55 protein-coding genes, 1 tRNA gene and 1 pseudogene (2 of these 57 only partly in view) are annotated in these 56618 nt (G+C 58.8%); 40 read left to right on the forward strand and 17 right to left on the reverse strand.

Annotated elements, in window-relative coordinates:
- The 4 genes from AB8B29_RS06460 to AB8B29_RS06475 all read left to right on the forward strand — a co-directional run.
- Positions 1 to 83, forward strand: partial view of a ParA family protein gene (locus tag AB8B29_RS06460; RefSeq protein ID WP_439006317.1) — the 3' end only. Its footprint begins 946 nt before the window's first position; 83 of the gene's 1029 nt are visible here — the last part of the coding sequence; the start codon falls outside the window, past its left edge; it ends in the stop codon at positions 81 to 83.
- Positions 76 to 678, forward strand: a complete 603-nt coding sequence (locus AB8B29_RS06465) for a HEPN domain-containing protein (protein ID WP_439006676.1) — start codon at positions 76 to 78, stop codon at positions 676 to 678. Before AB8B29_RS06460 ends, AB8B29_RS06465 begins: the two co-directional genes overlap by 8 nt.
- A 346-nt stretch (positions 679 to 1024) precedes the next feature.
- Positions 1025 to 1330 (forward strand): ETC complex I subunit, encoded by a 306-nt coding sequence (locus AB8B29_RS06470; RefSeq protein ID WP_092573687.1) that lies wholly within the window; start codon positions 1025 to 1027, stop codon positions 1328 to 1330.
- A 91-nt stretch (positions 1331 to 1421) separates the two neighbouring features.
- Positions 1422 to 1498, forward strand: a tRNA-Arg gene (locus AB8B29_RS06475).
- Positions 1499 to 2129: 631 nt separating this feature from the next.
- Here AB8B29_RS06475 and AB8B29_RS06480 read toward each other — a convergent pair.
- The 3 genes from AB8B29_RS06480 to AB8B29_RS06490 all read right to left on the reverse strand — a co-directional run bounded on the left by AB8B29_RS06480 (position 2130) and on the right by AB8B29_RS06490 (position 4242).
- Complete coding sequence (locus AB8B29_RS06480) at positions 2130 to 3083, reverse strand: hypothetical protein (RefSeq protein ID WP_439006318.1); 954 nt, start codon at positions 3081 to 3083, stop codon at positions 2130 to 2132.
- A gap of 298 nt (positions 3084 to 3381) precedes the next feature.
- Entirely contained in the window at positions 3382 to 3543 is a 162-nt protein-coding gene (locus AB8B29_RS06485; RefSeq protein WP_439006319.1) for a hypothetical protein, read from the reverse strand.
- A 90-nt stretch (positions 3544 to 3633) separates the two neighbouring features.
- Positions 3634 to 4242, reverse strand: coding sequence for a LysE family translocator (locus AB8B29_RS06490; protein WP_113118274.1), 609 nt, complete (start codon positions 4240 to 4242; stop codon positions 3634 to 3636).
- A gap of 110 nt (positions 4243 to 4352) precedes the next feature.
- Between AB8B29_RS06490 and AB8B29_RS06495 the strand changes: the two genes are divergently transcribed.
- Positions 4353 to 4814 carry an Lrp/AsnC family transcriptional regulator gene (locus tag AB8B29_RS06495; RefSeq protein WP_092573689.1) on the forward strand — a complete coding sequence of 154 codons (462 nt, stop codon included), beginning with the start codon at positions 4353 to 4355 and terminating at the stop codon, positions 4812 to 4814.
- Positions 4815 to 4909: 95 nt separating this feature from the next.
- On the opposite strand, the gene AB8B29_RS06500 is transcribed toward AB8B29_RS06495, so the two are convergent.
- The 4 genes from AB8B29_RS06500 to AB8B29_RS06515 all read right to left on the reverse strand — a co-directional run bounded on the left by AB8B29_RS06500 (position 4910) and on the right by AB8B29_RS06515 (position 9194).
- A complete protein-coding gene (locus AB8B29_RS06500; RefSeq protein ID WP_037201864.1) occupies positions 4910 to 5683 on the reverse strand; it encodes an amino acid ABC transporter ATP-binding protein in 774 nt (257 codons plus the stop codon).
- Positions 5684 to 5701: 18 nt separating this feature from the next.
- Positions 5702 to 6856 carry an amino acid ABC transporter permease gene (locus AB8B29_RS06505; protein ID WP_037201866.1) on the reverse strand — a complete coding sequence of 385 codons (1155 nt, stop codon included), beginning with the start codon at positions 6854 to 6856 and terminating at the stop codon, positions 5702 to 5704.
- Position 6857: 1 nt separating this feature from the next.
- Positions 6858 to 8072: an amino acid ABC transporter permease gene (locus tag AB8B29_RS06510; RefSeq protein WP_047557754.1), complete on the reverse strand. Its 1215-nt coding sequence runs from the start codon at positions 8070 to 8072 to the stop codon at positions 6858 to 6860.
- A gap of 96 nt (positions 8073 to 8168) precedes the next feature.
- Entirely contained in the window at positions 8169 to 9194 is a 1026-nt protein-coding gene (locus AB8B29_RS06515; RefSeq protein ID WP_037201870.1) for an amino acid ABC transporter substrate-binding protein, read from the reverse strand.
- Between the two features lie 372 nt (positions 9195 to 9566).
- Between AB8B29_RS06515 and AB8B29_RS06520 the strand changes: the two genes are divergently transcribed.
- Positions 9567 to 10757, forward strand: coding sequence for a cystathionine beta-lyase (locus AB8B29_RS06520; RefSeq protein WP_037201872.1), 1191 nt, complete (start codon positions 9567 to 9569; stop codon positions 10755 to 10757).
- Here AB8B29_RS06520 and AB8B29_RS06525 read toward each other — a convergent pair whose 3' ends face one another.
- Positions 10758 to 11921: an FAD-dependent monooxygenase gene (locus AB8B29_RS06525; RefSeq protein WP_037201876.1), complete on the reverse strand. Its 1164-nt coding sequence runs from the start codon at positions 11919 to 11921 to the stop codon at positions 10758 to 10760. It abuts the gene before it with no gap.
- 30 nt (positions 11922 to 11951) lie between these two features.
- On the reverse strand, positions 11952 to 12197 hold the full coding sequence (locus tag AB8B29_RS06530; protein ID WP_037201878.1) for a zinc-finger domain-containing protein: 246 nt from the start codon (positions 12195 to 12197) through the stop codon (positions 11952 to 11954).
- Between the two features lie 200 nt (positions 12198 to 12397).
- Between AB8B29_RS06530 and AB8B29_RS06535 the strand changes: the two genes are divergently transcribed.
- The gene (locus tag AB8B29_RS06535) at positions 12398 to 13180 is read left to right on the forward strand and encodes an alpha/beta fold hydrolase (RefSeq protein ID WP_037201881.1); all 783 of its coding nucleotides are present in this window, start codon (positions 12398 to 12400) and stop codon (positions 13178 to 13180) included.
- An 18-nt stretch (positions 13181 to 13198) separates the two neighbouring features.
- On the opposite strand, the gene AB8B29_RS06540 is transcribed toward AB8B29_RS06535, so the two are convergent.
- Positions 13199 to 13999, reverse strand: a complete 801-nt coding sequence (locus AB8B29_RS06540; RefSeq protein WP_047638310.1) for an enoyl-CoA hydratase-related protein — start codon at positions 13997 to 13999, stop codon at positions 13199 to 13201.
- Between the two features lie 76 nt (positions 14000 to 14075).
- On the opposite strand from AB8B29_RS06540, the gene cysE reads away from it, so the two are divergent.
- From cysE to clpA, 5 genes are all read left to right on the forward strand, one after another.
- On the forward strand, positions 14076 to 14939 hold the full coding sequence (cysE, locus tag AB8B29_RS06545; RefSeq protein ID WP_037201883.1) for a serine O-acetyltransferase: 864 nt from the start codon (positions 14076 to 14078) through the stop codon (positions 14937 to 14939).
- 127 nt (positions 14940 to 15066) lie between these two features.
- A complete protein-coding gene (locus AB8B29_RS06550) occupies positions 15067 to 15270 on the forward strand; it encodes a DUF3126 family protein (RefSeq protein WP_034505173.1) in 204 nt (67 codons plus the stop codon).
- 376 nt (positions 15271 to 15646) lie between these two features.
- Positions 15647 to 16012, forward strand: a complete 366-nt coding sequence (locus tag AB8B29_RS06555) for a phasin family protein (RefSeq protein WP_037201886.1) — start codon at positions 15647 to 15649, stop codon at positions 16010 to 16012.
- 285 nt (positions 16013 to 16297) lie between these two features.
- A complete protein-coding gene (gene clpS, locus AB8B29_RS06560; RefSeq protein WP_034505170.1) occupies positions 16298 to 16651 on the forward strand; it encodes an ATP-dependent Clp protease adapter ClpS in 354 nt (117 codons plus the stop codon).
- Positions 16652 to 16661: 10 nt separating this feature from the next.
- Positions 16662 to 19193: an ATP-dependent Clp protease ATP-binding subunit ClpA gene (gene clpA, locus AB8B29_RS06565; protein WP_037201887.1), complete on the forward strand. Its 2532-nt coding sequence runs from the start codon at positions 16662 to 16664 to the stop codon at positions 19191 to 19193.
- Positions 19194 to 19283: 90 nt separating this feature from the next.
- Here the strand turns inward: clpA and AB8B29_RS06570 are convergent.
- The 5 genes and pseudogenes from AB8B29_RS06570 to AB8B29_RS06590 form a co-directional block, all read right to left on the reverse strand.
- Positions 19284 to 19566 (reverse strand): annotated as a pseudogene (locus tag AB8B29_RS06570) (Dabb family protein).
- Between the two features lie 11 nt (positions 19567 to 19577).
- On the reverse strand, positions 19578 to 20006 hold the full coding sequence (locus tag AB8B29_RS06575) for an HIT family protein (protein ID WP_037201889.1): 429 nt from the start codon (positions 20004 to 20006) through the stop codon (positions 19578 to 19580).
- 41 nt (positions 20007 to 20047) lie between these two features.
- Positions 20048 to 21235 (reverse strand): GNAT family N-acetyltransferase, encoded by a 1188-nt coding sequence (locus tag AB8B29_RS06580; protein ID WP_113118273.1) that lies wholly within the window; start codon positions 21233 to 21235, stop codon positions 20048 to 20050.
- A gap of 130 nt (positions 21236 to 21365) precedes the next feature.
- Positions 21366 to 22085, reverse strand: a complete 720-nt coding sequence (locus AB8B29_RS06585) for a glycerophosphodiester phosphodiesterase (protein WP_037201894.1) — start codon at positions 22083 to 22085, stop codon at positions 21366 to 21368.
- Positions 22085 to 22552: a RidA family protein gene (locus AB8B29_RS06590; RefSeq protein ID WP_037201896.1), complete on the reverse strand. Its 468-nt coding sequence runs from the start codon at positions 22550 to 22552 to the stop codon at positions 22085 to 22087. Before AB8B29_RS06590 ends, AB8B29_RS06585 begins: the two co-directional genes overlap by 1 nt.
- A 135-nt stretch (positions 22553 to 22687) precedes the next feature.
- On the opposite strand from AB8B29_RS06590, the gene AB8B29_RS06595 reads away from it, so the two are divergent.
- From AB8B29_RS06595 to lpxB, 18 genes are all read left to right on the forward strand, one after another.
- On the forward strand, positions 22688 to 23515 hold the full coding sequence (locus AB8B29_RS06595; protein ID WP_092573695.1) for a cell envelope integrity EipB family protein: 828 nt from the start codon (positions 22688 to 22690) through the stop codon (positions 23513 to 23515).
- A gap of 218 nt (positions 23516 to 23733) precedes the next feature.
- On the forward strand, positions 23734 to 24813 hold the full coding sequence (locus AB8B29_RS06600; RefSeq protein WP_113118272.1) for a toxic anion resistance protein: 1080 nt from the start codon (positions 23734 to 23736) through the stop codon (positions 24811 to 24813).
- Between the two features lie 5 nt (positions 24814 to 24818).
- A complete protein-coding gene (locus AB8B29_RS06605; protein WP_439006320.1) occupies positions 24819 to 26393 on the forward strand; it encodes a substrate-binding domain-containing protein in 1575 nt (524 codons plus the stop codon).
- A 7-nt stretch (positions 26394 to 26400) separates the two neighbouring features.
- Positions 26401 to 27018 (forward strand): 5-bromo-4-chloroindolyl phosphate hydrolysis family protein, encoded by a 618-nt coding sequence (locus AB8B29_RS06610; protein WP_113118270.1) that lies wholly within the window; start codon positions 26401 to 26403, stop codon positions 27016 to 27018.
- Entirely contained in the window at positions 27018 to 28124 is a 1107-nt protein-coding gene (locus AB8B29_RS06615; RefSeq protein ID WP_113118269.1) for a substrate-binding domain-containing protein, read from the forward strand. Before AB8B29_RS06610 ends, AB8B29_RS06615 begins: the two co-directional genes overlap by 1 nt.
- A 188-nt stretch (positions 28125 to 28312) precedes the next feature.
- Complete coding sequence (gene rpsB, locus AB8B29_RS06620; protein ID WP_037201912.1) at positions 28313 to 29080, forward strand: 30S ribosomal protein S2; 768 nt, start codon at positions 28313 to 28315, stop codon at positions 29078 to 29080.
- A 274-nt stretch (positions 29081 to 29354) separates the two neighbouring features.
- Positions 29355 to 30281 carry a translation elongation factor Ts gene (tsf, locus tag AB8B29_RS06625; RefSeq protein WP_439006321.1) on the forward strand — a complete coding sequence of 309 codons (927 nt, stop codon included), beginning with the start codon at positions 29355 to 29357 and terminating at the stop codon, positions 30279 to 30281.
- Positions 30282 to 30415: 134 nt separating this feature from the next.
- Complete coding sequence (pyrH, locus tag AB8B29_RS06630) at positions 30416 to 31135, forward strand: UMP kinase (protein WP_034505151.1); 720 nt, start codon at positions 30416 to 30418, stop codon at positions 31133 to 31135.
- Between the two features lie 55 nt (positions 31136 to 31190).
- Positions 31191 to 31751 carry a ribosome recycling factor gene (frr, locus tag AB8B29_RS06635; RefSeq protein ID WP_034505150.1) on the forward strand — a complete coding sequence of 187 codons (561 nt, stop codon included), beginning with the start codon at positions 31191 to 31193 and terminating at the stop codon, positions 31749 to 31751.
- Positions 31752 to 31858: 107 nt separating this feature from the next.
- Positions 31859 to 32605, forward strand: coding sequence for an isoprenyl transferase (locus tag AB8B29_RS06640; RefSeq protein WP_037201917.1), 747 nt, complete (start codon positions 31859 to 31861; stop codon positions 32603 to 32605).
- Positions 32605 to 33438, forward strand: coding sequence for a phosphatidate cytidylyltransferase (locus tag AB8B29_RS06645; protein ID WP_047557726.1), 834 nt, complete (start codon positions 32605 to 32607; stop codon positions 33436 to 33438). Before AB8B29_RS06640 ends, AB8B29_RS06645 begins: the two co-directional genes overlap by 1 nt.
- A gap of 24 nt (positions 33439 to 33462) precedes the next feature.
- The gene (gene rseP, locus AB8B29_RS06650; protein ID WP_113118268.1) at positions 33463 to 35136 is read left to right on the forward strand and encodes an RIP metalloprotease RseP; all 1674 of its coding nucleotides are present in this window, start codon (positions 33463 to 33465) and stop codon (positions 35134 to 35136) included.
- Between the two features lie 200 nt (positions 35137 to 35336).
- Positions 35337 to 37670 carry an outer membrane protein assembly factor BamA gene (gene bamA / locus AB8B29_RS06655; RefSeq protein ID WP_037201925.1) on the forward strand — a complete coding sequence of 778 codons (2334 nt, stop codon included), beginning with the start codon at positions 35337 to 35339 and terminating at the stop codon, positions 37668 to 37670.
- 51 nt (positions 37671 to 37721) lie between these two features.
- Positions 37722 to 38789 (forward strand): UDP-3-O-(3-hydroxymyristoyl)glucosamine N-acyltransferase, encoded by a 1068-nt coding sequence (lpxD, locus tag AB8B29_RS06660; RefSeq protein ID WP_092573699.1) that lies wholly within the window; start codon positions 37722 to 37724, stop codon positions 38787 to 38789.
- Positions 38782 to 39255: a 3-hydroxyacyl-ACP dehydratase FabZ gene (gene fabZ, locus AB8B29_RS06665; RefSeq protein WP_034505141.1), complete on the forward strand. Its 474-nt coding sequence runs from the start codon at positions 38782 to 38784 to the stop codon at positions 39253 to 39255. Before lpxD ends, fabZ begins: the two co-directional genes overlap by 8 nt.
- On the forward strand, positions 39252 to 40067 hold the full coding sequence (gene lpxA, locus AB8B29_RS06670) for an acyl-ACP--UDP-N-acetylglucosamine O-acyltransferase (RefSeq protein WP_037201930.1): 816 nt from the start codon (positions 39252 to 39254) through the stop codon (positions 40065 to 40067). Before fabZ ends, lpxA begins: the two co-directional genes overlap by 4 nt.
- Positions 40068 to 40069: 2 nt before the next feature.
- Positions 40070 to 40951, forward strand: a complete 882-nt coding sequence (locus AB8B29_RS06675) for an LpxI family protein (protein ID WP_037201933.1) — start codon at positions 40070 to 40072, stop codon at positions 40949 to 40951.
- Complete coding sequence (gene lpxB / locus AB8B29_RS06680) at positions 40948 to 42129, forward strand: lipid-A-disaccharide synthase (protein ID WP_113118267.1); 1182 nt, start codon at positions 40948 to 40950, stop codon at positions 42127 to 42129. The genes AB8B29_RS06675 and lpxB overlap by 4 nt, the downstream gene beginning before the upstream one ends.
- Before the next feature lie 26 nt (positions 42130 to 42155).
- Here lpxB and gltA read toward each other — a convergent pair whose 3' ends face one another.
- On the reverse strand, positions 42156 to 43445 hold the full coding sequence (gene gltA / locus AB8B29_RS06685) for a citrate synthase (RefSeq protein WP_034505135.1): 1290 nt from the start codon (positions 43443 to 43445) through the stop codon (positions 42156 to 42158).
- Between the two features lie 280 nt (positions 43446 to 43725).
- On the opposite strand from gltA, the gene AB8B29_RS06690 reads away from it, so the two are divergent.
- Positions 43726 to 46185, forward strand: a complete 2460-nt coding sequence (locus tag AB8B29_RS06690) for a ComEC/Rec2 family competence protein (protein ID WP_037201937.1) — start codon at positions 43726 to 43728, stop codon at positions 46183 to 46185.
- Here AB8B29_RS06690 and lexA read toward each other — a convergent pair.
- Positions 46166 to 46888: a transcriptional repressor LexA gene (gene lexA, locus AB8B29_RS06695; protein WP_037201940.1), complete on the reverse strand. Its 723-nt coding sequence runs from the start codon at positions 46886 to 46888 to the stop codon at positions 46166 to 46168. The two genes, AB8B29_RS06690 and lexA, sit on opposite strands and share 20 nt — an antisense overlap.
- A gap of 423 nt (positions 46889 to 47311) precedes the next feature.
- Here lexA and AB8B29_RS06700 point away from each other — a divergent pair, with 423 nt between their 5' ends.
- The 9 genes from AB8B29_RS06700 to lpdA form a co-directional block, all read left to right on the forward strand.
- Complete coding sequence (locus AB8B29_RS06700) at positions 47312 to 48199, forward strand: VOC family protein (RefSeq protein ID WP_037201942.1); 888 nt, start codon at positions 47312 to 47314, stop codon at positions 48197 to 48199.
- A complete protein-coding gene (kdsA, locus tag AB8B29_RS06705; RefSeq protein WP_037201944.1) occupies positions 48196 to 49035 on the forward strand; it encodes a 3-deoxy-8-phosphooctulonate synthase in 840 nt (279 codons plus the stop codon). The genes AB8B29_RS06700 and kdsA overlap by 4 nt, the downstream gene beginning before the upstream one ends.
- 149 nt (positions 49036 to 49184) lie before the next feature.
- On the forward strand, positions 49185 to 50459 hold the full coding sequence (gene eno, locus AB8B29_RS06710) for a phosphopyruvate hydratase (protein ID WP_037201947.1): 1275 nt from the start codon (positions 49185 to 49187) through the stop codon (positions 50457 to 50459).
- Between the two features lie 230 nt (positions 50460 to 50689).
- A complete protein-coding gene (locus tag AB8B29_RS06715; protein WP_037201949.1) occupies positions 50690 to 51001 on the forward strand; it encodes an FtsB family cell division protein in 312 nt (103 codons plus the stop codon).
- A gap of 157 nt (positions 51002 to 51158) precedes the next feature.
- The gene (gene pdhA / locus AB8B29_RS06720; protein WP_034505126.1) at positions 51159 to 52202 is read left to right on the forward strand and encodes a pyruvate dehydrogenase (acetyl-transferring) E1 component subunit alpha; all 1044 of its coding nucleotides are present in this window, start codon (positions 51159 to 51161) and stop codon (positions 52200 to 52202) included.
- Positions 52203 to 52219: 17 nt separating this feature from the next.
- Positions 52220 to 53596 (forward strand): pyruvate dehydrogenase complex E1 component subunit beta, encoded by a 1377-nt coding sequence (locus AB8B29_RS06725; protein WP_037201952.1) that lies wholly within the window; start codon positions 52220 to 52222, stop codon positions 53594 to 53596.
- 15 nt (positions 53597 to 53611) lie between these two features.
- Positions 53612 to 54970, forward strand: a complete 1359-nt coding sequence (locus AB8B29_RS06730; RefSeq protein WP_037201955.1) for a pyruvate dehydrogenase complex dihydrolipoamide acetyltransferase — start codon at positions 53612 to 53614, stop codon at positions 54968 to 54970.
- Positions 54971 to 55108: 138 nt separating this feature from the next.
- On the forward strand, positions 55109 to 55750 hold the full coding sequence (locus tag AB8B29_RS06735; RefSeq protein ID WP_037201958.1) for an SGNH/GDSL hydrolase family protein: 642 nt from the start codon (positions 55109 to 55111) through the stop codon (positions 55748 to 55750).
- Between the two features lie 54 nt (positions 55751 to 55804).
- On the forward strand, positions 55805 to 56618 hold the 5' portion of the coding sequence (gene lpdA / locus AB8B29_RS06740; RefSeq protein WP_037201960.1) for a dihydrolipoyl dehydrogenase. The gene runs 632 nt beyond the window's last position; the window shows 814 of its 1446 coding nt (coding positions 1-814); the start codon lies at positions 55805 to 55807; its stop codon lies beyond the right edge, outside the window.

Here is a 56618-nt window from a genome sequence, read left to right on the forward strand (position 1 = left end):
GCTTTAAGGAACGACGCGCATTTTTCAGAGACCAGTTTCAAGGCCTTTCAGCGAGGATAGCGGACCTGCTTGACCATGCTTAACGCGGTTGCCGTTTTCGACAACAGCCTACAAGAGTCTAGGAACCAGAACGTCCTCTTTCATCACATTAAAAACCAGGGCATTCCCTTTAACGCTGACGACCTTCTGAGGGGCCAAATCGTCACATCGATGGCCGCTTTCGATAAGCTCATGCACGACCTGATTAGAATAGGTATGGTGCAGATCTTTTCGGGCGCTCGCTCCGTGACGCCGAAATATCTTGCCGAGGCCATCGATATGCAGACGCATGTCGCGATCAAAATCGCGACTCTACCGCCGCCGGAAATTGTGTTTGAGCAAGCTATCGTGCGCAAGCTCGCCAGGCTGTCATTTCAAGATCCGGTTAAAGTTTCCGATGGCCTTTCTATCATTTGGGATGAAAAGCAAAAGTGGGAGAAGATTGGCGCGATCTTGGGTAAATCCGCGAAAAACGCACAGACGGAACTTAAGCTTATTACGCAACGCCGAAATGCAATTGTGCATGAGTCCGATATGGACCCGGTAACGCATGCCAAGACACCGATCACGACACAAGACGCGACGTCCAGCACGAATTTTTTGGAGGCTTGCGGTAAGGCGATCCATTCGTTGATATGAGCTATCCGGTGAATACCTTCAGGAACGGGACGCTTGCTCAATGCTTAGCCTACTGCTATATCACGGCTAACAGATGGACGGAGTGAAGCTCGTAACAGCGTTACAAAGAGTGGAAAATGTTGTTGTTTTTCAATGACCTTTAAGATTTCGAATCTCTCCACTCCGACCACTTTAAAATCCCCATCTATATCGATGAATTCGCGCTGATACCGGCCGCCTTTTCGCTTGAAAACAAAGGGATTCGCGGCTAAGCAAAGGTCGTGTTCGCTAGATCTTTAAAGATCGAGCCAAGGCAAGAGAAGCAAAGAAGCGGGTTGCTCCCGCTTTATTCGGAGGCGCTGCAGCAATGCCTGCCAAGATTTATCGTCCCGCAAAGACCGCCATGCAGTCCGGCAAGGCCAAGACCAATGTTTGGGTTCTCGAATTCGATCAGGAGATCCCGCGCAAGATCGATCCGATCATGGGTTACACGTCTTCGGCCGACACGCGCCAGCAGCTCAAGCTGACCTTCGATACGCAGGAACTGGCCGAGGCCTATGCCCAGCGCGAAGGCATAGAATACCGCGTCATCGCCCCCAAGGATCCCACGCGCCAGACGGTTTCCTATTCCGATAATTTCCGTTACTCGCGCATCCAGCCCTGGACACACTGAAACAGGCGCTTATTGAAACCGCTGCCCATTGAGTTTGACGGCGGTTTCATGCATGTGTTGGCGGCCGCGAACAACTTGCGGCTCGGCTTAAGGCCCCTTAGCTCAGCTGGATAGAGCACCTGCCTTCTAAGCAGGTGGTCGCAGGTTCGAATCCTGCAGGGGTCGCCAATCTTTTGAAGTAGTTACGATCAGTTTGGATCAACGCATTAGAGCCCGTTTACGGGTTTTTCGTACCGTTTACGCTTTTTTATTCTCGTAGTGTTCTTTTCCATACGCAAAACGACCGCATCACTGGCCTGTTGGTCCGTTGCCAGATAGTGCTTTTCAAGCGCCCTTCCCACGTCGGCAACTGAATGCCCGGTTATGGATGCGATCTGCTCCGCAGTCGCTCCCTCTCATCGACGGTCAATGATAAACGTTCCCCGCAAGTCATGAAATGTCACGCCGTCAATTTCCAGTCTGGCAGGCTGCACCATCCCCGAGATCTGCAGCATCACCGGCTACAGCTATAAGACCGTAACAGAGATCCTGACGCACTACCTCGCGCTGGATGAGGGAATTGCCGACAGCGCGATCGGCAAGCTAACGGCTTGGTACGAGAGGGAGAGGGCATGAGTGAAAAGAGAACGTGCGGTCGCACACGAATAAAAATATCGCGCAAAATTTGGGCGTCATTGACGGCCGGGACAACGGCATTCTGCTGGTGACTGGCGCGACCCCGGCCAACATAATTGCCATCGATTGCAATCCCTTGGACATCGCGTTGCGGCGCTAGGCATAATCGCATTTGCCCGTCGGATCAGTCAGCTTCGCCACTGTGGAACGGAAAAGGATGCAGTTCCAAGAGTTCCCGCGGTATCAGTTTGTCGTCAGCCGTAAACGGTCTCAAGCCGCCAGCCGCAGACGGTTCCCGCTTAACCAAAGTGAAGACCAGACCGGTACGATGCGATTTATTGTCGAAGGGAGTGCGATAGGTCACGCAAAACAAAAGTACTGGAGACAGAATGTCAGGGCCACTCTGCTCGCGAGCGGCGTCAATCTCGGCCTTTGGCATTGTAATATTCAGGGCGCCCCTCAGTTCACGACCAGGAAAGATTGGATCGCCCTTCGAAACATTGGCCTTTGCCAGCATTTCACTTGATTCGGTGAGCGCGGCACAAAATTTCGCGAGTTCAGCGGCGGCATTAGTCTGAGGTACATTCACGGTCAAATTGGGTGGATCGCCAGAAATTTTTCCGAATTGAAAAGCGAAAAGTTTTGGATACACTTCAACTGCCAACGCAGGCGTGTTTCCACTATTCTTGAGGACATATTCGAACGTAACCTTAGCGCCGTCGTCGTTAATGCTAAGGTCGCTTCCGACACTAACATCGGGAAAGATCCATGGTCGCTGCGAAGCGGTAAGAGTTTTGTTGGCGACGTCAGCGGATTCTTTGGCGGCGTCGGCTGTTTTTTCCGCGACCGTTTCACCTCTGAGCAACAACCAAAGCTGGAAAACACCTACCAAGCTCAACACGCCGGTGAATATAACAAGCAAGAGTGTGAAAGTCGCGACTGGATCCGTCGTCACCTTTTCCCAGAAGGATCTTTCTGCTTCGCGGTGATCTTGAGCGATCGTGCTCTCCTCGGTTGCCTGCTGTTGCGGTGGCCCGGGAGGGGAGGGTTGCGCAGCGTAGAAAAACATAAGCGCAAGTAAACAAATTATAAAAGCGATGGCTGAAGCAATCACGCCATACGAAACGAGCTTTAACATCACACGACCGCCATTCTCAAAATGCCACGTGTCTGTCGGCTATCATATCTAAATTAAGATTCGGCAATGTGGGAGCTAGTTGACGGGGTCGACCGCTCTTATTCTGCTAGGAAGCAGGGCAATTGAGCTTGCCAAAACGCGGCAAAATAATACACTATTAGTCATATCTTCACTTTATAAGTGTTTTATTTTTTAAATAAACGCTTCACATCTAAGCAGGTGGTCGCAGGTTCGAATCCTGCAGGGGTCGCCAATCCTTTCCGATTTTTTTCAGGACGCCTTTCACGCTGCGCTACCCTCATTTCGTCGCCGCCAGCCACCCGCCGGCATCTCTCGGCCTCGGCGCGTCGACTGCCATCTGGAAGAGGTCGTAGCCGGTCATTACCCCGGCCAGTTTGATGACGACGATGGCCGCGCTCAATAGCGCGAGCCCACCGACGATTTTGTCGCTTTTCTTCACGGCCCGCTTCCCCTGACGCCTCGTGAATGCCGCGTGTTTCGCGGTGGTAGGCAGTATATCGCGTTCTGCGTGAAGCGCTACTCGGCTTGTTCAAGTCGCCAGTCGCCCGGCGGCGATCAGCAGAAGGCCGCCAGCGATGCCTTCGCTCCATCTTCGACCGCGATCGGTGAAGCTTCCCTGGGAGCCAACGGCCGCAATGGCGAAGCTGAGGAGCGCATAGAAGACCCCGCACAGCCCGATGAAGATTGCGGATAGGAGGCTCGCCTGCAGGGCGATGCTCCCATCGTGCTTTATGAACTGCGGCAGGATGGCGAAATAGATCATCATGCCCTTGGGATTGAGGATAGCTGTCAGGAGGCCGCGCCGAAGCGAGTTCGTCGCCGAAGCCGACGGCTGCGCGGCCTTCCCGGCTTTGAGCGAGGATACGATCAGTCGAGACGCAAGATAAAGCAGATATGCGATACCGAGCCAATGCAGGAGCATGAACAGGGCGGGTGAGGTGGCGATGATGGCGGCCACGCCGAGGGCTGCAAGCGTCGAATGGACGACGTAGCCGATGCAGATGCCGGCCGTCGAGCGCAGTCCGGCCACGGCGCCGCCGGACATGGCCTGCGATGCCACGAACAGCATGTCCGGCCCCGGTGTGCAGATGAGGGGCAGGACAGTGCCCGCGAAGAGAAGAAGCTCGATGTTTTCCATGAATGGCAGTCTAAAGGCCTGGCGAGGCAATCGGCTTGCGAAGATATCAATTCTGAACGACTAATTGGCATTGAAATCCATGATCGCGCTCTTGTTGATAGAGGATGCCAATGCGGCTGGACGAGATCGATAAGCGTATTTTGCGCGCTCTGCAGCGCGACGGGCGAATTCAGAATGTGGAACTGGCGAGGGAGGTGGGGTTGTCTCCATCGCCGTGCCTGCGGCGCGTCAAGCTCCTTGAGGATGCCGGCATGATCGACCGCTATGTGGCCGTCCTCAATCCGGCCAAGGTCGGGCTGCCGCTATCCATGTTTGCCCGCGTCTGGCTGACGGCCCAGGATGCAGAAACGATCGATCGCTTCATAGCGGCAATGAAGAAGCTGCCTGAGGTGATGGAGTGCTACATCATGCTTGGCGAAAGCGATGCGCTGTTGCGCGTCGCCGTATCCGATCTCGACGACTACAGACAGTTCCAGTCCACGCATCTGACGAAGGTCAACGGCATCCAGAACGTCAAGACCGATGTGCCGAGCCAGATCGTCAAGCAGACCTACGCCTTGCCCTTGCGCTGACCGCTTTGGCTCCGCTGGTGCGGAGTATCGACGAAAAACCCGCCGGCTGCATCGCAGCCGGCGGGTTCCTTAATTGTCCTATAGTTTGCGCGAACTCAGTGCAGGATCTGGCTGAGGAAGAGCTTGGTGCGCTCATGCTGCGGATTGTCGAAGAATTCCTTCGGCGAATTCTGCTCGACGATCTGGCCCTGGTCCATGAAGATGACGCGGTTGGCGACCTGGCGGGCAAAGCCCATTTCATGGGTGACGCACAGCATGGTCATGCCTTCCTCGGCAAGACCCACCATGGTGTCGAGCACTTCCTTGATCATTTCCGGATCGAGCGCCGAGGTCGGCTCGTCGAACAGCATGATCTTCGGGTTCATGCAGAGCGAACGGGCAATCGCCACGCGCTGCTGCTGGCCGCCCGAAAGCTGGCCGGGATATTTCTTCGCCTGCTCCGGGATCTTGACGCGGGTGAGAAAGTGCATGGCGATTTCTTCCGCCTGCTTCTTCGGCATCTTGCGCACCCAGATCGGCGCCAGCGTGCAGTTCTCCAGGATCGTCAGGTGCGGGAAGAGATTGAAGTGCTGGAACACCATGCCGACTTCGCGGCGGACTTCATCGATCTTCTTCAGATCGTTGGTGAGTTCCACGCCGTCGACGACGATGCTGCCCTTCTGGTGCTCTTCGAGGCGGTTGATGCAGCGAATCATTGTCGATTTGCCGGAGCCGGACGGACCGGCGATGACGATGCGCTCGCCGCGCATGACCTTGAGGTTGATGTCGCGCAGCACGTGGAAATCGCCGTACCACTTGTTCATGTTGATCATTTCAACCGCGACTTCCGTCTCGGAAATGGTCAGTTTTTTCGGTTGGGCGTCAGCCATATTATCTTCCCTCAGTTCTTATCGTTTGTGGCCGGTGTCGAGATGGCGTTCCATGAAGCCTGAATAACGCGACATGCCGAAGCAGAAAAGCCAGAATATGAAGCCGGCGAAGACCAGCCCCGTTATCGGTGTCACGGGGCTCGCCCAGTTCGCGTCGGAGAAATTCTGGCGGACGATGCCGAGCAGATCGAACATGCCAATGATCGCTACCAGCGACGTGTCCTTGAACATGCCGATGTAGGTGTTGACGACGCCCGGGAGGACCAGCTTGATGGCCTGCGGCAGAACGATCAGCCGCATCTTCTGCCAATAGCCGAGGCCGAGCGAGTCTGCGCCTTCGAACTGGCCTTTCGGCACGGCCTGCAGGCCGCCGCGAATGACTTCGGCCATATAGGCCGAGGTGAAGATCGCGACGCCGACGATAGCGCGCAGCAGCTTATCGACGGTCCAGCCCTGTGGCATGAACAGTGGCAGCATGTAGCTGGCCATGAACAGCACCGTGATCAATGGCACGCCACGGATGACCTCGATAAAGATCACGCACAGCATACGGACGACAGGCATTTTCGAGCGGCGCCCGAGTGCAAGCACGATGCCGAATGGAAACGAGACCGCGATCCCGACGAAGGAAATCACCAACGTCACCAGCAGGCCGCCCCATCTTTCCGTTTCCACGACCTCTAGGCCTAAGCCGCCATGGAGCAGAAAGAACGAAACGATCGGCAGCACGAAGAACGCCAGAATCGCGTTCAATCCCTTCCTGGGAAGCGATGGCATCATGAGCGGCACGAAGGCGATGATCGTCAGAATCATAACGAGCACAGGCCGCCAGCGTTCATCCGGCGGATAGAGGCCGAACATGAAGATGACGAATTTCGCGCGGATGAAAGCCCAGCAAGCGGCATTCCAACCGTCCGGCTGGGTTCCGCCCTGAACGGTCGTGGCGCAGAAAGTGCGGTCGGTTCCGCTCCAAACTGCCTGCACGAACAACCAATTGACCAGATGCGGGATCACCCATGCAAGGAAGGCAATAGCGATCACGGTCAGAACAACGTCCTTTGGTGTCGCCAGGAGGTTCTTCCTGATCCAATGCCACGCACCTTTTTCGCCAGCCGGTGCTGGTTGCGCCAGAAGGAGGGTCTTGCTGACCAAGCTTTGATTTGGGTTTGACATCCTATCTCTCCACCAGAGCCATCTTGGCATTGAACCAGTTCATGAACAGCGACGTTGCGATGCTCAAGGCGAGATAGATGATCATCCATATGATCACGACTTCGACCGCGCGGCCGGACTGATTGAGGATCACGCCGCCGACTGCGACGAGATCGGCATAGCCGATGGCGATGGCGAGCGAAGAGTTTTTGATCAGGTTGAGATATTGGCTCGTCAACGGTGGAATGATGATGCGCATTGCCTGCGGAATGACCACGAGCCTGGTGATCGCCGACGCGCGAAGGCCGAGCGCACCTGCCGCTTCCGACTGGCCTTTCGCTACGCCGCGAATGCCGGCGCGCACGATTTCGGCAATGTAGGTCGCGGTGTAAAGAGACAATGCCAGGAGAAGTGCAATGAACTCCGGTCCCACGACGGATCCGCCCGTCAGGTTGAATTTGCCGGCAACCGGATAATCGAAGGAGAGCGGCAGGCCCACCGCAAGGAAGGTCAACAGCGGCAGGCCGATCAGCACACCGATCGACACCCAGATCGTATGGAATTGCTGGCCTGTCGCCGCCTGGCGCTTGTGTGCCCAGCGCGCCAGGAAAACTACCGCCACGATAGCGACAACGAAGGCAAGGCCGACGGCCCACATACCAGCGCCGAAAATCGGGCTGGGGAAGGCGAGGCCACGGTTGCTGAGATAGGTGGAGAACGGCAGATGCACGGCATCTCGCGCTTGCGGCAGCAGCACCAGAACGCCGCTGTACCAGAAGAAGATAACGAGCAATGGCGGAATGTTGCGGAAGATTTCGACGTAGGTCTGGGAAAGCTTGGCGATCAGCCAATTGTTTGAAAGCCTGCCAATGCCGATGATGAAGCCGACGATCGTTGCGCAGACGATGCCGACCACTGAAATGAGAAGTGTATTGAGCAGGCCGACGATGAGCGCTTGGGTATTGGTGGAATCGCTGGAATATGGAATCAGCGCCTGTCCGAGATTGAAGCCGGAGCGGCCTTCCAGGAAGCTGAAGCCGAAGGAACGGTTCAATGCGCGTAGATTGTCAGCCGTATTGTGGATCAGGAACCAAACGAGAGCCACAAGAATGATAATGGTGACGGCCTGATAAAACACCCCCCTGACTTTCGGGTTGTTTATAACAGGTATGATCACAGATAAGACCACAGATACAAATGAACGCTCGCCCTCAGGCGAATTTGTAGTAATTGCCATGCAGAAATTTTCCCCAATGTGCCTGTTTCAGGCTTGTTTTCTTGAGGGGAGAAAGGCGAAAGCCGCCTTTCTCCATAAGTTTATGCCGTTCGCGGCTTAGCGGACCGGCGGTGCGTACTGGATGCCGCCCTTGTTCCACAGCGCGTTCAGGCCACGAGCGATCTTCAGCGGGCTGCCGGCGCCGATGTTGCGGTCGAAGACTTCGCCGTAGTTGCCGACGCCCTTGATGATGTTGTAGGCCCAGTCGTTGGTCAGACCGAGGTCGGTGCCGATCGTCGAACCCTGCTCAGCGCCGAGGAAGCGCTTGATGTCCGGGTTTGCCGAACCCTTCATCTCGTCGACGTTCTTCTGCGTGATGCCGAATTCTTCAGCGTTGATCAGCGCGTAAGCGGTCCAGCTGACGATGTCGAACCACTGCTCGTCGCCCTGGCGAACGGCCGGTCCAAGCGGCTCCTTGGAGATGATCTCCGGCAGAACAACGTTGTCGTCGGGGTTCTTCAGAGTCAGACGCAGCGAATAGAGGCCCGACTGGTCGGTGGTGTAGACGTCGCAACGGCCGGAATCATAGGCGGCGTTGACTTCCTCGAGCTTGTCGAAGACCACCGGATTGTACTGAAGGTTATTAGCCTTGAAGTAGTCGGCGAGGTTGAGTTCCGTCGTGGTACCGGACTGGACGCAGACGGCGGCACCGGAGAGTTCCAGAGCGGACTTGACGTTCAGTTCCTTGCGGACCATGAAGCCTTGGCCGTCATAGTAGGTGATCGGGCGGAAGTTGAGGCCGAGCGCCGTATCGCGGTTGATGGTCCAGGTCGTGTTGCGCGACAGCAGATCGACTTCACCGGACTGCAGCGCGGTGAAACGGTCCTTGGAGCTGAGGGGGGTGTACTTGACCTTGGTCGCATCACCGAAGACAGCCGAAGCGACTGCCTTGCAGAAGTCGACGTCGAAACCGGCCCAGTTACCGGATGCGTCTGGCTGTGCGAAGCCAAGAAGACCCGTATTCACGCCGCATTGAATGAAGCCCTTGGCCTTCACGTCGCTCAGCGTCGAAGCCGAAGCGCCGGAGGCGGTGTATGCCAGTGCCGCGGCTCCCAGCAATACGGACAGCGCAAACTTTTTCATCTTTCCCTACCTTTGACTATTGTTTTATAGTTAAAATGTATCGCTCCCGAAGCAGGTTCTCGGAGAACCACGTTCCCTCACTCTCCCGGTGCGAGTGGTCCTATCACAGTCGTAAATGGATTTGCGGTCAAGACATTGGCCCAATTATTGCGGATTTATTCGGCATTTTCGCCCGGGGCGTTCGAAAAATGAGCGTTTGGCGTGAAAATAAGCGGCATTTTGCCAAAAAACTACGCGAAAACGGAGGTTAATTCGCTATTTTCGTTATTTTAGCCTTCTAGTAATAAGAGGACTGAGACGGATCAGGGTTGACCCCACTGGACTTGCTCGCCACAAATCGAGGTTCCTACAGCGCCAAGGGCATATCCGGACATGAAAGACAAAGACACATTGCTGCAGAACGCCGGCATCAATACGCGTTTATCCCACATCGGCAATTCGCCCTCCGATTTCCACGGATTCGTCAATCCGCCCGTGGTTCATGCGTCCACGGTGCTGTTTCCGAATGCACGGACCATGGAAACGCACGACCAGAAATATACCTACGGCACGCGCGGCACGCCGACGACGGATGCGCTTTGCGAGGCGATCGACGCGCTGGAGGGATCGGCGGGAACGGTCATCGTGCCGTCCGGGCTTGCGGCTGTCACCATACCTTTTCTTGCGTTTTTATCCGCCGGTGACCATGCGCTGGTCGTCGATTCGGTCTACGGGCCGACGCGCCACTTCTGCGATACGATGCTGAAGCGGCTCGGTGTCGAGGTTGAATACTACGATCCGCTCATCGGCGCGGGCATCGAGCAGATGATCAGGCCGAACACCAAATTGGTGCATACAGAGGCGCCGGGTTCCAATACCTTCGAAATGCAGGATATATCAGCGATTTCGACGGCTGCTCACAGGCACGGCTGCGTCGTCACGATGGACAATACCTGGGCAACACCGCTCTATTTCAAGCCGCTTGATCACGGCGTTGACATCTCGATCCATGCGGTGACCAAGTATCCGGCCGGCCACTCCGATATTCTGATGGGGACCGTTTCCGCCAATGCGGCGCATTGGAAGCGCTTGCTGGACGCCCATGGTCAACTCGGCATCTGCGGCGCACCGGATGATGCTTACCAGGTGTTGAAGGGCTTGCGCACTATGGGTGTGCGGCTGGAGCGCCATCAGCAGAGCGCGCTTGCCATCGCCCAATGGCTGGAGGGACGGGAGGAGGTTGCGCGCGTACTGCATCCCGCGCTGCCGAGCTTCCCAGGCCATGCGATTTGGAAGCGCGACTTCAAGGGATCGAGCGGCATTTTCTCCTTCGTGCTGGCTGTCGACAGCCCTCAGAAATTCAAGGCCAAGGCGCATGCCTTCCTCGATGCGCTCCGAATTTTCGGTCTCGGCTATTCCTGGGGCGGCTTCGAAAGCCTCGCTTTGCACGTCAACCTCAACGACCGCCGCCTCGCCAAGGCGCCGACGGAGGGGCCGGTATTGCGCCTGCAGATCGGCCTGGAAGACGTCGCCGATATCAAGGCGGATATCGAAAAGGGGTTTGCGGCAACCAAGGAGGCTTGATCAGCCGATGGCGCGATAGCCGTAGATCCAGTCCATGTCCGCCGCAAGACTTTGCGGCGGGCGCAGGGACAGAACGAGGTCGCGCGCCATCCGTATCGGCCCGCGGGCATGGTAGGCGAACTGATTGAAGGCGGCGCGCTGGCGCAGGCGGGCGATGCGCGGCGCACGATGCTTCTCATAAAGATCGAGTGCTTCAGAGACAGAGCGCGTTGCGAGCATGCCTGCCAATTCGAATGCATCCTCGATTGCCATGGCCGCGCCTTGGGCGGCGAATGGCATCATCGCATGAGCCGCATCGCCGATCAGGATCGTGTCGCTGCCATTGTGCCATCGGCCGACGCCCATTTCGTAAAGCGGCCAGAAGCTTGCCTGCTCCTGCGTTTCCAACATCCGCAGAATTGCGCTGTTCCAGCCGGAGAAGCCGCGCAGCATATTGTCTCTTTGGGCCTTGCTGCCGATAGCGCTCCAATCGTGGCTCGCGCTGCTGCCGGAAACGATGGCGACGATATTGAAGGCGGCAGTTTCACGGATCGGATAGCAGACGAGGTGGCTGGAGGGACCGAGAAACGCCGTGACGCTCGTCTTGTTCAGGATGGCCGGTGCGGAAGCCTCCGGAAGAGTGAAACGCCACGCGATGTTGCCGGAAAAGAGCGGCGAGGGGGCGCCGGGCACCAAGGCACGTGCCTTTGACCAGACGCCGTCCGCGCCGATGACGAGATCCATGTCCCGGCCGGCGATCCCATCCAATCCCCGTCTGTCTTTGATATCGATGTGTCGGCCGAGATGCAGCGTGCAAAGCGCGTTGGCTGTCACCGCATCGAGAAGTGCTTTCTGCAGGGTCGCGCGATGCGCCGTGCCGTAGGGAGATCCCCATCGCTGCTTGGCGAAATCGCCGCATGGAACGGATGCGACCGGCCGCAGCGAAGAGCCGGAAACCAGCCGCACGTCCTGCGGTTCGAGCCAGATGGGCAGAAGCGCGTCGAGGACGCCCAGCGCATTGAGAATGCGGGAGGCGTTCGGGGAAATCTGCAGGCCGGCGCCAACTTCGGTCAACACGTCCGCCTGTTCGAAAATCTCCGATCGGATGCCATGCCTTGCCAGCGCCAGCGCCGCCGTCAACCCGGCTATTCCGGCGCCGATGATGGCAGCTGTTTTGATCGGCATTTGACTATGTCCGATCGCGATCCAGGAGGGTCACGCGGCCTTGAAGTGGAAGACGCAGCCGGGCGGGTTGGTCTGGTCCGCCTTCAGCGACGGATTGTAGCGGTAGAGCGTCGAGCAGTAGGAGCAGACCTTCTCGCTATCGTCGCCCAGGTCGATGAAGATATGCGGATGGTCGTAGGGAACCGAGGCGCCGGTGCACATGAATTCCTTCACGCCGATTTCGATAACGCGGTGTCCGCCATCGTTCTGGAAATGGGGAATATTGTGGCCGGCCATGATGATCTCCAAATGCGTCTTGCCTTGAGCGGCATGAATGTTGCGCCAGACTTGGTAGCCCCTCTTTATAATCCTTCTTGCCGATTGTGTAGTGCGAAAGTCCGGCTCGGCGCAGAGATTTTCGCGAAAGCGGGGTTCACCTGATATCGCCGATAAAATATGGTCCGGCGCCAATAAGCCCTGTTTGCGAAGATACAGCCATGAATTTGAATGTTCCTCCGATTTCCTATTTTGTCAGCGACGGATTGAAGCTCGCCTATTTCGACGAGGGCAATCCGAATGGTCAGCCGGTTTTGCTGATTCACGGATTTGCCTCGACCGCGGTTGCCAATTGGGTCAATCCGGGTTGGCTCAAGGTGCTTGACGAGGCGGGTTACCGCGTGATCGCCATCGACAATCGCGGTCACGGCATGAGCGACAAGCCCTATGATGCCGATGTCTATCATCCCTGGATCATGGCCGAAGACGCCGTCGCTCTGCTCGATCACCTCGGCATCCCCGAGGCGCATGTCATGGGCTATTCGATGGGCGCGCGCGTTTCGACCTTCATGGCGATCACGCATCCTGACCGTGTTCGTTCGCTGGTGCTCGGCGGCCTCGGCATCGGCATGGTCGAAGGAGTCGGCGATTGGGATCCGATCGCGGACGCCCTGCTGGCGCCATCGCTGGACGATGTCATGCATCTGCGCGGCCGCATGTTCCGCGTTTTTGCCGAGCAGACCAGGAGCGACCGGCAGGCGCTTGCCGCCTGCATCCAGGGGTCGCGCGATCTGGCCGCAAAGGAGGATGTGGCGAGGATCGAGGCGCCGACCCTGATTGCCGTCGGCACCAAGGACGATATTGCCGGCTCGGCGCAGGAGCTTGCTGATCTGATGCCTCATGCCGAAGTCGTCGACATCCCCAACCGCGATCATATGCTCGCCGTCGGCGACAAGGTCTTCAAGACGGCGGTTCTTGAATTCTATAAGCGGCTGGAGAACTGACGGGCTGGATCGGTCAAGTCACCTGCCGGTGAAATGCGGCTTCCGTCGCGCGGCAAAGGCGGCCCGCCCTTCGGCATAGTCGGCGCTGTCGAAAGTCTCGGCGCCGATCACTTCCGCCTCGCGCAGCAGATCGCCATCCTGTTCGATGACGGCGCGGATTGCGAGTTTCGAGGCATGCAGCGCGATCGGCGCATTGGCAGCGATCGCATGGGCGAGGGCGGAAACCTCAGCATCGAACGCGCCGGCCTCTATCTCTTCCAGCAGAAATCCGGCCGCAGCCATCTTCTCGCTCGACATGGGAGCGCCCGTAAAAAGCGCGACCTTGGCCATCTGCGGCCCAAGCGCATTGACGATGTCCTGCACGGCGTCAGAGGGATAGGCGATGCCGAGGCGGACGGCGGGTATGGAGAAGCGCGCACCTTGCTCCGCGATCCTTAGATCGCAGGCAGCGGCGAGCCCGAAACCGCCGCCGTAACAGACGCCGCGGATCGCCGCGATCGTCGGCACGCGGCAATGACGAATGGCCGTGAAGGCCTGACTGTTCAAAGCCTCGTAGGCGACGGCCGTTTCGGCGTCTTTACGCACGCTATCGAATTCGCGGATGTCGGCGCCTGCGGAAAAATCCGCGCCGGCGCCGCGAAGAATGATCACATGAGCGTGCGCCTCGTCGGTCAAAATGCGCACGGCCTGAGGAAGTGCCCGCCACATGGCGGCCGTCACGGCATTCTTGCTGCCGGGGTTGTTGATGGCGATCGTGCCTATGGCATCGCTGCTGGTTGCACGAAGCAGACCGCCGGCAAAATCATGCTCGAAATTCATGCGCGTCCGACCCATTTGTCTTGTGTGGCATTTATTCTATATAATGCACCACTGGCAGCAAATCGGGAGACCGCCAATGGTCGCAGTAACGGACATTCGCCCTCTGGAGGGCCTAGGCGCGGTTAAGGTCGTGGATCCCATCTGGGATAGCATGCGCGAGGAGGCTCGCTCGGCCGCTGACCGGGACCCGCTTCTGGCCGCCTTCCTATATTCGACGATCATCAATCACCGTTCGCTGGAGGAATGCGTCATCTATCGCATTTGCGAGCGCCTCGACCATCCGGATATGCAGGCCGTTCTCCTGCGGCAGACTTTCGAGGAAATGCTGAGCGATTGGTCGGAATGGGGATCGATCCTGCGTGTCGATATTCAGGCCGTCTACGATCGCGATCCCGCCTGTCTCCGTTTCCTCGAGCCGGTTCTCTATTTCAAGGGCTTTCATGCCTTGCAGACCCATCGTCTCGCGCACTGGCTGTACAATCGCGGCCGCCGTGATTTTGCGCTTTATCTGCAAAGCAGATCCTCGAGCGTCTTCCAGACCGACATCAACCCGGCTGCGCGGATCGGCAAGGGTATCTTCCTCGATCACGCGACCGGCCTGGTCGTGGGCGAAACGGCCGTTATCGGCGACAACGTATCGATCCTGCATGGCGTCACCCTTGGTGGCACAGGCAAGGAAGGCAGCGACCGCCATCCGAAAATCGCCCATGGCGTATTGATCGGCGCTGGAGCGAAGATCCTCGGCAATATCCAGATCGGCCATTGCTCGCGTATCGCCGCCGGCTCGGTCGTTCTGAAGGAAGTGCCGCCGAAGACGACGGTCGCCGGCGTTCCAGCCAAGGTTGTCGGCGAGGCAGGCTGCTCGGAGCCATCCCGCTCCATGGATCAGCTGCTGGCCGAACGCATGGTTGTCGACCAGATCATGGGCGCCGGAATCTAGGCAAAGTCCAACCTGAACTTCGGGATTTAGCGCCATTGCTGAAGGTATTTGGCGCGGTTCCGGTCTTTACACCGCCGCTTTTCCCATGCAAGAAGCGGCCAAACAGAGATCCTCACGGAGATGCATTGTGAAGCCTGACGAAATCAAGAAACTCGACGCCTACTTCAAGCGCATGTTCAATCCGCAGATGGTGGTGAAGGCCCGGCCGCGCAAGAATGATTCGGCAGAAGTCTATCTCGGCGAAGAGTTCCTGGGTGTTGTCTATATCGATGATGAAGACGGCGACCGTTCCTACAATTTCTCGATGGCTATCCTGGACGTCGATCTCTAAGTCGCTGTAAGTGTCCAATATTCCAGTCCGATTTCGGAGCCGCATTTCATCGAAATGCGGCTCTTTTCTTGGATGCCGACTGAAAATGATCCGATTCGTCGTTCTGAACGGGTGGTTGAACCTTCCATCCACCCAGATAGGATTTTCCGCCAAATCGCAATATTTCTGCCAAAGCCTGTAGTTGCACAGACATTGATATATATTAGAAAAAACAAACGGATGCGTCTGCGCTCTCGTCGATGACATTGTGCCGTCATCGGAAATGCAATCTCCGGGTGATATTGCGATGCACAAGACTACTTGACTAATTGTGCATCGCATTTAAGTCTTGTCTGTGTAAACCGGCCGTCGGCCGGCCAACAAGGGACGGAGAAACATGTTCAATTTCGATGAAGCGAACAAAAAGGGCAAGGAAGCCATGGACACGGCGCTGAAGAGCTACTCCGATGTCAGCAAGGGTTTCCAGGCTATTGCCGCCGAAACTGCTGAATATTCGAAGAAGTCGTTCCAGGATGGTGTTACGCACTTTGAAACGCTCGCCGGCGTCAAGAGCTTCGAAGCTGCTTTCGAACTCCAGAGCACCTACGTGAAGTCGGCCTACGAAAATTTCGTCGCCGAAGCCACCAAGCTCGGCGAAATGTATGCAGATCTCGCCAAGAACGCTTACAAGCCTTACGAAGCGCCTGTCGCTGCAGCGACTAAGGCTGCTAGCAAGGCGGCAGCGACTGCCACCGCCGCTTAAGAACTCGCCCAAGGCGACAATTCCGGAAGGACCGACTGCGCGATGCGCAGTCGGTCCTTTGCGTTTCCGATAGTCGTGCCTGGTTCGACAATAGCTGCAACTTTTTTGGCCGCAGCCCGCTTTGTCAGCGAATTGTGATTGCAGTGTCCCGCAAGGGGCTTAAAATCACGCCGATATGAACTAAGTTATAGGTTCGGATATTCGGCCCGACCGAGTCAATAAACCAACCCAGTTGCCAAGTCGGAATGCGATAGCTTCTGCCGGATGATTTGAGGAAAGAACGAAATGATCGCTGAGCCGATCCGGATGCAAAACAATGGCGAAAGGAACGGGGACAACGGAAATCGCGGGACCTCGGTGATTACACGCACCAAGCCCAAAACCAAGAAGCCCAATCTATACCGCGTGCTGCTTCTGAATGACGACTATACGCCCATGGATTTTGTGATCCACATCCTGGAGCGTTTCTTTCAAAAGGATCTTGAGAGTGCCACTCGCATCATGCTTCACGTCCACAACCATGGCGTGGGTGAATGCGGGATATATACATATGAAGTAGCCGAAACGAAGGTGAGCCAGGTGATGGATTTTGCCCGGCAGCACCAGCATCCGCTGCAATGTGTTATGGAAAAGAAGTGAGGATCTGAACGTGCCAACATTTTCGCCTAGTCTTGAGAAGGCGCTGCACCAGGCACTGACTTACGCGAACGAGCGGCATCACGAGTATGCCACGCTGGAACATCTGCTTTTGGCGCTGGTAGACGACGCCGACGCCGCAGCTGTCATGGGCGCGTGCAATGTTGATCTCGACGCGCTCCGTAAGACTCTGACTGAATACGTCGATAATGAACTTTCAAACCTGATTACGGGCTATGATGAGGACTCGAAGCCGACCTCCGGCTTCCAGCGTGTCATCCAGCGCGCCGTGATCCATGTACAATCGTCCGGTCGCGAGGAAGTGACGGGCGCCAACGTTCTCGTCGCGATTTTTGCGGAACGGGAAAGCCATGCTGCATTCTTCCTGCAGGAGCAGGAAATGACCCGCTACGACGCGGTCAACTATATATCTCACGGTATCGGCAAGCGTCCGGGTTCCTCCCAAACCCGCACGCCGCGCGGCGCCGAGGAAAGCGAATCCGAGAGCAAGCCGACTGCCCGCGGTGAGCAGGAGGAAGGCAACGGCAAGAAGCAGCAGGATGCGCTGAAGGCCTATTGCGTCAACCTCAACGAGAAGGCCAAGAACGGCAAGATCGATCCGCTGATCGGCCGTCATTCCGAGGTCAATCGCACGATCCAGGTGCTTTGCCGCCGGTCGAAGAACAACCCGCTTTATGTTGGCGACCCCGGGGTTGGCAAGACGGCGATTGCCGAAGGTCTTGCCAAGCGCATCGTCGAAGGCAAGGTTCCAGAAGCGCTTGCCGACGCCACGATCTTTTCGCTCGATATGGGCACGCTGCTTGCCGGCACCCGCTATCGCGGCGATTTCGAAGAGCGCCTGAAGCAGGTCGTCAAGGAGCTCGAGGAATATCCGGGCGCCGTGCTGTTCATCGATGAGATCCACACCGTCATCGGCGCTGGCGCCACTTCCGGCGGTGCGATGGATGCCTCGAACCTGCTGAAGCCGGCTCTCTCCTCGGGTGCGATCCGTTGCATCGGTTCGACCACCTACAAGGAATACCGTCAGTTCTTCGAGAAGGACCGGGCACTCGTCCGCCGTTTCCAGAAGATAGACGTCAACGAGCCGAGCATTGAGGATGCCATCGAAATCATGAAGGGCCTGAAGCCCTATTTCGAAGAGTATCATCACCTGCGCTATTCGAACGACGCCATCAAGTCGGCTGTCGAGCTGTCGGCTCGCTACATTTCCGACCGCAAGCTGCCGGACAAGGCGATCGACGTCATCGACGAAACGGGTGCTGCGCAAATGCTGCTGCCGCCGTCCAAGCGTCGCAAGCTGATCACCGAGAAGGAGATCGAGGTCACGATCGCCACCATGGCCCGTATTCCCCCAAAGACGGTGTCCAAGGATGACGAGATGGTTCTCGCCAATCTCGAGCAGGAGCTGCGTTCGGTCGTCTATGGCCAGGACACGGCGATCGAGGCTCTGTCGACGGCGATCAAGCTGGCTCGTGCGGGCCTGCGCGAACCGAACAAGCCGATCGGCTGCTACATCTTCTCCGGCCCCACGGGCGTCGGCAAGACGGAAGTCGCCAAGCAGCTTGCTTCGTCGCTCGGCGTCGAACTGCTGCGCTTCGACATGTCGGAATATATGGAGCGTCACACGGTTTCCCGCCTGCTCGGCGCACCTCCCGGCTATGTCGGCTTCGATCAGGGCGGCCTGCTGACCGACGGTGTCGACCAGCATCCGCACAGCGTTGTCCTGCTCGACGAAATCGAGAAGGCGCATCCGGATATCTTCAATATCCTGCTGCAGGTCATGGACCATGGCGCGCTGACCGACCACAACGGCAAGAAGATCGACTTCCGCAACGTCATCCTGATCATGACGACCAATGCGGGCGCATCGGAAATGGCCAAGGCCGCGATCGGCTTCGGCTCGGCCAAGCGTACGGGCGAGGATGAAGAGGCTCTGAACCGCCTGTTCACCCCGGAATTCCGCAACCGTCTGGATGCGACCATTCCGTTCGCGCCGCTGCCGACCGTCGTCATCCACAAGGTCGTGCAGAAGTTCATCATGCAGCTGGAGGCTCAGCTTTCCGAACGGAACGTTACCTTCGATCTGCACGAAGACGCGATCGCCTGGCTGTCCGAAAAGGGCTACGACGAAAAGATGGGCGCCCGTCCGCTGGCGCGCGTCATCCAGGAAAACATCAAGAAGCCGCTGGCGAACGAAATCCTCTTCGGCAAGCTGAAGAAGGGTGGCGTCGTCACCGTCACGGTCGGCACGAAGGAAGACGGCACCACCGGCATCGTGCTCGAAGCAACCGCTGATACGGCACCGATCCGGCCGAAGCCGGAAGCCGAGGTCGGCGATGCGCCGCTCGAGGTGGAGCAGGATGACGGTGACACCACTGTCAAGGCCAGAAGCCGCGTCGGCAAGGCCGGCGCAGCCGCGGATGCCCGCCGTTCGGCCAAGGCCGCGGCGGCCAGCGAAAACGATGAGCCGGAAGGCAAGTCGCCGCGCAAGGGCGGCACCGTGCCGAAGGTTCCGCGCAAGTAATTGCCGATTGGCTGCTTGAGAAAAATGAAAAGGCTGCATTGGAAACAATGCAGCCTTTTCATATGCTTATTTTGATATAATAATTAAGTGCTATAGGTTCGTATAATCGATTTCGAGGAAGGACTCGACTTCGGGCACCCAGCGATCGCGCACGAAAGCGACGTGGTCGATGTTATAGGCGTCGTAGCCTGATCGACTATCGAACTCCGTTGAGAACCCAAAAGTAAAATCATCTTTGAACTGGTCTGCCGAAGCTGCTCGAAGTTCCGGAAGCTCGATATCTCTTTGAGAACGAGGGCGTCTTTGAGGAAACGGGTCTCCTCAGCCGAGCCGGCTTTATATTTCACGCGAAAGGCGACAGATGGCGAATCATGTGTCTCCAGGTCAAGCCAGGGCTTCGATGATCTTCTTGGCATTGTCAGCCAGCACCGCACCGTCTTCCATCTTGCCCGAATGCGGTTTCAGCGCCACGCCTTCGTGACGCGGAATGACGTGGAAATGGAGATGGAACACGGTCTGCCCTGCGGCAGGCTCGTTGAACTGGGCGATGTAGACACCGTCGGCATCGAAGGCTTCCTGGACGGCGATGGCGACCTTCTGGACGATGGTGATCGCGTGCTGAAGTGCGGCAGGATCGGCATCGAAGATGTTGCGGGACGGAGATTTCGGCAGAACCAGCGTATGGCCCGGCGATTGCGGCATGACATCCATGAAGGCGACCGTGTGCTCGTCCTCGTAGACACGATAGGAAGGAATCTCGCCCTTCAGGATCTTCGCGAAGATATTGTTGGTGTCGTAGGCCGAGCTGGTCATCCGGGATCTCCTCGTCTTCCGTTTATGATTGTCCAAAACGGCTAGATATCTTGCCGTTCGCCTTTGCGGAAGGGGCTGTGTTCGGTAAGGACTTCGCTCATTTCCTCCACCTGCTCCCGCTCGTGCTGCAGATAGTCGGCAACGGCGCGTCGCAAGCCCTGGTGGCCGATATAATGCGCCGAATGCGTGATGACAGGAAGATAGCCGCGCGCGAGCTTATGCTCGCCCTGCGCGCCGGCCTCTACGCGCTTCAACCCCTTGTTGAGCGCGAAATCGATCGCCTGATGATAGCAGACCTCGAAATGCAGGAAGGGATGATCCTCGATGCAGCCCCAATGACGGCCGTAGAGCGTTTCTCCGCCGATGAAATTGATGGCGCCGGCGATATAGCGTCCCTCGCGTTTCGCCATGACGAGCAGGACATCCTCAGGCATGCGCTCGCCGATCAGCGAATAGAAATTTCGCGTCAGGTAGGGGCGGCCCCATTTGCGGCTGCCCGTATCCATGTAGAAGGCGAAGAACTGATCCCATATGCCTTCTGTGAGATCGCTGCCGGTCAGCCAATCGATGCTGATGCCGTGCTCGAGTGCCGCGCGGCGCTCCTTCTTCAGTGCCTTGCGCTTGCGCGACGCGAGGGTTTCCAGGAAGGCATCGTGGTCGGCATAGCCCTCGTTGATGAAATGGAACTGTTGGTCGGTCCGATGCAGATAGCCATCTGTTTCGAAGACAGAGACCTCGTCTTTAGGCAGGAAGGTGATGTGTGCGGAGGAGACGCCGAGTTGTCGTGTCACCTCCTTCAGGCTCTCGGCGAGCGCCGGCTGGATCGCCTTCCGGTCCTGGCCTTCGGCGACGAGCAGCCGCGGCCCTGTGGCCGGCGTGAAGGGCACGGAGCATTGCAGCTTGGGATAATAGCGGCCGCCGGCACGCTCGAAGGCGTCGGCCCAGCCATGATCGAAGACATATTCGCCCTGGCTGTGGCTCTTCAGATAACCCGCAACGGCGCCGATCAAGTCGCCGCCATCGGTTTCGAGCAGCAAATGGTTGCCAAGCCATCCCGTCTTGTCGCTTGCTGAGCCCGACTCCTCAAGCGAGGACAGAAAGGCATGCGAGACAAACGGGTTATATGGCAGCAGCTTGCTTGCCTTGGACGCTCCGGCGAGCTTGGACCAGCTTTCCGGGGCGATGTTCTTGAAGGATCGTTCGACTCGAATGGATAATTCGTCTGTCATCAAATTCTTGCGCTTGGAAGGAAGGATGGATGGGGCTCTCAACCGCTGCGCCACGCGTCCAGTCGGATATGCAAAGGACGCAGCGGAATTTCAAGTTTGCGCATAAGTCCCTCCTTCAATCGATCCCGATTTATGAGGCTATGCGCGGGTCAAAACCTTCGAAGGTCATCTGGTCTGCATTGGCAAATGTATGTTTGCGGGCCGCTTCGTCGCGCACGGTCCAGGTTATGACCGGAATGCCGCGCTGGCGCTGCGCCGTGATGAAGGGGTTCGGCAGGTGGCCGTAGAAGTACGAGATGAAGTCTAGCCCAAGCTGCATGGCTTCGTCATGCTTAAAAAACGCCTCGGGCTCATTTCCGTCGGCCGTGAGACCGATCGGGTAGGGTGCTTCCAGCGCCTTGAGGTCCTTGAGCAGCCAATGGTCGAAGCTCATCAGGGCCACATGTCCCTTGTAGCCTTCCAGCACTTCGAGCACGGCTTCCGCAAAGCCCTCGTCGTCGCCTTCGCGGCCCTTCAGCTCCAGCACCAGCGGTACCTTGCCGTCGCAAAGCCGCAGGAGCTGCTTCAATGTCGGGATCTTGTCCTTGGTGCCGCCGACCGAAAGCAGGCCGAGTTCGGCCGATGTGCGATCGCGCAGCTGAGCGGGCAGATTGCAGACGCGCTGCAGATCGTCGTCGTGGAAGACGACCGGGACGGCGTCCGAGGCATAATGCAGGTCGCATTCGATGGCAAAACCTGCCTCGATGGCCCGGGCAAACGCAGAGAGCGTATTCTCCCAGACCTCCTTGTTCATGTCATGATAGCCCCGATGGGCGACGGGACGTTCGGTCAACCAGGCATGCTTGCTCATCAGGCGATTTCCAGAATGGCATCGATTTCAACGGCGGCATTGAATGGCAGGGCTGCCATGCCGACGGCGGCGCGGGCGTGCTTGCCGGCGTCTCCCAACACGTTTGCCAGAAGATTGGAGGCGCCGTTGATCACAAGGTGTTGTTCGACGAAATCAGGCGTCGAGGCGACGAAGCCGTTCAGCTTGATGAGGCGCTTGATGCGGCCGAGATCGCCGCCGAGCGCTGCCTTTGCCTGCGCAAGAATATTGATGGCGCAGAGTTCGGCGGCGCGCTGGCCGCCGGCAACGTCGACATCCCTGCCGAGATGGCCTGTCACGCCGACCTTGCCGTTTTCCATCGGCAGTTGCCCGGACAGATAGAGAAGATTGCCGCTGATGACATAGGGAACGTAATTCGCGGCCGGTGCGGCGGCCTGCGGCAGAACGATGCCAAGTTCCTTCAGACGACCCTCTATAGCGTCGGACATTTTCATCTCCCGTTTTGTTGTAAAAACTTCAAAAATCCGGCATCAAGACTAAATTCCGTCAATTAGGACCGGCAGCCTCGTTTAAGCCGAAAGCGTTCTTATAACATCGCGTGCGAGTCCAACAGGAGATAATGAATGATCCGCTCGAGTCTTGCTGCAGCTGTCGTTTCGGGTCTGGGCGTTCTATCTCTGGGAAATCCGGCAGCCCATGCGGCCGTTCCGAGTGGCCTCATTGCACATCGCGCCGTCTATGATCTCGAACTGAAGGACGCTTCCGATCGTTCCGGCATCGCCGGCATGTTCGGTCGCATGGTCTATGAATTCGAAGGCTCCGATTGCACAGGGTTCACCACCAATTTCCGCTTCGTCACGCAGATCGACACGGGCGATTCCACGCGGGTCAGCGACCAGCAGACGACGACGTTCGAGGATCTGGCCAAGCGGGTGTTCCGCTTCGAAACCAAGTCCTATACCGACAGCCAGCTCGACAAGGACGTGCGCGGCGCCGCGACCGACGACCAGAAGGGCATCAAGGTCGATCTGACTCAGCCGCACAGCAAGCAGATCGAACTCATCCAGAGCCGTTTCCCGACCGAGCATATGCTCGACATCATCCGCAACGCCAAACTCGGCAAGAATTTCTTCGAGGCCCAGGTCTTCGACGGTTCCGACGACGGCGACAAGCCATTGATCGCGACCACCGTCGTCGGCAAGCAGGAGACGCCCGCCACGGATGATCCCGACGCCGACAAGGCCGGCGCCTTTGCCAAGACCGCCTTCTGGCCGGTGTCCGTCGCCTATTTCAACGAGAAGTCCACGGGCGACGCCATACCGGTCTACCGCATGTCGTTCAAGCTTTACGAGAATGGTATAACGCGCGATCTCACCATGGATTACGGCGACTTCGTCCTCACCGGCAAGCTCACCAAGCTTGAGGTTCTCGACACGAAGGCCTGCCAATAGCTCTCGCCGGACCGCGGCGCAAAGGGCAAAATTTTCGTCATAAAACTGTGATCCAAGTTTCACTATTGTGTGAAACGATCGGCACGCTTGGGTGAGTCTGACTTTTGCCCGTGCCGATCTGGAATTGTATTGGGGCGCGCGGGGGGATTGATCGTCTTGGGGCGGTCGACAATGTTTTGCGGTCGGCTCTGTGTTTTATGGACGAGAAAGCACAATCTATGAGCAATACCGATATCTCCGCCGGTTCCAACGAGACTCTGCCTGTGGTCGCCGCTGATCCGGGTGAGATCGCCCGCATCGGCGATAGCATCGACATCACCGACCGCGCCGGGATTTCCGTCTACGGCGACCGCGCCCAGCAGTCGGTCTCCGATTATTCCGACCGGATTCTCCGGGAGGTCCGCAATCGGGATCTCGGCGAGGTGGGCAGGCTGCTGACCGAAATCATCATCAAATCGAAGAAGCTCGATCCGGCTTCCTTGAAGGACGAAAGCTTCCTGTCGCGCGTGTTTTCCTCATTCAGGGCCAGGGTGCAGCGCTTCAAGGAAGAGTTCGAGGATGTGGCGGGCCAGATCGACCGCATCGGGCTCGAGCTTGATCGTCACAAGGATATCCTGCGCCGGGACATCGCCCTTCTCGATGATCTGCACGAAGAGACGAAGCAGTCCATCCTGCAGCTCGATGCCTATGTGCAGGCCGGCAAGAATTTCGTTGAGCGCTTTCGCGCCACCGAACTTCCGCGGCTGAAGAGTACTGCCGATGCGGCCTCCACCGGTCCGGGCGGGGGCATGCTGGAGGCGCAGGTCTATCAGGACAGCCTACAAGCTCTCGATCGTCTCGAGAAGCGGGTTTTCTATCTGCAGCAGGCGCGCCAGCTCGGCATTCAGCAATTGCCGCAAATCCGCATCGTGCAGTCCGGCGACGAAACGCTGATCGAGAACCTGCAGGCAACCTCGGCGCTGACGGTGCCGGCCTGGAAGCAGAAGATGGTCATCCTGCTCGGCCTGAGCCAGCAGAAATCGGCGCTTGAATTGCAAAAGACGGTGACGGACGCCACCAACGAAATGATCCGCGAGGCATCGAAAATGATGAAGGATCAGGCGATTGCCATCGAGCAGCAATCGCAGCGCGGCATCGTCGATATCGATACGCTCGCCGCCGCCAACCGCGACCTGATCGACACGATCAGCGGCGTGCTGAAGGTGCAGGAAGATGGTCGCGCCAAGCGGGCCGAGGCCGAGCAGCGGATGCAGAAAATGACCATTGAGCTCAAGAAGGCGATGATCGAGGCGCGGTGAACTGCATGAAGATCCGCACATTCGTTACCGGCCTGACGCTCGCCGCAGTTCTTGCGCTGAGCGGCTGCAATGTCGGCGGTGATGGCCCGAAGTTCTCGATCGTTTCCGGCTCGGAAAACACCGTCATTCAGCCGATCGTCGAAGAGTTCTGCAAGGAAAAGAAAGCGACTTGCAGCTTCACCTATGAAGGCACGCTGGATATCGGGCTCGCTCTCCAGAGCGAACAAGGCGTCGAACAGGATGCCGTCTGGCCGGCATCGAGCGTTTGGGTCGATATGTTCGACGTCAAGCGCCGGGTGAAGTCGCTGACGTCGGTGGCGCAGATGCCGGTCATTCTCGGCGTGCGCAAATCCAAGGCCGAGGCGCTCGGCTGGATCGGCAAGCCTGTCTACATGAAGGACGTATTGGCGGCGGTGAAGAACGGCTCGCTGAAGTTCTTGATGACATCCGCGACGCAATCCAACTCGGGCGCCAGCGCCTATCTCGCAATGCTGTCGAGCGCGCTCGGCAACAAACCCGCCATCGAGCCGGGCGATCTCGACAAGCCGGATGTCCAGGGTGCTGTCCGGTCCCTGCTTGCCGGCGTTGAGCGCTCTTCTGGTTCCTCTGGCTGGCTCGCGGATCTCTATACGGACCAGGCTGCAAAGGGCGTGCTCTACGACGCCATGTGGAATTACGAAGCCGTGCTGAAGGAGACCAATGACAAGCTGGCCGGCATGGGCAAGGAGCCGCTTTATGCCATCTATCCGGCCGATGGCGTCGTGGTTGCCGATTCGCCGATCGGTTTCGTCGATCATGGGCGCGGGCAGGAGGTTGAGGCCTTCTTCAACCAACTCCTTGACTACTTGCGTTCTGCACCGGTGCAGAAGCGCATCGCCGATACCGGCCGTCGCATTCCGCTCGCGGATGTCACCGCCAAGCCGGACCCGTCGTGGAATTTCGATCCGACGCGTCTCGTGACGGCAATTCGCATGCCCGAGCCCGCGGTGATCCGCCAGGCGCTCGATCTCTATCAAGTGGCATTGCGTAAGCCGTCGCTGACCGCCCTCTGCCTCGATTTTTCGGGTTCGATGGAAGGTAAGGGCGAGAACCAGCTGCAGGCGGCCATGCAGTTCCTGTTCAATCCGGATGAGACCGGCAAGGTATTGGCGCAGTGGACGCCGGCGGACCGCATCATGGTCATCCCCTTCGACGCCGATGTGCGCACGACCTTCGAGGCGACGGGAAATCCGGCGCAGCAGAAGAGCTTGGTCGATAAGGTCTCGCTGCAGCATGCCGGCGGCGGTACGGATATGTATGCCTGCGCGGGCAGGGCGCTTCACTGGATGAAGAGTAAGCGGGACCTGTCCTCCTATCTGCCGGCGATCGTCATCATGACCGACGGCAAGTCCGACGATGCCAACGGCGATTTCATGAGCCGGTGGAGATCGGTCAACCCGCATGTGCCTGTCTTCGGCATCACCTTCGGCGATGCGGACAAGCGGCAATTGGATGCCTTGGCGCAGGAGACCTCGGCGCGGGTGTTCGATGGCCGCGGCGATCTCGTCAGCGCATTCCGGGCAGTGCGCGGCTATAACTAGGACGATAATGCGCAATTGGTTCGGCAATGACTGGAATTGGATCGTGGCGGGGCTTGTCGCCGCGATTGTCATTCCTGTGCTGAGCTTTTATGCCGGCATGCCGATATGGATCGCGGCCGTCATCGGCCTGCTCGTCTTCGTGGGTCTTATCTTTGTGCTGGCACCACGCGGCCTCTTCGAAGGGCTGGACGCGAAGGCCATCGGCAGGGGCCGGCTCGAATTCGCCCGCGATCTGCTGAATTCGGCGACACCCGCCGCGCGAAGGCTGGAGGCTTCTGCGGCCCAGATCGCCAGCAAGGAGACGGCAAAGCGGGTGCGGCATCTGGCGGAGATCGCCGCCGACGTCTTCGCCAAGGTCGAGGCCAATCCGGAGAGTGCCGGCACGGTGAGGCGGTTCCTCAGCTACTATCTGCCGCGAGCCGCCGAGGTGGCGGAGGGTTTTGCCGTGATCGAGGCGAAGCGCCAGCCGGATGCGACGCGCCTTCAGGAGGTCGATCTGGTTCTGACCAAGCTCGAAGATGCCTTCGTCCACTATTCGGACAGCCTGGTCGACGACAGGCTGGATACGCTTGATACGGAGCTGCGCCTGATACAGGCCTCGCTCAAAGAGGATATAGGACGCTGATGGCCATTTCCCGCCGCGCTTTTGGAGTAGGGCTTCTTGCTGCCGGGGTCGCAGGCACCGGTGGTTATTTCGCCGTCAAGGACAGGCCGGAGCTTCAGGGGCTGCTTGGCAATCGCACCAAGCTTTTCGGCTTCATCGGTGGCGAGAAGGAAGCATTTCTGGCCGACAGCGATGTGATCGGCGCTCTCCACAGCCACGGGCTGGAGATCAACAGCCGCGTCGCTGGCTCCGTCGAGATGGTGCGGGAGCAGGCGCTCCTCTCGCAGAACCCCGCGTTCCTCTGGCCTTCCTCCTCGATCATGGTCGACATAGCCCGGCAGAGCGGCATCAAGATCCGCAACGATCGCGTCATCCTCAACACGCCCATCGTCGTTTATTCGTGGCAGCCTGTCGTCGATGGATTGACCAAGGCCGGGCTTGTCACCACGACATCGGAAGGACAGCATCAGCTCGATCTGAAGGCGCTGCTGGATGCCGTCCTTGCCGGAACAACCTGGTCGAAGCTCGGCGTCAACGCGCTCTATGGACAGTCCAGGATCGTTTCCACGGATCCCAATCGTTCCAATTCAGGCTTCATGTTTTCCGGCCTCGTGCTCAGCCTCCTGAGCGGCAACGTGGCCAGCGCCGACAATCTCGCGCAATTCGGCGACAAGACGCAGTCCATCTTCCGCAACATGGGCTTCAAGTCGTCGTCATCAGGCAAGCTTTTCGAACAGTATCTCGCCGGCGGCATCGGCGGCGAACCGATGATCGTCGGCTACGAGAATCAGTTGGTGGAATGGATCATCGCCGATCCGCAGCGGTGGCACCGGGTCCAGGCCAGCAATGGCGCAAAGCCCGTGGTGCTCTATCCGCATCCGACCGTCTATTCCGCCCATCCGCTCATCGCCATAGACGAACAGGTCGACCGCATGATCGAGGCGTTGATCAGCCCGCGATTGCAGGAGCTTGCCTGGGCCAAGCATGGTTTCCGCGGGCCGCTCGGAACGGCGACCGGAGACGCCGACAGCGCCATAGCCGGCTTGGTTCCGGCGGAAATCGACGCCGTCCTGCCGATGCCGGACGCCAATGTCATGCTGGCATTGCTCGATAAACTGGCGGCTTGAGGGCAGGGCGCGCAGCTATTTTTCGTTCCAAGCCTTGCATTCCCGGCAAATCGAATGTATGGCCAGCCGCATTCCACACGTAAGGCATGGGATTGTCCGGGAGAAATCCGGATCGTTCCGCCCGGTGGCATTCTCGAAGAGAGTGCTGTTCGCCTTGCGGAGGTTCAACCGGAAAAGGAGTCAAAGGCATGGCATTGCCTGATTTTTCTATGCGCCAGCTTCTGGAAGCTGGTGTTCACTTCGGCCACCAGACGCATCGCTGGAACCCGAAGATGAAGCCGTACATTTTCGGCGATCGTAACAACATCCACATCATCGACCTCGCTCAGACGGTTCCGATGCTGAGCCGCGCCCTGCAGGTCGTCAGCGACACCGTTGCCCGTGGCGGCCGCGTTCTGTTCGTCGGCACCAAGCGTCAGGCGTCCGAACTGATCGCCGACAGCGCCAAGCGTTCGGCCCAGTACTACGTCAACGCCCGCTGGCTCGGCGGCATGATGACCAACTGGAAGACGATTTCCAACTCGATTCAGCGTCTGCGCAAGCTCGACGAAATCCTCTCCGGCGACGCCCAGGGCTTCACCAAGAAGGAGCGTCTGAACCTCGAGCGCGAGCGCGAAAAGCTTGACAAGGCCCTTGGTGGTATCAAGGACATGGGCGGCACGCCCGACCTGATGTTCATCATCGACACCAACAAGGAAAAGATCGCGATCGACGAAGCCAAGCGCCTCGGCATCCCGGTCGTCGCCATCATCGACTCGAACTGCGATCCGGACCTGATCGACTATCCGATCCCGGGCAACGACGACGCTTCGCGCGCCATCGCTCTTTACTGCGACCTGATCTCGCGCGCTGCCATCGACGGCATCGCTCGCCAGCAGAGCGCATCGGGCCGTGACCTCGGTGCTTCCGAGGAAACTCCGGTCGAGCCGACCCTGGCGGACGGCGCCGAAGCCTGATCGCGCCTCGAGGCGGGCAGGAGACTGTCCGCCCAAGCGCATTGACATCCGGGATAGGGCCGTTTGCGACTTCAAGAAGTTCGAGCGGCCTTATCGCGTTTTGGGTAACGCTTTGCCTGGGCGGTAAATCCAGGCATGTTCCAATCAAGAATTCCAGAGTGTGACGCGGCTTCATAACGCTGTCATACTTACGGGTACATTTCGTCCCTCAAATCGGTGCCGCCTCGGTTCGAAGCCGCTTGCCGCACCGTATGAACCGACAAAGAGGAAGCTTATGACCGAGATTACGGCTGCACTGGTGAAGGAACTGCGCGAAAAGTCTGGCGCAGGCATGATGGACTGCAAGAAGGCGCTGATCGAAACCAACGGCGATGTCGAAGCCGCGATCGACTGGCTGCGCGCCAAGGGCATCTCCAAGGCCGACAAGAAGTCCGGCCGTACCGCCGCTGAAGGCTTGATCGCCATTGCCGGCGCCGGTCACAAGGCCGTTGTCGTCGAGCTCAATTCCGAAACCGACTTCGTTGCCCGTAACGATGCCTTCCAGGAACTCGCTCGCGGCATCGCCGAAGTTGCACTGTCCACCGACGGCACGGTCGAAGCCATTTCGGCTGCGACCTATCCCGCATCCGGCAAGCCGGTCGCCGACACCATCAAGGACGCAATCGCAACCATCGGCGAGAACATGACGCTTCGTCGTGCGGCCAAGCTGGAAGTCGAGCACGGCGTCGTGGCGACCTACATCCACAACGCTGCCGGCGACGGTATCGGCAAGCTCGGCGTTCTGGTCGCCCTGAAGTCGGTCGGTGACAAGGCCGTTCTGACGTCGATCGGCCGCCAGGTTGCCATGCACATTGCTGCCACCAACCCGCTGGCTATCCGCGCCGAAGAAGTCGATGCTGCAGTCGCCGAGCGCGAACGCAACGTCTTCATCGAGCAGTCCCGCGAATCCGGCAAGCCGGAAGCCATCATCGAAAAGATGGTGGAAGGCCGCATGCGCAAGTTCTTCGAGGAAGTCGCTCTTCTCTCGCAGGCCTTCGTCATCAACCCGGACCTGACGGTCGCTGCTGCCATCAAGGAAGCTGAAAAGACCGCTGGCGCCGCGATCGAAGTCGTTGGCATGGCCCGTCTGCTCCTCGGCGAAGGCGTCGAGAAGGAAGAAACCGACTTCGCTGCCGAAGTTGCGGCTGTCGCCAAGGGCTGATTGGCAAAAAGAAGCCATCTCCCGGATTGGTGAAACCATATCAGGGAAAACCTCAGGGCATCGCGTGACAACGCGGTGCCCTTCGTGTATCCGGCTTTCACAATCATCCCCCGCGATCACTTCAAGGAGCCACGATGTCTCAGCCGATCTACAAGCGCGTACTGCTCAAGGCCTCCGGCGAAGCCCTCATGGGTAGCCAGGGGTTCGGTATCGATGTTACCGTCTCCGACCGGATTGCATCCGATATCGCCGAAGCGCGCGCAATGGGCGTCGAAGTCGGCGTGGTCGTCGGCGGCGGCAATATATTCCGCGGTGTCGCCGTGGCCTCCAAGGGCGGCGATCGCGTGACCGGCGACCATATGGGCATGCTCGGAACCGTCATCAATGCGCTGGCGCTGGCAACCTCGCTGCGCAAGCTCGACATCGAGACCGTCGTGCTCTCGGCCATCTCCATGCCGGAGATCTGCGAGAGTTTCTCGCAGCGCGCCACGCTCTATCATCTCTCGCTGGGCCGTGTGGTGATCTTTGCTGGTGGCACCGGAAATCCGTTCTTCACCACTGATTCCGCAGCCGCATTGCGCGCCGCCGAAATGGGCGCGCAGGCCATCTTCAAGGGCACGCAGGTCGACGGCATCTATTCCGCCGATCCGAAGAAGTTTCCGGATGCCGAGCGTTTCGATCATCTGACCCACAGCCAGGTGCTGGAAAAGGGGTTGGCGGTCATGGATGTAGCCGCCGTGGCGCTTGCGCGGGAAAATTCAATTCCGATCATCGTTTTCTCTATCCACGAGAAGGGCGGCTTCGCGGAAATCTTGACCGGCGGCGGCCGCAAGACCATCGTATCAGACAACTGACGTTCCTGTGGCGCCGGGCATGCCCGGCGTCGCCTTATTACAGGGGAGTATAGACATGAGTGAAGGCACTGACCTCAAGGAATTGAAGCGCCGCATGGACGGCGCCATCGCGGCATTCAAGAGCGATATCGCCTCGCTGCGCACCGGCCGCGCATCCGCTAACATTCTGGATCCGGTTACGATCGAAGCCTATGGTTCGCGCATGCCGCTGAACCAGGTGTCCAACATCACCGTGCCGGAAGCGCGCATGTTGACCGTATCGGTATGGGACAAGGCGATGGTCGGTGCCGTCGAGCGCGCGATCCGCGAATCCAATCTCGGCCTCAATCCCATCATCGACGGCCAGAATCTGCGCATCCCGCTGCCGGAGCTCAACGAGGAGCGCCGCCGCTCGCTGGTCAAGGTCGCGCACGAATACGCCGAGAAGGCCAAGGTCGCGATTCGCCATGTTCGCCGTGACGGCATGGATGGCCTCAAAAAGGCCGAAAAGGATGGTGTAATCGGTCAGGATGAGAGCCGCTCCCTCTCCGAGCGTGTGCAGAAGATGACGGATGAGACGATTTCGGATGTCGACCGCTTGCTAGCCGACAAAGAAAAGGAAATCATGCAGGTCTAATCGTACGCTGGGGTGTCGTGCTTTCGATTTGGAAACATTGAAAGCGGTGACGGCGCCCTAGATTACGAGATCAGAGCATTCTTCCCGCCGAACGAAACCGGACCCATATGTCAGATCCTACGTTTTCTGCCGTACCCGAACACGTTGCCATCATCATGGACGGCAATGGGCGCTGGGCCAACGCGCGTGGCCTGCCGCGCACCATGGGCCACCGCAAGGGCGTGGAGGCAGTTCGGGAAACTGTTCGAGCGGCTGGTGATATCGGCGTGAAGTATCTCACGCTTTTCGCCTTTTCCTCCGAGAACTGGCGTCGCCCCGAGACCGAGGTGAGCGACCTGCTGGGGCTCCTCAAGGCGTTCATCCGGCGGGATCTTGCCGAGCTTCATCGTCAGAATGTGCGGATCCGCGTCATTGGCGACCGCAGCAATCTGCGCGGCGACATTCTGCCGTTGCTGATCGAGGCTGAGGAGACCACCCGGGACAATACGGCCCTGACGCTGGTCATCGCCTTCAACTACGGCTCTCGCGACGAGATTGCCCGCGCCGTCGTCAGCCTGGCGAAGGATGTCGAAGCCGGGCGGCTGCGTCCGCAGGATATCAGCCCGGAGCTTTTGGACGCCCGCCTGGATACCGCGGGAATTCCCGATCCAGACCTCATTATCCGCACGAGCGGCGAGGAGCGGCTATCGAACTTCCTTTTGTGGCAGGCCGCCTATTCGGAATTCATGTTCATGCCGGAATACTGGCCCGATTTCAGCCGTGACCTGTTCTTCGCCGCGCTGGAGAAATATGCCGCGCGCGACCGGCGCTTTGGCGGCCTCTCCGGCAAGCAGGCGGCGGCCGTGGGGTCCTGATGAGCCGTGAACTCAGGCTGCGCGTCATCTCCGGCATCGTCCTTGCCGTTATTGTTCTTGCGGCTACCTGGTATGGCGGCCTGAGTTTTCGCCTTCTGGCGGCGGCAATCGGCCTGCTCGTCTACTATGAATGGTCGACGATAGCTGACTTGCACGGACGCGATCCCCAGGGAAATGCGCTCGGCTGGCTCGGTCTTGTGCTGATTGCCGGCGCAACGCTGATGAGCGAATCGGTCTATTCCATCGAGGTTCTGGTTGCCTTTGTCGCGGCGACGACGATTATGGTTGCCGTTCGGCGGACGACCTGGTGGCTGCCGGGCGGCATATTCTATTCCGGATTGACAGCGATCGCCCTTGCCGAGATTCGCGACGATGATCTGCGCGGCTTCGTGTTGATGCTGTTCGTCTTCGCGACGGTGTGGGCTACCGATATATTTGCCTATTTCGTCGGCCGGGCGATCGGCGGTCCGAAGCTTGCGCCCCGCATATCGCCGGGCAAGACCTGGTCGGGCGCAATCGGCGGTGCCGTTGCCGCCATCATCGCGGGAACCGCTGTTGTCTGGAGCTTCTTTTCCGCCGATGATTTGAGGATCCCGGTGCTTGCGCTGGTGCTGTCGGTTTGCAGCCAGATCGGCGACTTGTTTGAGTCTTTCATCAAGCGCCGTTTCGGTGTGAAGGATTCCAGCCATCTGATTCCAGGCCATGGCGGCGTCATGGATCGAGTCGATGGACTAATTTTTGCTTGTTTTGCAGCGTTTTTGTTGGCTATCGTAATATCGCTGACAATGAGCGGCGAGACCTTGTCATTGGGCGGCGTTCTGCTCGGGGTCTGAAATTAACGCGAACAGGATCGTTGCATGGGTGGCGCGGCTAGCTTCATTGGTTTTTTGACGAACAACGTCATAACGTTTGTTTTCGTCCTGTCGCTGCTCGTTTTCGTGCACGAGATGGGTCACTATCTGGTCGGGCGCTGGTCCGGTATCCGCATCATGGCATTTTCGATCGGTTTCGGCCCCGAAATCTTGGGGCATACTGATCGGCACGGCACGCGCTGGAAGCTTTCGCTCATCCCGCTCGGCGGCTATGTGCGCTTCTTTGGCGACGAGGATGCCTCGAGCAAGACCGATACGGATCAACTCGCGGCCATGACGGAAGAAGCGCGCGCCCAATCCTTCGCAGGGGCCAAGCTCTGGAAGCGGGCGGCAACCGTTGCCGCCGGTCCGATCGCAAACTTCATTCTCGCCATAGCAATCTTTGCCGTTCTTTTCAGTGTCTACGGTCGCACCGTCGCCGATCCGGTCGTCGCCATGGTGACGCGTGATGGCGCCGCTGCAGAAGCCGGTATCGAGCCCGGCGATCGGCTGATGGCCATCGACGGTGTCAAGGTGAAGACCTTTGATGAAGTGCAGCGCTATGTCGGCCTGCGTCCTGGCCGCACGATCGTTCTGACGGTCGAGCGCGACGGCCAGATGCGCGATTTCCGTATCATGCCGAAGCTGGTGGAGGACACCGATCAATTCGGCAACAAGATGGAGATGGGCCGCATAGGCATTGCGCTCGTAGATCCACTGATTACAGGCGTAGAGCCGAATGGACCGGCGGCAAAGGCCGGCATAGTGGCGGGAGATCGCCTGATCGCCGCGGATGGCAACGCTATAGCGACCTACTACGATATCGGCCGCTATATCGGTGACCGGCCCGGCAAGAGCATCGTACTGACGATACAGCGCAACGGCGAGATACGCGATTTTCCGATTGTGGCGGAAACGCTGACGGAAACGGATGCCTCCGGCAACAAGAAGGATGTCGGCAGCATCGGCATTGCGCCGATCGATCCGTTGGTGGCGTCGATCGCTCCGGATAGCCCCGCTGAAGCTGCCGGTCTTGAACTCGGCGACCGCATCCTTTCCGTCGATGGACAGGCCGTGGGCTCCATCAGCGAAGTGCAGCGTTACGCCGCCTCTCACGTGGACAAGCCCGTGTCCCTGTCCGTCGAGCGCGGCGGCCAGACACGCGATGTGACGGTTACGCCGAAGAAATCCGCGGAGACCGATATTTTCGGCACGCAGATCGAAATAGCCACCATCGGCATCACCGACGGTCAGAAGCCGATCAGGCTGCGCTACGAAGCCTACGGGCCGTTCCAGGCGCTTGGCGAAGGGGTGAAGCAAACGGGCAGCATCGTCTCCGGCACCTTCGAATATATCGCCAACGTTATCGGCGGCTACATGAAGGCCGACCAGCTTGGCGGGCCGATTCGGGTTGCGCAGCTGTCCGGACAAATGGCAACCTTAGGTTTCTCTGCGGTGCTCCAGTTCGCCGCCATACTTTCTGTTTCAATAGGGTTATTAAATTTGATGCCCGTCCCGGTACTTGATGGCGGCCATCTGATGTTCTATGCGATTGAAGCCGTCAGGGGAAAACCCTTGGGTGCACGGGCACAGGATATCGCTTTCCGGATCGGATTTGCGATGGTGCTGTCACTCATGGTGTTTGCGACATGGAACGATATTAGTTCCCGAATAGGCTAGTGGGGCAACGCGAGAGGAAATTACGATTTATTTACGATGTTTCAAAGCTGTAGTGGCGAATGGGTCACGCTTTGAAATGAAGTAAACGGAAATTAACTTGCTCCCTTGCTTGTATGTCAAAAGCGGGTAAAACGACACACGTGGCCGGAATCGGGTTCGCCTGGGGCTGGGGACGACTGAAAAAAAGGTAAGAAGTGAAAATGAAGGCTGGTTCAAGATTATTGAACGCAGTGTCGGCGGTAGCGCTGTCTGCTGGTGTTGTTGCGTCGGGCGCTGGTGTTATCACCCTTGCCTCTACCTCAGTCGCGGAGGCCGCTGTTATCCAGCGGATTGATGTTCAGGGAGCTGGGCGCGTCGGCGCGCAAGCTGTTCGAGACAACATCACGATCAAGCCTGGCAAGAGCTTCTCGCCAAGCGATATCGATGCATCGGTGAAGCAGCTTTACGCCACCGGGTATTTCTCCGACGTCCATATGACCGTTTCGGGCAGCGCCCTGGTCATATCGGTCAAGGAGAATCAGCTCATCAACGCCGTGGTCTTCAACGGCAACCGCAAGATCAAGGACGACAAGCTGCAGGGGATCGTTCAGACCCACGCTGCCGGCCCCTATAACGAGGCCACCGTCCAGGCTGACGTCAAGACCATCAAGGATGCCTATGCCGCCATCGGCCGTAACGATGTGCAGGTAACGACGCAGACCGCCGAGGTCGCTCAGGGTCGTCTCAACGTCGCTTTCGTCATCAACGAAGGTGATCGTACCAAGATCGACAAGATCAATTTCTCGGGCAATCAGGCTTACAACAGCGGCCGTCTCGCTTCGGTGATCAGCACGAAGAAGAGCAACTTCCTGTCGTTCCTGACCCGCAAGGACGTTTACAGCCCGGACCGTCAGCAGGCTGACCAGGATGCGCTGCGTCAGTTCTACTACAACCATGGTTACGCCGACTTCCGCGTCGTCAGCGCCGATGCGACGCTGAACGAGCAGAACAACGAATACACGCTGAACTTCAATGTCGATGAAGGTCCGCGTTACACCTATGGCGACATCAATGTCATCTCGACGGTCGACGGCATCAATGCCGAGGATCTTAAGGGCCTGGTCATCACCCACAAGGGCGATGTCTACAGCGCCAAGGACATTCAGACTTCGATCGAGAATATTTCGAAGCGCGTGGCTTCCGCCGGCTATCCGTTCGCCCGCATCACGCCGCGCGGCAACCGTGATCTGACCGGTCATACGATCGGCATCGAATACCTGGTCGATCAGGGCGAGCGCGCCTATGTCGAGCGTATCGAAATCCGCGGCAACACCCGCACACGCGACTACGTTATCCGCCGCGAGTTCGACCTGAATGAAGGCGATGCCTTCAACCAGGAAATGATCACGCGCGCCAAGCGTCGCCTCGACGCGCTCGGCTATTTCACCAAGGTTGACATCACCACGGCACAGGGCAGTGCTCCGGACCGTGTTGTCGTCGTCGTCAACGTCGAAGATCAGCCGACCGGCTCGTTCGGTATCGGTGCCGGTTACGCCGTCGGCAACAACGGTGGTCTGCTGCTGGAAGCTTCGGTTGAGGAAAAGAACTTCCTCGGCCGCGGTCAGTACATCCGCATCGCTGCGGGTGCCGGCACGGAAGGCAATCGTACCTACAACATCTCGTTCACTGAGCCCTACTTCCTTGGTTATCGTCTCGCTGCCGGTTTCGATATCTTCAAGAACCAGACGTCGAGCGACGACTTCTACGACTATTCGGAGGAAGGCTTCTCGCTGCGTGTGACCGCGCCGATCACCGAGAACTTGGCGACGACCCTGCGCTACAACTACAAGCGCCTGACATACGACGGCACGAACGATTGGCAGAACAATCTGTCAAATCCATATCTCAACCTCGTCGAAAACGGCCCTTGGGTGCAGTCGACGATTTCGCAGACCTTTACCTACAACACGTTGGATGACCAGAATCTGCCGCGTGAAGGTATTATCGCCAAGTTCACGCATGAATATGCGGGCCTGGGTGGCGACTCCGACTTCTACAAGCTGAGTGGCAAGGCGCGTTACTACAAGATGATCAGCGACGAAGCCGATATTATCGGCTCGCTGACAGTCGGTGCTGGCTACGTGATGCCGACGGATGGCAAGCTGAACGTCTTCGACCAGTTTACGCTTGGTGGTCGTGAAATCCGCGGCTTTGAGAATGCCGGTATTGGTCCGCGCTCGTCCAACGGCGATCCGCTGGGCGGCACGACCTACTTCACGGCTTCGGCGGAAGCAAGCATGCCGATGCCGGGTGTTCCGCAGGATATCGGTCTGCGCATTGCAGCCTTTGCCGATGCGGGTAGCCTCTACGGTAACAAGGCCAATCTGTTCGGCGACATCCTGCATAACGACAGCTCCATCCGAGCTTCGCTGGGTGCTGGTCTGATCTGGTCTTCGCCGTTCGGCGTCATCCGTGTTGACTATGCCGTGCCGGTTCTCAAGGAAGATTACGACAAGACTGAGAATTTCCGGTTTGGCATCGCCAACCAGTTCTGATATCGGCAGCCTAGAACAACGGGCTTGAACACCGTTCTGGAGCTGGTGCTTATGGAACATATAGGTTTCTTCCCGCCCCACGGTGGCGTCAGCTTACGAGAGTTGGCTGAACATCTTGGGGCGGATCTTATTGATGCGACCTTCGCGGAGGTCGTCATCAAGTCGATTGCTCCTGTCTATAGGGCAGGCGAAGGCGACATTTGTTATATCCTTTCCCGGAAGAATCGCGCAGAGCTTGAGACGTGCAAGGCTTCGGCGATCATTTGCCTGCCGGCGCTGAAATCCTTCGTCCCCGCGCACATTCCGGTGCTTCTCTCCAAGAAGCCGCATACGGACTTTGCGCTTGCCGGAGCGTTGTTGCATCCGGAAGCCATGCGTCCGATCGCGTTCACGTCGAACCCCGGCGTGATCTCTCCTGGCGCCGTCATTGATGCCACAGCCAAGCTGGAAGCCAATATCGGTGTGGAGCCGGGCGCGGTCATTGGACCTGGCGCCGAGATAGGCGAGGGCACGTGGATCGGTGCCAATGCGCTTATCGGACCGGGTGTGAAGATCGGACGAAATTGCACCATCGGCGGTGGCGCAAGCATACTCTGCTCGTACCTCGGTAATGGCGTCATCATTCACAACGGCGCGCGTATCGGCCAGGATGGTTTCGGTTATGCGCCAGGGCCTCGCGGCATGGTGAAGATCGTGCAGATCGGCCGCGTCATCATCCAGGATAATGTCGAGATCGGCGCCAATACCACGATCGATCGCGGCACGATGGATGATACCGTGATCGGCGAGGGCACCAAGATCGACAATCAGGTCCAGATCGGACATAACGTTCGCATTGGCCGCCATTGCGCCGTCGTCAGCCAGGTCGGCATAGCCGGCAGCACGCTGATTGGTGACGGTGTGCAAATCGGCGGTCAGGCGGGGTTGAACGGCCATATTCACATTGGCGACGGTGTACAGATCGGCGCCAAGAGCGGTGTTATGAACAGCATTCCGGCGGGCGAGCGTTACGCTGGTCATCCGGCGCGGCCCCTGTGGGATTTTCTGAGGGAATCGGCAGAGATCGCGAAGCGGTCGGGAGCCAGAGAAAAGAAGGACGGGAGTGCGGAGCATGACTGAGGAAGCCAAGACATCATTGTCGTCGGCTGACGTTCTGGAAATTATGAAGCTTTTGCCGCATCGCTATCCCTTCCTGATGGTCGATAAGATCATCGAGATCGATAGCGATAATTCCGCGATCGGCATCAAGAACGTGACGGCAAACGAGCCGCAATTCACCGGGCACTTTCCAGGTTCACCGATCATGCCGGGCGTACTGCTCATCGAAGGCATGGCTCAGACGGCAGGCGCGATCTGCGCCCGCAAGGATGGCATCGGCGGCAATCTCGTCTATTTCATGACGATCGACAATGCCCGTTTCCGCAAGCCGGTCGTTCCCGGTGACCGCGTCGAATTCCATGTCGTCAAGCAGAAGCAGCGCGGTACGATCTGGAAGTTCCATTGTGATGCCAAGGTCGATGGCATCCTGGTTGCCGAAGCCGATATCGGCGCGATGATTGTGAGGAAGGATCAGGACGAGGCATGAGCAGCATCGCAAAAAGCGCGAGCATTCATAAGTTCGCGGTCGTTGAGGATGGTGCCATCATCGGCGAGAACGTCGAGATCGGGCCTTTCTGCCACGTCGGCCCCAAGGTCGTGCTGCATGATAATGTCCATCTGCTGACGCATGCCATCGTCACCGGTCGCACGACGATCGGCAAGGGAACGAAGATATTTCCGATGGCCATTGTCGGTGGCGACCCGCAGAGCGTTCATCACGGCGGCGAAGAGACGACGCTGGATGTTGGTGAGAACTGCACGATACGTGAAGGCGTGACGATCAATACCGGCACGGCCGACTACGGCGGCAAGACGATTGTCGGCAACAACAATCTGTTCCTCGCCAATTCCCATGTCGCGCATGATTGCCGCGTCGGCAACAATGTCATCATGTCCAACAATGTCATGCTGGCGGGGCATGTGACCATCGAAGATCGCGCCATTCTGGGCGGTGGCTGCGCCGTGCACCAGTTCACCCGCATCGGTCGGCAGGCTTTCATCGGAGGACTTTCGGCTGCAAGCTACGATGTCATTCCCTACGGCATGCTGAACGGAAATCCAGGCGTGCTGTCCGGCCTCAACATTGTCGGCATGACGCGCGCAGGCATAGACCGCGCGGTCATTCACCGAGTTCGACGCGCCTACAAGGGTATCTTCGAAGGCGAAGGTTCGATCCGCGACAATGCCGCGGCGATCCGTGACGAATATGCCGATTGCAAGGAAGTGATTGAGATCCTCGATTTCATCGCAGCCGATAGCGATCGCGCGCTGTCGTCGCCCAATCGCGGCAAGAGCTGACGGTGGTCTCCGCCGGCCAAGACGGCAAGGGTAGGTTGGCGATCATCGCGGGCAGTGGTTTTCTGCCGGCTTACGTTGCTGAAGCTGCCCGCCAGGCCGGCGAAAATCCTGTCATCATTGCGCTGACGAACGAGGCGGATCGGGATTGGTCCGCTTTCGATCACGCCAATCTCGGTGTCGGCAATTTCGCCGGCCTTGAAATCACGTTCCGTCGCTATGGCGTTGACCGGGTCGTCATGTCCGGCGGCGTCGCGCGCCGTCCGCCTTGGCGGGAGGTGCATCCGACGTGGCGCGTGATCAAAGAATTACCCTCGACTATCCGCACGCTTCTTTCCGGCGGCGATAATGCCGTGCTGCAGATGGTCATCCGCTTGATCGAGGCCGGTGGCGTCCGCGTCGTCGGTGCGCACGAGATTGCGCCCGATCTGCTGGCGACCACCGGGCCGCTCGGGCGGCACGCGCCCTCGCAAGAGGATTTGCGCGATATCGCCCAAGGTGCGAAGGCAGCCGACGCGCTTGGGCTTTTGGATGTCGGCCAGGGCGCCGTCAGCGTCGGTGGCCGTGTCGTGGCGCTTGAGGGCGCCGAGGGCACGGACAAGATGATCGAGCGTGTTGCCGGCTTGCGCGCCGAGGGTCGTATATCGACACGCCGTCGCGGCGTACTGGTCAAGCTCTGCAAGCCGCAGCAGGATGTGCGCGCCGATCTGCCCTCGATTGGTGTCTCGACCGTGCTGAACGCCAAGAAGGCCGGCCTTGCCGGCGTTGCGGTGGAAGCGGGCAGGGCGCTGGTTCTCGACCGTGAGGCGGTGATTGCCGCGGCCGATGAAGCCGGCATCTTCGTCTGCGGTATCGATCGTGGTCTGAGCGCGGAGGGCTTCATGTGAGCGGCGCTCCCTTGAAGCTCGCTGTCGTTGCGGGAGAGGTTTCCGGCGATCTGCTGGGCGGCGATCTCGTCGCGGCGTTGAAGCGGCGCCATGGCGGTCGCGTGGAGTTGATCGGCGTCGGCGGCGAGGCGCTGGAAGCGCAAGGCCTGCGCTCGCTTTTCGACTATTCCGAATTGTCGATCATGGGCTTCATCCAGGTGATCAAGAGACTGCCGAAACTGCTTGCCCGCATCCGGCAGACGGCCGAAGCCATCATAGCGGCCAAGCCCGATGTGCTTCTGATCATTGATAGCCCGGATTTCACCCACCGCGTGGCGAGAAGGGTGCGCAAGGCATTGCCCGGCCTTCCGGTCGTCAACTATGTCTGCCCCAGCGTCTGGGCGTGGAAGGAATACCGTGCGCGGGAAATGCTCGCCTATGTCGATCATGTGCTGGCCGTGCTGCCGTTCGAGCCGGAAGCCATGCAGCGCTTGGGCGGGCCGGCGACAACCTATGTCGGCCATCGCCTGACGGTGGACGTCGATCTGCTGAAGACGCGCCGACAGCGCGCGGTGCGCGGTACGAGTGCTGCCGACGCCCCAATGACGGTCCTTCTTCTCCCCGGGTCTCGCGCTTCGGAAATCCGCCAGCTCCTGCCGGTTTTTGAGCGGGCTACCGATGAACTTAGCCGGCGAAACAATGGCGTCCGGTATCTGCTGCCGACGGTGCCGAGGCAGGAGGCCCTAGTGCGGTCGCTTCTCGAAAATTGGCGCATCAAGCCGGATATCCTCGTTGGTCAGGATGCGAAGTGGAAGGCCTTTGCGCAGGCGGATGCCGCCATGGCAGCGTCTGGCACGGTAATCCTGGAGTTGGGGCTTGCCGGGGTTCCGGTGGTCTCGACTTACAAGACGGAATGGCTGGCCAGATTTGTGATGGCGCGCATCAAGGTATGGACGGCGGCCTTGCCGAACCTGATTGCCGACTACGCTGTCGTGCCTGAGCTCATCAACGACATTTTGCGGCCCGGCCTGCTGGCCCGCTATATGGAGCGCCTGTCGAACGACACGCCTGAGCTGTCGGCAATGCTCGCAGGCTATGATGTCGTCTGGCAGCGCATGCAGACGGAGGAGCCGCCTGGTGACAAGGCGGCCGCCATCCTCCTGGATGTCTTGTCCAATAAAAAAACCGGTCATTTCTGACCGGTTTTTTGTTTCAAGTCCGGAGCTTAGCGCTTGGAGACCGGAACGTATTCACGCGGCGGTTCGCCGGTATAGAGCTGGCGCGGACGGCCGATGCGCTGATGCGGATCCTCGATCATCTCGTTCCACTGAGCGATCCAGCCGACGGTACGGGCAAGCGCGAACAGTACGGTGAACATGGTGGTGGGGAAGCCGAGGGCCTTCAGCGTGATGCCGGAGTAGAAGTCGACGTTCGGGTAAAGCTTCTTCTCGATGAAGTATTCATCGGTCAGCGCGATGCGTTCCAGCTCGATCGCGATGTCGAGCAGCGGATCGTCCTTGATGCCGAGTTCGCCGAGAACCTCATGCGCCGTCTTCTGCATGATCTTGGCGCGCGGATCGTAGTTCTTGTAAACGCGGTGGCCGAAGCCCATCAGGCGGAACGGATCGTTCTTGTCCTTGGCGCGGGCGATGTATTCCGGAATGTGGTCGACAGAGCCGATTTCCGTCAGCATGTTCAGCGCGGCTTCGTTGGCGCCGCCATGAGCAGGGCCCCAGAGGCAGGCGATGCCTGCAGCGATGCAGGCAAACGGGTTTGCGCCCGAGGAGCCTGCGAGGCGAACCGTCGAGGTCGAAGCGTTCTGCTCGTGGTCGGCATGCAGGATGAAGATACGGTCCATGGCGCGTGCCAGCACCGGATTGACGACATACTCTTCGCAGGGAACGGCAAAGCACATGCGCAGGAAGTTCGATGCGTAATCCAGATCGTTCTTCGGATAAACGAAGGGCTGGCCGATATGGTACTTGTAGGCCATGGCGGCAAGCGTCGGCATCTTGGCGATCATGCGCAGGCTCGCGACCATGCGCTGATGCGGATCGGTGATGTCGGTCGAGTCGTGGTAGAAGGCTGACAGAGCGCCGACGCAGCCGCACATGACGGCCATCGGATGCGCGTCGCGGCGGAAGCCGGTGAAAAAGCGCGACATCTGCTCATGCACCATGGTGTGATGCACGACGCGATAGTCGAAGTCCTTCTTCTGTGCGGCCGTCGGCAGTTCGCCGTAGAGCAGCAGGTAGCATACTTCGAGGAAATCGCCGTGTTCGGCCAGCTGTTCGATCGGATAGCCGCGATGCAGCAGAACGCCTTCGTCGCCATCAATATAGGTGATGCTGGACTCGCACGACGCGGTCGAGGTGAAGCCAGGATCGTAAGTGAAAGTGGAGGTGTTCTTATAAAGGGCACCAATATCAATGACACTCGGGCCGATGGTCCCGGTTTTGACCGGCAGGTCTACCGTCTTCTCACCCCAAGTTAGTTTCGCGCTTTGTTCCGTCATGCTGATCCTCCAAGATTTGGCGGGATTGACGCCATAAAAAGCGCCAAAAGGTTAAGCGACTACCGACTAGCTATATGATCCAGAGCCTAATGCCAAGTTATCCTAATGCCGAATTGTGCATTGCGGTATCAACTTTTGGGCAATGCAGTAGGGCATTTGATCCCCCTGTTCCGGTAAATGGCGCAATTTGGCAGTGGGTGTGCCGATTTTGGTTGAATTCACCGAATGGTGACGGCAAAAATCGCGTCATAGCTGTAGTTTTGCGTGAGGCAGGCAGTGAATGCCTAATTTAGAGGCACCGGAGCAGCAGGAGGATGGCAGGAATCTTCCTGGGCCTGCAGAGCCTCACCATGCCGCCACGCCCCTTGTTTCTCGTGCCAAAGCGGAGCAGCGGGAGCGGACGCAGGATCAGGCGCCGCCGGTCGCGCGTTTCTACCTGGCTGTCAGTCGCATCAGATCCTTTGTTTGGCGCCTGATCGAAGAGGAGGCCGCGCATGGTCGTGCCATCCTGTTTGCGCCGATCTATATGGGCCTCGGCGCGATCTTCTGGTTCAAGGCCGATATCGATCCGCCGCCGCAGACGGTCCTTGCTGCGCTTCTGGTCCTGGCTGGCAGCTTTCTTTTCAGGCGCGAAGCGGGCCGCGTGCTTCGGCATGTCCTCTTCGCCGGCATGCTGGTTTGTCTGGGCATGGCTCTGGCACAGTGGGAAAGCTGGCGGGCATCGACCGTCATGCTCGACTCGGCTGTGACCACGACCGTCACAGGTCGGATCGAAAGGCGAGAATCCTACGATAACGGAGGTTGGCGATACGTCGTCAAAGTCGACAAGACAGAAAAGCCGGCCATTCGCAGACCGCCGGAGCGCGTCACCATTTTCGTGCGCAAACAGGCAGAACCGTTCAACCTCGGCGACCGCATCCAGGGCAAGGCGCGACTGACGCCTCCGGCCGGACCTGCTCTGCCTGATCTCAACGATTTCGCGTTCAGTTCCTATTTCAACGGCATCGGTGCAAACGGCTTTGCCTTTGGAAAGCCGACCCTTCTGTCACCGGCCAGTGATGTTGCGGCGGATTCGGTGTTGGATAAGGCGGATATCTGGCTTGCCGGCCTGCGCAACAGCATAGGCGACAGGATTAGAAGGACCTTGCCCGGTGACACCGGCGCTTTCGCGGCCTCACTTGTCACCGATGAGAGACGCGCGCTTTCGGACGAAACGACCGAAGCGCTGCGAATGGCCGGGCTCACGCATATCATTGCCATTTCCGGCCTCAACATGGCGCTTTCGGCCGGTATCTTCTATATCGGCCTGCGTTATCTGTTCAGCCTGTTTCCCGGCATGGCGCAGGCATGGCCGACCAAGAAGATAGCCGCTTTCGGCGCGCTGGTAACCCTGACGGCTTACTATCTCATTTCCGGCTTTGGCGTGTCGGCCGAACGCGCCTTTATCATGATGGCGATCATGCTGGTTGCCGTGCTCTTCGACCGGCCGTCGATCAGTCTGCGCAACGTTGCGCTCTCGGCAATCGTCATTCTCAGCCTGTCGCCGTCGCAGGTGCTCGGACCGAGCTTCCAGATGTCCTACGCCGCGACGCTGGCGCTGGTATCCGGCTACACGCTTTGGAAACGGCGCCAGCATCGGGAAAATATTCTTTCGCGCTCCAGGCTCCTGAGCCCGTTGCTGTTCGTTACGCGCTTCTTCGGCAGCATATTGTCGACCTCCTTCATTGGCGGCGCGTCGACGGCGATCTTCTCGATCGAGCATTTTCACCGGTTGGCGACATACGGCCTTGCAGCCAATCTCGCTGCGATGCCGATCGTCTCCTTCGTCGTCATGCCGTTTGGCATGGCGGCCATGTTGCTTATGCCATTTGGCCTCGACGGGCCCTTTTGGCAAATCACCGGCGAGGGACTGGAGTTGGTCATCGCTATCGCCAAAACGGTGGCGGGATGGGGCGGCGATATTACCTTCGGCCGCCAGCCCGCCTGGCTTATGCCGACGTTCATCACAGGCTTTCTGCTCATGACGATGTTGCGAACGAGCGTGCGCCATGTGGGCCTGCTGTTGCTGCTTTCTTCCCTCGGCGTGGCAGCATTCGGCTCTGGCGTGCCCAAACCGGATCTTATGATTTCCGAGGATGGTGTTCTGGTTGCCTTGCGACAGGACGACATACTGGCAACAAATCGCGAAAGACCGCAGGCTTTCATTTTCGAACAGTGGCAGAGGGCGCTGGTTGCGAGCGAGCATCAACCTCCGACTATCCTTCCTGTTGACAGCCGCCTTCCCCAGATCAGCAAGACGGATCATCGCCGGCGATTGAGCGTCGAAGAGCAGGGCGCAGTTCGCAAGGCAATGGATGAAGCACTCGACCAGGCCATGCAGGGCAGTTTTGCTTGCCAAAAGGGCGCATGGTGCGTCGCGATGCTTGAAAATGGCGCGATGCTGGTCACCATCGAGGACGCAGCTTACCTGTCGCCGGCCTGCGATACGGCCAATATCGTCGTCACTCCCGTACGACTACGCCTGGATCGCTGCCGCTCCGGCGCCATGCTTTTCACAGGCGCCACATTGCGGCAGACAGGGTCCATTGAGATGGACCTCAGCACCGACAAGCCAAATGTGGTAACTGCGTTCGAAAATCCACAGCGCCCATGGGCTCGGCACAGAACATACGATTGGCGCACAGGCACATTCGGCGCGCCGATCGTCCGAGCATCACCGGTCAGTGATAACGGCGAATGAGGCCAACGAGCTTGCCTTGCACCTTGACGCGATCCGGCCCGAAGATGCGGGTTTCATAAGCGGGATTGGCTGCCTCGAGCGCGATGGAGGCCCCCTTGCGGCGGAAGCGCTTCAACGTCGCTTCCTCGTCGTCGACGAGCGCGACGACGATATCGCCCGGATTGGCAGTCGTTGCATTGCGAATGATGACCGTATCGCCGTCAAAAATGCCGGCATCGATCATTGAATCGCCTCTTACTTCCAGCGCATAGTGCTCGCCCGAGCCGAGCATGTCGGCAGGGACGGTTATGTCGTGGGTATTGTTTTGGATGGCCGAGATCGGAACGCCAGCGGCGATGCGGCCCATGACCGGTACCGAAACAGAACTGTTCTGGTCGTCGTTCGCCACTTTTGGCGGAGCAGGCGGCGCAACTGGCTGGGGTTTGCCGAGGCTGCCTTCGATGACGCTCGGCGAAAAGCCGCGGCGCGGCTGCAGGCTTGGATTATAGGCATCCGGCAGCTTGATGACCTCAAGCGCTCTGGCCCTGTTCGGTAGCCGGCGGATGAACCCTCGTTCCTCCAAAGCCGTGATCAGACGGTGAATACCGGATTTGGATGCAAGATCCAGCGCGTCCTTCATCTCGTCGAAAGATGGTGGCACGCCGGACTCCTTCATCCGTTCGTGAATGAAGAGAAGCAGTTCCTGCTGCTTGCGCGTCAACATCGTCTTGGAACCCCAGAATCGAGAAAAGCGTGAAACAAATCCAGAACGGACACTATATGTTCCATATGTGTTCCGCAAGTACTTAAATTTCGGTAAAGCTTTGCACGGACAGTTAAATATTCGACATCACTGGGTGGACCCGATAAAAGTCTCATATGGTTATATTCGCGCTAACATATCGGAAAACATAAGGAAATGCTGTTTAGTCCTTCATTGGGCGCATGCAGCCTACCTTGAGTAGCTGACGCATGGATGAAAGCCATTTTCACGACATGCGAATCCGGTACCGATCAAAGAATCAGCCGCGTGATCTGGCGTCTTCGACAGGACATGCGGTGTCTTGCGCCTCTATCGTCTTGCTTTCATCTTGAATTGGAGGATGGATGGGCGCAAACCTGCGGGCGCAGGAAAATAGGAGACATCATGACTTTGTCGCCGCATCCGCTGGATCATCTCGTATTGCCGACCGTCAATCTCGCTTTGGCGCGCGAGCGGCTCGGCAAGCTCGGTTTCACCGTCGCTCCCGACGCCCGGCATCCGTTCGGCACCGAGAATGCCTGTGTCTTCTTTGCGGACAAGACCTATCTTGAACCGCTGGCAGTGGCATCCCCCGAGCAATGTGAGGAGAGCGTCGGCGCGGGGAATGTCTTCGTTGCGCGCGATCAGGCCTACCGCTTCCGGCTCGGTGAAGACGGCTTTTCAGCCGTGGTGTTCGGCTCGGAGGATGCTGTCGCCGATGACGAGCGCTTTCGGGTAAGCGCCATCTCGGCGGGACGCATGCTGGATTTCTCGCGTCCCATGAAAATGCCGGATGGAACGGAGACCGTCGCCGGTTTTCGTCTCGCTTTCGCCGCCGATCTGCGTGCGCCGGATTTTCTGGCCTTCTGCTGCCAGCGCATCAATCCGCTGCCGGCCGATCGCAGCGTGCTGGAGCGCCATGAAAACGGCGTCACCGGCATTGCGCGGGTGGCGATATCGACACCCACCCCGGCCGCATTCCGCACTTTCTTCGAAGCGATCGTCGGTGAACCCTGGATATCGGAACATTCTTTCGGTCTGACGATCAGGGCGGCCAATGCCGATATCGAGCTCCTGACGCCGGCAGGCATGGAAGCGTTTTACGATTTGCCTGTTCACTCGGACGATCCCGGCTTGCAGGCGCGCGCAATCCTTTTCAAAACACGCGATCTTTCCGTGACATCGTCGCATTTCGCTGCTAACGGCGTCACCTACACGCGTAAGAACAATCGTATATTGACAAGGCTGGCCCCCGGACCGGGCGCCCTGTTCGCCTTCGAGGAGATAGCATGAGCACGAATTCTGAAGTGATCGTCGGCGAGGGAGCCTCCAAGGTTCTGTTTTCCAACACCGCCAAGCTGTCGCTTATTGCTGGTCCGTGTCAGATGGAAAGCCGCGAGCATGCTTTTATGGTTGCTGGCGCCCTGAAGGAACTCTGCGGCAAGCTTGGCATCGGCCTTGTCTACAAATCCTCCTATGACAAGGCGAACCGGACTTCGCTCTCCGGCAAGCGCGGAATCGGCCTTGAAAAATCCATGGAAGTCTTTGCCGATCTGAAAAAGGAATACGGTTTTCCGGTCTTGACCGACATTCACACGGAAGAGCAGTGTGCTATCGTCGCAAAGACGGTCGATATCCTGCAGATCCCGGCCTTCCTGTCGCGCCAGACAGACCTGCTGGTTGCCGCCGCCAAGACCGGCCGCGTCGTCAACGTCAAGAAGGGACAGTTTCTGGCTCCCTGGGACATGAAGAACGTGCTTGCCAAGCTGAACGACAGCGGTAACCCGAACATTCTTCTGTGCGAGCGCGGCGCCTCCTTCGGCTACAATACACTGGTCTCCGACATGCGCTCGCTGCCGATCATGGCGGCGATGGGCGCGCCGGTGATTTTCGATGCGACCCATTCCGTGCAGCAGCCCGGCGGGCAGGGCGGTTCGACGGGCGGCGATCGCCGATTCGTCGAGACGCTGGCGCGCGCCGCCGTCGCCGTTGGCGTCGCCGGCGTTTTCGTCGAGACGCATGAAGATCCGGACAATGCGCCGTCGGACGGCCCGAACATGGTCTATCTGAAGGATATGCCGCGGCTTCTTGAGAAGCTGCTTGCCTTCGACGCCATCGCCAAGGCTTGAGAAATATCAGGCATTCAACAGGCTGACATGTATTTGCGTTACGGGGCCTGCAGGAGTGCGAAATCGGGGTGCGGAGCGGCATTGTAATTTCCGCGTCTTCGATTAAGACCATTTCAATCGATTTATAAACCAGCGAGCAGGAAGCTATCATGACCGCAATCACCGACATTATCGCCCGCGAGATTCTCGACAGCCGTGGCAATCCGACTGTCGAAGTCGATGTCTACCTCGAAGATGGCAGCATGGGCCGCGCGGCGGTTCCGTCGGGTGCGTCGACCGGCGCGCATGAAGCCGTCGAGCTTCGCGACGGCGGCAAGCGCTATCATGGCAAGGGCGTGGAGAAGGCTGTCGAAGCCGTCAATACCGAGATATTCGACGCGATCGGCGGCATGGACGCTGAAAATCAGATCCAGATCGACGACATCATGATCGAGCTTGACGGCACGCCGAACAAGTCCCGCATCGGCGCCAATGCCATCCTCGGCGTATCGCTCGCCGCCGCCAAGGCAGCTGCCCAGAGTGCAAACCTGCCGCTGTATCGCTATGTCGGCGGCGCTCACGCTCGCCTGCTCCCGGTTCCGATGATGAACATCATCAACGGCGGCGCCCATGCCGACAATCCGATCGATTTCCAGGAATTCATGATCCTGCCGCTCGGCGCAGACACTTTCCGCGATGCCGTGCGCATGGGCTCGGAAGTATTCCACGTCCTCAAGAAGGAACTGGCTTCCCAGGGCCACAACACGAACGTCGGTGACGAAGGTGGCTTTGCGCCTGGCCTCTCCAGCGCCCCTGCCGCTCTCGACTTCATCATGAAGTCGATCGAAAAAGCCGGCTACAAGCCGGGCGAAGAAATCGCTCTTGGCCTTGATTGCGCTTCGACCGAGTTCTTCAAGGACGGCAAGTACGTGCTCGAAGGCGAAGGCCGCACGCTGGAATCCGGCGCCATGGCCGAATATCTCGCTGAACTCGCCGCCAACTACCCGATCGTTTCGATCGAAGACGGCATGGCCGAGGACGACTGGGAAGGCTGGAAGACGCTCACCGACCTGATCGGCAAGAAGACGCAGCTCGTCGGCGACGACCTGTTCGTCACCAACTCCGCTCGTCTGCGCGATGGCATCCGCATGGGCGTCGCCAACTCGATCCTCGTCAAGGTCAACCAGATCGGCACGTTGACGGAAACGCTCGACGCTGTCGAAACCGCGCACAAGGCCAACTACACGGCCGTCATGTCGCACCGCTCCGGTGAAACCGAGGACTCGACCATCGCCGATCTCGCGGTTGCCACCAACTGCGGTCAGATCAAGACCGGCTCGCTGTCGCGCTCCGATCGTCTTGCCAAGTACAACCAGCTCATCCGCATCGAAGAAGGTCTCGGCCCGCAGGCGAAGTATGCCGGCCGCTCCATTCTTCGTGGCTGAGCCTGACCGGCAGGATCCGTGGGGTTTTGCTGTTCATATTCGCTGATCTTGAACCGCGCCCTCGGGCGCGGTTTTTTGTTGGGCGCGCGGTAGAGTCAACGGACGGTTAATCTCTCACGGCTAAAGTTGCTCTAGGTGTTTGATTTGACGTGATCTTATCCGCAGCCGCAATGCTTCCGTCGCATCGTCTGAGGTTTGAGATTGCCTACGGCAGGGCGTTTCGAGCGAGTATGTGGACAAAATATCATAAGAAGAGAAGGTTCGGCCGTTTCGTCCTTCCCGCCGTCACGGTCGCTTTTGTGAGCTACTTCGGCTATCACTGTGTGCACGGCGACTACGGCCTGAAGGCGACCGAGGTTTTCGAGCGGCGTCGGCTCGACCGCAGCAAGGAACTTGCCGATCTGGTCGCGAAGCGCGAGCACCTCGAAAAAGAGGTCGCTCTGCTCAGTGATGGCTCTCTGGACAAGGATATGCTTGACCAATACGCGCGCTATCAGTTGACCTATTCCAAGGCGAACGAGATCGTCATTTTCAACAAATAGCCATAATTAACCGGATTTCGGTTAATCATTCTTTTTGTAGTTATAACAATAACTTACGAAGAATATGAGCCATGCAATTATAGCATTGCTGTGGCGAACAATCTTGCCTATGTTACGCCTCACCATAAAACGAGGCTACTCACACAGGGAGGGTTGAATGGCGCCGCGAAAAACCGCGTCCGTTTCCAGCCGCAAGACAGTATCCAAGCCCGCCAAGGACACCAATGGCGGTCCGATCGCGGATTTCGACCGTGATGCTGAGCTCAAGGCTTATCGTGAGATGCTCCTGATCCGCCGTTTTGAAGAGAAGGCCGGCCAGCTTTACGGCATGGGCTTCATCGGCGGCTTCTGTCACCTTTACATTGGTCAGGAAGCTGTCGTCGTCGGCATGCAGATGGCTTTGAAGGACGGCGACCAGGTCATTACCGGTTATCGCGACCACGGGCACATGCTGGCAACCGGCATGGAAGCACGGGGCGTCATGGCCGAGCTTACCGGGCGCCAGGGCGGCTATTCCCGAGGGAAGGGCGGCTCCATGCACATGTTCTCCAAGGAAAAGAATTTCTACGGCGGCCACGGCATCGTCGGCGCGCAGGTCTCGCTCGGCACCGGTCTCGGTTTTGCCAACTGGTATCGTGGCAATGACAATGTCAGTGTCGCCTATTTCGGCGATGGCGCCGCCAACCAGGGCCAGGTCTACGAAAGCTTCAACATGGCGCAGCTTTGGAAGCTGCCTGTGATTTTCGTGATCGAGAACAACCGTTACGCCATGGGTACGTCGACGGCGCGCGCCACCGCGCAGGCCGATTTCTCCAAGCGTGGTGCGTCCTTCGGCATCCCGGGCATCCAGGTCGATGGCATGGACGTTCGCGCCGTCAAGGCTGCGGCTGACGAGGCTGTCGAGCACTGCCGTTCCGGCAAGGGCCCGATCATCTTGGAAATGCTGACCTATCGTTATCGTGGTCACTCCATGTCGGACCCGGCCAAGTATCGTTCCAAGGACGAAGTGCAGAAGATGCGCTCCGAACATGATCCGATCGAACAGGTTCGTGTTCGCCTTCTCGAAAAGGGCTGGGCAACGGAAGACGATCTCAAGGGTATCGACAAGGATGTTCGCGATATCGTCGCCGACAGTGCCGATTTCGCCCAGAACGATCCTGAGCCGGATGCCTCCGAGCTCTACACCGACATTCTGCTCTAAATCGGGGAGGGACATCCATGCCCATCGATATCCTTATGCCCGCCCTTTCTCCGACGATGGAAGAGGGCACCCTTTCGAAATGGCTCAAGAAGGAAGGCGACAAGGTCGTTTCCGGTGACGTCATTGCCGAAATCGAAACCGACAAGGCGACCATGGAAGTGGAAGCCGTCGACGAAGGCACGATCGGCAAGCTGCTGGTCGACGCCGGCACCGAAGGCGTCAAGGTCAACGCCAAGATCGCCATCCTGCTGCAGGACGGCGAATCCGCTTCCGATATTTCCGCCGTAAAGGCAGCGCCCGCTGCCGAGCCTGCCAAGGTCGAAACGCCTGCAGCGGCCGCTCCCGCGCCGGCACCTGTTCCGGCTCAGCCCAAAGCCGCTCCCGCCGATCCGGAAATCCCGGCCGGCACGGAAATGGTGTCGATGACGGTGCGTGAAGCGCTGCGCGACGCGATGGCCGAGGAAATGCGCGCCAATCCGGACGTTTTCGTCATGGGTGAGGAAGTCGCAGAATATCAAGGCGCCTACAAGGTCACCCAGGGCCTGCTGCAGGAGTTCGGTCCCCGCCGCGTTGTCGACACCCCGATCACCGAGCATGGCTTCGCCGGTATCGGCGTCGGTGCCGCCATGGCCGGCCTTCGCCCGATCGTCGAGTTCATGACCTTCAACTTCGCCATGCAGGCGATCGACCAGATCATCAACTCCGCCGCCAAGACGCTCTATATGTCCGGTGGCCAGATGGGCGCACCGATCGTCTTCCGCGGCCCGAACGGCGCGGCAGCTCGCGTCGGCGCTCAGCACAGCCAGGACTATGCCTCCTGGTACAGCCACATTCCCGGCCTCAAGGTCGTCATGCCCTATACGGCAGCCGACGCCAAAGGCCTGCTCAAGGCGGCGATCCGCGATCCGAACCCGGTCATCTTCCTCGAGAACGAAATTCTCTACGGCCAGCACTTCGACGTGCCGAAGCTTGATGATTTCGTTGTACCGATCGGCAAGGCCCGCATCCATCGTCCCGGCAAGGATGTCACGGTCGTATCCTTCGGTATTGGCATGACCTATGCCACCAAGGCCGTGGCCGAGCTGGAAGCCCAGGGCATCGATGTCGAACTCATCGACCTGCGCACCATCCGTCCGATGGATCTTCCGACGGTTATCGAATCCGTCAAGAAGACCGGCCGCCTTGTCACGGTCGAGGAAGGCTATCCGCAGTCCTCCGTCGGCACGGAAATCGCCACCCGCGTCATGCAGCAGGCTTTCGACTATCTCGATGCGCCGATCCTGACGATTGCCGGTAAGGACGTGCCCATGCCTTACGCCGCCAACCTCGAAAAGCTGGCGCTGCCGAATGTCGGTGAAGTGGTCGATGCGGTGAAAGCCGTTTGCTACAAATAAGGGGAGGGCTCATCGATGCCTATCAACATCACCATGCCTGCCCTCTCGCCGACCATGGAAGAGGGCAACCTCGCCAAGTGGCTGGTCAAGGAAGGCGATAAGATCAAGTCCGGCGACGTCATCGCCGAGATCGAGACCGACAAGGCAACGATGGAAGTCGAAGCCGTCGATGAAGGCACAGTCGCCAAGATCGTCGTTCCCGCCGGCACCGAAGGCGTGAAGGTCAATGCCTTGATCGCTGTGCTCGCCGGCGATGGCGAGGACGTTGCCGCTGCCGCCTCTGGTGCTGGTACCGCTCCGGCTCCTGCCGCGGCCCCCAAGGCGGAAGCAGCTCCTGCGGCTGCGCCGGCTACAACACCTGCTGCGGCAAGCGTCGCGGCTCCCGCTGCATCCGCTCCGGCCCCGGCAGCAACGGATGGTCATCGCACCTTCGCTTCGCCGCTCGCACGTCGCCTTGCCAAGGAAGCCGGCGTCGATGTGACAGCAGTTGCCGGCTCCGGCCCGCATGGCCGCGTGGTCAAGAAGGATATCGAAGCCGCGATATCAGGCGGTACTGCCAAGGCTGCTCCATCGGCAGCACCAACCGCACAGCCTGCTGCTGCCGCTGCTGCTCCGGCCGCAGCACCTAAGGGCATGTCGGAAGAGACCGTCCTCAAGCTGTTCGAGCCCGGTTCCTACGAGCTCGTACCGCATGACGGCATGCGCAAGACCATCGCCAAGCGCCTGCAGGAATCCAAGCAGACCATCCCGCATTTCTACGTCTCGGTCGATTGCGAACTCGACGCGCTGCTGGCGCTTCGCACGCAGCTCAACGATGCCGCTCCGAAGTCGAAGGACGGCGCGCCGGCCTACAAGCTTTCGGTCAACGACATGGTGATCAAGGCCCTGGCTCTTGCGCTGCGTGACGTGCCGGATGCCAACGTCTCCTGGACCGACAGCAATATGGTCAAGCACAAGCATGCCGATGTCGGCGTTGCCGTTTCCATTCCGGGCGGTCTGATCACGCCGATCATCCGCAGTGCCGAACTGAAGACGCTCTCCGCCATCTCCAACGAGATGAAGGACTACGGCAAGCGCGCCAAGGAGCGCAAGCTGAAGCCGGAGGAGTATCAGGGCGGCACGACCGCCGTATCGAACATGGGCATGATGGGCGTCAAGAACTTCGCCGCCGTCGTCAACCCGCCGCATGCGACCATTCTGGCCGTCGGCGCGGGCGAGCAGCGGGTGATCGTCAGGAAGGGCGAGATGGCGATCGCCACCGTGATGAGCGTCACGCTGTCGACCGACCATCGTGCCGTCGACGGCGCGCTCGGTGCCGAACTCCTGGCGGCCTTCAAGGGCTACATCGAAAACCCGATGGGGATGCTCGTCTGAGCTTAGAGCCGGATGATTTTAGGTCTATTCGACCTAAAATCTGAATCCGCTCTGGAATGAAATAGGTAGAGCGTGATGTCGCCCGAAATCCCCTCACACTTTTCGGCATCACGCTCTCGTCGCGACACGGAGGCATGAATGACCAAAACTGTTCTGTGTTACGGCGACTCGCTGACATGGGGCTATAACGCGGAGACCATCGGCCGTCATGCCTACGAAGACCGGTGGCCGAGCGTGCTGCAAAGGGCGCTCGGCAATCAGGTTCGCATCATCCCGGAAGGGCTGAACGGCCGCACGACCGCTTTCGACGATCATCTCGCCGATTGCGACCGCAATGGTGCGAGGATTCTGCCGACGATCCTGCAGACCCACAACCCGCTCGATCTCGTCATCCTCCTGCTCGGCACCAACGACATGAAACCGGTCGTGGCGGGTGCCGCTTTCGCGGCCACGCAAGGTGTGCGGCGATTGATTCAGCTCGTGCGCAATCATACATGGGGGTTCGGTTACGACGTCCCGGATATTCTGATCGTGGCGCCGCCCGTCATCTCCGAAACGGCCAACCCGGTCTTTGCCGCCAACTATCGCGGCGCGATCGAGGAATCGGCAATGCTTGCGACGCTTTACCGTGATCTTGCCGATGAGGAGAGCTGCGGCTTCTTTGATGCAGGTTCGGTTGCCATCACCACGCCGCTCGACGGCGTGCATCTCGATGTGGAAAACACCCGGGCGCTCGGTCGCGGCCTAGAGCCGATCGTGCGGATGATGCTCGGTCTCTGATAAATTAAGGCGCCGGGGCTTCCGATCCGCCGCCACCAATAAGGCAGGAAACATATGGCTGAGAATTACGACCTCATTATCATCGGTTCCGGTCCCGGCGGTTACGTCGCTGCCGTGCGTGCCGGCCAGCTTGGCCTGAAAACCGCAATCGTCGAGCGCGAACATCTGGGCGGCATCTGCCTCAACTGGGGCTGCATACCCACAAAGGCGTTGCTTCGCTCTGCCGAAATTCTCGATCATTCCAATCATCTGAAGGATTACGGCCTCGTTCTCGAAGGCAAGGTGAGCGCGGATGTGAAGGCGGTCGTCGCTCGCTCGCGCGGCGTTTCCGCCCGTCTCAACCAAGGCGTCGGCTTCTTGATGAAGAAAAACAAGGTCGACGTCATCTGGGGCGAAGCCAAGATAACCAAGCCGGGCGAGATCGTCGTCGGCAAGGCGAGTAAGCCGGCCGTCGAGCCACAGCATCCGTTGCCGAAGAACGTCAAGGGTGAGGGCACCTACACCGCCAAGCACATCATCGTCGCGACCGGCGCCCGTCCGCGCGCGCTGCCGGGCATCGAGCCGGACGGCAAGCTGATCTGGACCTATTTCGAAGCGCTGAAGCCGGATTTCCTGCCGAAGTCGCTGCTGGTCATGGGCTCCGGCGCCATCGGCATCGAATTCGCAAGCTTCTATCGCTCGATGGGCGTCGACGTCACCGTCGTCGAAGTCATGCCGACCATCATGCCGGTCGAAGATGCCGAAATCTCGGGCATTGCTCGCAAGCAGCTTGAGAAGCGCGGCCTGAAGATTTTCACCAAGGCGAAGGTCACAAAGGTCGACAAGGCTGCCAACAGCATCACCGCCCATGTCGAAACCGAAGACGGCA

The sequence above is a fragment of the Rhizobium sp. 11_C7_N12_5 genome, assembly GCF_051811145.1.
Taxonomy (GTDB): Bacteria; Pseudomonadota; Alphaproteobacteria; order Rhizobiales; family Rhizobiaceae; genus Rhizobium; species Rhizobium lusitanum.

What these genes read in the sequence shown, in the direction of transcription:
- AB8B29_RS06465 (WP_439006676.1), top strand. Translation starts at nt 76, where the DNA reads ATGCTTAACGCGGTTGCCGTTTTCGACAACAGCCTACAAGAGTCTAGG.
- AB8B29_RS06690 (WP_037201937.1), top strand. Translation starts at nt 43,726, where the DNA reads ATGCCTAATTTAGAGGCACCGGAGCAGCAGGAGGATGGCAGGAATCTT.
- AB8B29_RS06490 (WP_113118274.1), bottom strand. Translation starts at nt 4,242, where the DNA reads ATGGAAAACATCGAGCTTCTTCTCTTCGCGGGCACTGTCCTGCCCCTC.
- AB8B29_RS06730 (WP_037201955.1), top strand. Translation starts at nt 53,612, where the DNA reads ATGCCTATCAACATCACCATGCCTGCCCTCTCGCCGACCATGGAAGAG.
- lpxD (WP_092573699.1), top strand. Translation starts at nt 37,722, where the DNA reads ATGGAACATATAGGTTTCTTCCCGCCCCACGGTGGCGTCAGCTTACGA.
- fabZ (WP_034505141.1), top strand. Translation starts at nt 38,782, where the DNA reads ATGACTGAGGAAGCCAAGACATCATTGTCGTCGGCTGACGTTCTGGAA.
- AB8B29_RS06470 (WP_092573687.1), top strand. Translation starts at nt 1,025, where the DNA reads ATGCCTGCCAAGATTTATCGTCCCGCAAAGACCGCCATGCAGTCCGGC.
- AB8B29_RS06610 (WP_113118270.1), top strand. Translation starts at nt 26,401, where the DNA reads ATGCGCAATTGGTTCGGCAATGACTGGAATTGGATCGTGGCGGGGCTT.
- AB8B29_RS06615 (WP_113118269.1), top strand. Translation starts at nt 27,018, where the DNA reads ATGGCCATTTCCCGCCGCGCTTTTGGAGTAGGGCTTCTTGCTGCCGGG.
- AB8B29_RS06715 (WP_037201949.1), top strand. Translation starts at nt 50,690, where the DNA reads ATGTGGACAAAATATCATAAGAAGAGAAGGTTCGGCCGTTTCGTCCTT.
- AB8B29_RS06525 (WP_037201876.1), bottom strand. Translation starts at nt 11,921, where the DNA reads ATGCCGATCAAAACAGCTGCCATCATCGGCGCCGGAATAGCCGGGTTG.
- gltA (WP_034505135.1), bottom strand. Translation starts at nt 43,445, where the DNA reads ATGACGGAACAAAGCGCGAAACTAACTTGGGGTGAGAAGACGGTAGAC.
- AB8B29_RS06590 (WP_037201896.1), bottom strand. Translation starts at nt 22,552, where the DNA reads ATGTCCGACGCTATAGAGGGTCGTCTGAAGGAACTTGGCATCGTTCTG.
- AB8B29_RS06600 (WP_113118272.1), top strand. Translation starts at nt 23,734, where the DNA reads ATGAGCAATACCGATATCTCCGCCGGTTCCAACGAGACTCTGCCTGTG.
- AB8B29_RS06575 (WP_037201889.1), bottom strand. Translation starts at nt 20,006, where the DNA reads ATGACCAGCTCGGCCTACGACACCAACAATATCTTCGCGAAGATCCTG.
- bamA (WP_037201925.1), top strand. Translation starts at nt 35,337, where the DNA reads ATGAAGGCTGGTTCAAGATTATTGAACGCAGTGTCGGCGGTAGCGCTG.
- AB8B29_RS06700 (WP_037201942.1), top strand. Translation starts at nt 47,312, where the DNA reads ATGACTTTGTCGCCGCATCCGCTGGATCATCTCGTATTGCCGACCGTC.
- kdsA (WP_037201944.1), top strand. Translation starts at nt 48,196, where the DNA reads ATGAGCACGAATTCTGAAGTGATCGTCGGCGAGGGAGCCTCCAAGGTT.
- AB8B29_RS06530 (WP_037201878.1), bottom strand. Translation starts at nt 12,197, where the DNA reads ATGGCCGGCCACAATATTCCCCATTTCCAGAACGATGGCGGACACCGC.
- AB8B29_RS06510 (WP_047557754.1), bottom strand. Translation starts at nt 8,072, where the DNA reads ATGGCAATTACTACAAATTCGCCTGAGGGCGAGCGTTCATTTGTATCT.
- lpxA (WP_037201930.1), top strand. Translation starts at nt 39,252, where the DNA reads ATGAGCAGCATCGCAAAAAGCGCGAGCATTCATAAGTTCGCGGTCGTT.
- pdhA (WP_034505126.1), top strand. Translation starts at nt 51,159, where the DNA reads ATGGCGCCGCGAAAAACCGCGTCCGTTTCCAGCCGCAAGACAGTATCC.
- AB8B29_RS06595 (WP_092573695.1), top strand. Translation starts at nt 22,688, where the DNA reads ATGATCCGCTCGAGTCTTGCTGCAGCTGTCGTTTCGGGTCTGGGCGTT.
- AB8B29_RS06640 (WP_037201917.1), top strand. Translation starts at nt 31,859, where the DNA reads ATGTCAGATCCTACGTTTTCTGCCGTACCCGAACACGTTGCCATCATC.
- AB8B29_RS06540 (WP_047638310.1), bottom strand. Translation starts at nt 13,999, where the DNA reads ATGAATTTCGAGCATGATTTTGCCGGCGGTCTGCTTCGTGCAACCAGC.
- AB8B29_RS06500 (WP_037201864.1), bottom strand. Translation starts at nt 5,683, where the DNA reads ATGGCTGACGCCCAACCGAAAAAACTGACCATTTCCGAGACGGAAGTC.
- lexA (WP_037201940.1), bottom strand. Translation starts at nt 46,888, where the DNA reads ATGTTGACGCGCAAGCAGCAGGAACTGCTTCTCTTCATTCACGAACGG.
- cysE (WP_037201883.1), top strand. Translation starts at nt 14,076, where the DNA reads ATGGTCGCAGTAACGGACATTCGCCCTCTGGAGGGCCTAGGCGCGGTT.
- AB8B29_RS06735 (WP_037201958.1), top strand. Translation starts at nt 55,109, where the DNA reads ATGACCAAAACTGTTCTGTGTTACGGCGACTCGCTGACATGGGGCTAT.
- frr (WP_034505150.1), top strand. Translation starts at nt 31,191, where the DNA reads ATGAGTGAAGGCACTGACCTCAAGGAATTGAAGCGCCGCATGGACGGC.
- AB8B29_RS06580 (WP_113118273.1), bottom strand. Translation starts at nt 21,235, where the DNA reads ATGACAGACGAATTATCCATTCGAGTCGAACGATCCTTCAAGAACATC.
- AB8B29_RS06515 (WP_037201870.1), bottom strand. Translation starts at nt 9,194, where the DNA reads ATGAAAAAGTTTGCGCTGTCCGTATTGCTGGGAGCCGCGGCACTGGCA.
- AB8B29_RS06480 (WP_439006318.1), bottom strand. Translation starts at nt 3,083, where the DNA reads ATGTTAAAGCTCGTTTCGTATGGCGTGATTGCTTCAGCCATCGCTTTT.
- AB8B29_RS06520 (WP_037201872.1), top strand. Translation starts at nt 9,567, where the DNA reads ATGAAAGACAAAGACACATTGCTGCAGAACGCCGGCATCAATACGCGT.
- tsf (WP_439006321.1), top strand. Translation starts at nt 29,355, where the DNA reads ATGACCGAGATTACGGCTGCACTGGTGAAGGAACTGCGCGAAAAGTCT.
- AB8B29_RS06505 (WP_037201866.1), bottom strand. Translation starts at nt 6,856, where the DNA reads ATGTCAAACCCAAATCAAAGCTTGGTCAGCAAGACCCTCCTTCTGGCG.
- rseP (WP_113118268.1), top strand. Translation starts at nt 33,463, where the DNA reads ATGGGTGGCGCGGCTAGCTTCATTGGTTTTTTGACGAACAACGTCATA.
- clpS (WP_034505170.1), top strand. Translation starts at nt 16,298, where the DNA reads ATGATCGCTGAGCCGATCCGGATGCAAAACAATGGCGAAAGGAACGGG.
- AB8B29_RS06535 (WP_037201881.1), top strand. Translation starts at nt 12,398, where the DNA reads ATGAATTTGAATGTTCCTCCGATTTCCTATTTTGTCAGCGACGGATTG.
- AB8B29_RS06605 (WP_439006320.1), top strand. Translation starts at nt 24,819, where the DNA reads ATGAAGATCCGCACATTCGTTACCGGCCTGACGCTCGCCGCAGTTCTT.
- AB8B29_RS06725 (WP_037201952.1), top strand. Translation starts at nt 52,220, where the DNA reads ATGCCCATCGATATCCTTATGCCCGCCCTTTCTCCGACGATGGAAGAG.
- AB8B29_RS06585 (WP_037201894.1), bottom strand. Translation starts at nt 22,085, where the DNA reads ATGAGCAAGCATGCCTGGTTGACCGAACGTCCCGTCGCCCATCGGGGC.
- rpsB (WP_037201912.1), top strand. Translation starts at nt 28,313, where the DNA reads ATGGCATTGCCTGATTTTTCTATGCGCCAGCTTCTGGAAGCTGGTGTT.
- AB8B29_RS06645 (WP_047557726.1), top strand. Translation starts at nt 32,605, where the DNA reads ATGAGCCGTGAACTCAGGCTGCGCGTCATCTCCGGCATCGTCCTTGCC.
- AB8B29_RS06495 (WP_092573689.1), top strand. Translation starts at nt 4,353, where the DNA reads ATGCGGCTGGACGAGATCGATAAGCGTATTTTGCGCGCTCTGCAGCGC.
- eno (WP_037201947.1), top strand. Translation starts at nt 49,185, where the DNA reads ATGACCGCAATCACCGACATTATCGCCCGCGAGATTCTCGACAGCCGT.
- pyrH (WP_034505151.1), top strand. Translation starts at nt 30,416, where the DNA reads ATGTCTCAGCCGATCTACAAGCGCGTACTGCTCAAGGCCTCCGGCGAA.
- AB8B29_RS06555 (WP_037201886.1), top strand. Translation starts at nt 15,647, where the DNA reads ATGTTCAATTTCGATGAAGCGAACAAAAAGGGCAAGGAAGCCATGGAC.